This is a genomic window from Clostridium sp. C2-6-12, assembly GCF_009928485.1.
Taxonomy (GTDB): domain Bacteria; phylum Bacillota; class Clostridia; order Clostridiales; family Clostridiaceae; genus Clostridium.
Genome location: NZ_JAABNP010000018.1, coordinates 1 through 57,671, shown reverse-complemented (window position 1 = coordinate 57,671; position 57,671 = coordinate 1). Strand labels below are relative to the sequence as shown.

Here is a 57,671-nt window from a genome sequence, read left to right as displayed (position 1 = left end):
CGCTTAATTATAAGTGTCGTTTTTTAGGTGTAACTAACAAAATCTTTTTATTGATTTTAAATAATATAAAGGATAGGGTTTATTTTAATAAAGCTAAAATTTCGTCCTCTGGAAGTGAAGAATCACAACGAACCTCAATTTCTTTATTTTTGCTAACAATAAATCCTGGTACAGTCACAATATTATATTTTTCTCTAAATGAGTTAATAAAATCATCTGAAGAATCAACACTATCTATGTAGTAAATAGTTGTGCTAATTTTATCAGTCAAACCACTTAATTTTTTAGCAAATTTACGGCAGTATGGACATGTTCCACGGCCAATATAAGTAACCGCTAAGTCTCCATTAGTTAATAATTCATCTGCTTGTGTAGAAGTCACTTTTTTAAATAACTTAACATCTTCCTCATAGCTATCTTTTTCAAACATTTGTATACCTCCTAGCTTTTTATGATATTATATCAAAGCTAAATTTTTAAATCAATTTAGTTAATTTTTCTAGTAATCATTTTGGGAAATTTATAGAATTTATTTTTAAAACGGATCTTATCTATAAGTGTCGTTTTTTTACAATACAAGCACTAAAAATTGTTGGTAAAATTAAATTGATACGCTAAAAAAATTAACCTAAGTATTGAAGGGTGGATAGATTTATGAAAAGACAAAAAGTAAGAAAAGCAATTGTAATTATATCATTTTTATTATTTCCAATAACATTATATTATTTTTCGCCATATTTAATAGTTCTAGGGGCAAAAGAAGGTATTATAACTGGAAGTTTTATTACGTTTGCTGCTCTGTTTATACTATCACTTTTCTTTGGAAGAGCATTTTGTGGCTGGTTATGTCCAGCAGGAGGTCTTCAAGAGTGTATGATTCTTTCAAATGATAAAAGTGCTAAAGGTGGGAAGCTGAATTGGATAAAATTTATTATTTGGCTACCTTGGTTAACCACTATAATTTTATCATTAGTTAATGGTGGTATTAAACAAATAGATTTTTTTTATCAAACTGATAATGGCGTTTCTGTAACTAATCCTTTTGCTTATATTATTTTTTATTTTGTTATATTTTTAATTGTAATATTATCTCTATTAGCAGGGAAACGCTCTTTTTGCCATTACGTATGTTGGATGGCTCCTTTTATGATTTTAGGGACAAAAATAAAAGAGCTATTAAAATATCCTTCTCTTCATCTTGAAGCAGATAATGATAAATGTATAGGATGTAAGATGTGTAATAAGAAATGTCCAATGAGTTTAGATGTTAATAACATGGTGAGTGAAAATTCTATGAGCAATTCAGAATGTATATTGTGTGGTGAATGTATTGATGCATGCCCAAAACTCGTAATAAAATATAGTGAAAAAAGATAGAAGCTTAATAGGTCTATATAGTTAGTAAATTAGGGGGAATAATATGAAGTTTGTAACTGATGAAGTAAATAAAAGTTATTGTGAAGTAAAATATACTGACAAAGAAGGTATATTGCAATATGCTTATTGTTTGTTTGATTATGGAGTTATGCCAGCACCAGCATCTACAGCAGTTCATATTGCCTTTATCATTGATGGGACAGGCTATTATAATGGTATGAAAATAAAAGCAGGAGACGTTATTGCTTATGGAATTAATAAAGAACCTATGATTAGTAGAGTAGAAAATGTTGCTGTATTTATAGTAAGTATGGAATTTTGGCTCTTTTATCAAATGACAGGAATTATTCCAGCAGTTTGTCAGAGTATAATACAATTTAAGAAAGAAGACTCCATATGCATTCTTGGAGAAAAATTGTTTTCATACTCTCCAGAAAAATGGATGTATATTGTTGAAGATTATATAAGTGAGATTCAAGATAGTGGAAAATATAAATTTACAAATCAAATGACAAGAGTATTTAATGCAACAAATTTATGTCATATACAAAATCAAAAAAGTTTTAAAGAAATTGCTTCAGATTTAAATATATCTTATAGACAGCTTCAAAGAGATTTTAATACTATTCTTGGCATTACATTAAAAGAATATGAAAGTATTGCTAGGTTTCATAAGGCTGTTAATCATTTAGAAGAAAAAAATATAGTTCAAAGTGCAGTTGAAGCAGGATATTGGGATCAATCTCATATGATACGTGAATTTAAAAGAATGTGTGGATATACTCCAACTTATATTAAAAAGAATGAAACAAATGAAGTATAAGAAAAAGCTTTAACAAGAAAGTGAGAGAAAATGAAGAATAAATTAGTGGAATTAAAGATTCCTTGTGGCTGGGAGATTATTAGGAATAATTTTTATGATTGTGAGTGCAACATGCCGTGTTGTAACAACAAAGATAAAAATTCAAAAGTAATTTTACATTTAGAACGTGATGTCCCTATAGACAGAGGAGATCATTTCGTTATTATTTTAGAACGAGTATCTGCAAAAGAGGATAACAGCATTTATAGAATAACTGCACTTATACAGGAACTTGATAGTAAAAAGCATCTTAATAAATTTGAAAATGGTGACCTCAATTTGATTAAGGATGTATTTAACAAGTGGATAGAAGAATTAAGTCAGTTTTTAGTTGATCCAAATGAGGTTTCTTTGAAACTCGGATATCTTATATATAGTGAGTTTTATAATAAAGCAGAGGAATATCCACTAATGCCACTCATGATTCCAAGCGGATGGAATATTATTTCAAATTGTTTTTATGATTTAGATTATACTCAAAGTAATTTGGATAGAAAATTATTTTCAGCAGATATGCTTTTTATTAAGACAAGCGGGATAAATACTTCTAAAGGTGAGTATATAATTTCCCTTGATTGGCTCCCTTATAATGATCCGGAAGGAGCTTATGTGATACAGCTTGCCTTTGTGGATTTTAGTGAAGTGATTATGAAATATAAAAGCAGAGATAGGTATCATATAAAAGAAAAGATTTTTTTCTTTATGGATATAATAGGAAGTTGTAACAATAAAGCTGAGGTTATTGAACAATTAAAGCGTTAAGGGGGAAAATGCTATGGCAATAACATTTACAGAGGGTAATGCAGAGCAGGCTCAAGAATGGGTGAAAAATTCGGATTTATCCACTTCTGATAAGGAACATTTATTAAAATTTATTTATCGATTCCCAGAGATTCAATTTTATAAGCAAACCTTGGGAGGGATAGTACCTTCGTGGTTAACTCAAAAAGCAAGTGTCCTTCAGGGGATTATGCGTAATCAGCAGATTTGGGTGAAATTTGATACTTTTGATTATTCAATGCCACATATAACGTTGCAAGACACCTGGTATCGACTTACTTTGCAAGGAATGGTTGACGATACCCATTCAAAAGTATTTATGGAGAATAAGCAGGCATATTTTGTTGGTGTAGAGATGGAGCATTATAAAACTATGCTTGCCATTATGCTGTATGAAGAAGATAAAAAGGTTTACGAATTTGATTATAATGATGTTCATCCTAATCAGGATGACATAGAAGAGGAAGGCGAATTGGATGAAAATGATTACCCTCTAGATGGGTTCGGACATATTGATATAGAAGCAGCTACAGTCGCTTTTGATTCATACATAAGTATGTTCGGGCACATTATTGCTATTCGTTTGCAGGATAATAGTGAGATTATGGCTAGTAAGCTTTAGAATAAGAGCATGTGTTTTTATGAATGTAGGATTATGATTTAATTATAAGCTTGGAGGTAAATAGAGTGCAATCAAATTTGAAACCTTATCTTCAAATAAAGTCAATAAGAATAATACTTAGATTATATGATATTGATGTCAGAAGGAACATAAAAGCTGGATATTATCTTGTTTTAGTAAATAACCTATGGAATCGTATTGAAGTCTGTGAACCACTTATAAGTACTAGTGGGAGACCTATTAGAGCTTTAAACCTATATGGAAGCCAAAAAGAGGCAGAGAAGCTATTAGTTTTAGGAGAGAACTTACTAAAGGGCAATACCTCATCACTTCAAATGAAGGATGAGTCAGGTGAGAAGTTTGAAGTTTATTTTAATAAGGATAAAGTTAGAAGTTGGTTTTATGTTTCAGGAGAATTTCTGGGAAATGATGAAACAGAAGAATTTCAATGTCTTTTTAAATTTTCAAATGGTAAAAAAGTTATAGGAACTGCACTAAATGAAAGAAAAAATGGAAAACAAGAACTCTTTATAAGTGAAATTACAACTGAAGAAAAAATCCAATTGATTCATGCTATAAATGAAGGAGAGAAGATTGCTCTTGAAAAAATAGACTGGGTATAATCTGAGCCTTTTGATAAAGGAGGTGTGTTTTGTGGAATATGCTATAAATAAGCTTTTAGAAGATAAAGAAAAAATAGTAAAAAACTTAAAGGCGGGTAAAACGGAAGAATTTGGGTTATTAAAGGAACTTGACAAAGCTATTACGTGGTTAAATTTGATAAATAATGAGAATTTAGATAATGCTAATAAATATGTGATACAAACTTTGGATACTACAGTTGGTTATGGATATTCTTATTATCATCTTATGATAGATATGGAAACTGATGATAAAACGCGTTGGATAGAATATAAACCTAATGGAGAGCCACTAGTGCTATGTGGAGGAGATGTTATTTTTATTCGTAAGTAATATAAATTGAAAGGAGGTTATTAAAAATAGCAGAGAATAAAAAATCCAAAGACTACTATCTTAAATTAATTGAACAAAATCCTAAGGATTCAGATGCACATAATTGTTTAGCTATTATTTTAGCGACATGGGTTTATTAGTTAAATTCATGTCGCTTTTTTACAATACAATAAACTGCGACAAATTTATAATAGTTGTAATAAATGTTTAAAAGGTGATTTATGATAATTATACAATTTTCAAAATAGTACATTTACTATAGTTTTAAGCTTATATAAGGAGTGGTTTAAATGGCAGAAACAAAAATAGCTTTTTCTTCAAAAATTGAAGAACAGCTTAATAGATTAGGAATTAGAAAAAAGAAAGACTTTCCAAATAGTGAAATGAAATTTAACATCAACAATCAGGGCAGTTATACTGCACCTTTAGCTTTTTCACAGTTTTTGTGGGGCTATGAGTGGGATGAATATGAATTTAGAATAACACAGAAAGGAAAAGACTATTTTTATCTTGAGTATGAAAAAAATGATATTATAGTTATTTTTACAACAGACTGGGTTGAATCAAAAAGCAGAATTTTGGATGAATATCATCCAAATCTATGCATTGGAAGACTATATGGCGCTGAGGGAATGGAAGAACTATTAATCGCTATTGATGATGAAAATCTGGAGAATCCAGGAATAAATGTAGTAATGCCTGACTTTCCAGGTGGAATGGGAACCTTGGGAAAATTAGAACAGCTTCTGTCGTATTTAGAAATTGTACCTTTCGCAGGTATGAAAAATATGGTAAGTAAGGAGGCTGCTGGTAACGGGCAGACTGAAAATGAAATTGATGAGGAATTCAGTAAGGTTATTTCAGCTTTTGTAGATGGTGCGCAACAAGATAATAAGGAAGAAGAAAAAATAAAGTTGCAGTATTTTAATAAATTATGTAATGAATTTTTTTATAAACATCCTGAAGCATCCCTTGCTTCTATTGCAAATGGCTTAGTACAATTGGGAGTTCCATATGAACAAGCTATTGGAGATGTAATCTGGGCAAGATGCTTTGGTACAGGAGAGGAAGAAAATTCAAGCCAGCTCTCAAGAGGAGAAGTTGAAACAGCATCAATCAATGAAACTACAATAATAAAGGATAAAATTAATAATCCATCTGAAGAAGAAATTAGAGAGTTTCTTGGATTAATAGATGCATGGGAGATTGATGAAGTTAAAGCTTATGTAAAAAAAGGTATGCCTGTTAATTTATATTTTAATGGAACTACCTCAATTATTAAAGCAGTTGAAGGTGGATTTAAAGAAACCATAGAATTTCTTATAGCTGAAGGGGCTGATTTAGAGGCAAAGGATAAGGATGGAGATACAGCACTACATACTGCTATAAATTGGTTAAGAGTAGAAGTGGTTGAGCTTCTTATAAAAGCTGGAGCCGATTTGACTTCTTTAGCTGGAAATGGGAACACTGTATTAACAAGTGCAGTAAAAAATAGAATTGCTGATATTGACCTTCCAAACAAAAAGAAAAATATAATTGGAATTTTGCTGGAGGCTGGAGCAGATGTAAATCAAAAAAATGCTGATGGAACTTATACCTTGTGGCATTTAGCTGAGTATAACAGTTTGCCGATTATAGAAAAGGCTATAAAATGCAGAGCAGATTTAAATATGTGCAATGAGAATGGAATGCCTCTTATTCATCATTTGGCTGTTAAAGCAAGAGGTTATGAAGAAATAATTGATGCTCTCATAAAGGCTGGAGCAGATCCACTTGCAGTAAATTTACATGGTTGGAATTTATATATGATAGCTGTATGGTTTAAAAATGAAAAGCTTCAGGAGCTTTTAAAAGGTCATAAGGCTGATGTAGTAAAAGATAAAAAATTAGACTTCTTTGCTGCAATTGCTAATGGAAATCTGTCTGAGGTAAAGAAATTTATTGAGGATGGTACAAATATAAATTCTAAGTTTATTAATGGAGAGTCAGTAGTAACAATAGCAGCAGCCTTTGAGCAAGAAGAGGCTTTAAAGTATTTCCTTGAAGCTGGAGTTGATATAAATTTATGTAATGATTTTGGAACGGATGCCTTTGGATATGCAGAAGGGAAGGAAGGTATTTTAAAGATTCTTAATGAATATAAAGGAAATTAAAAATATATAATAATTTAATGACAAGGTAATAGCGTGGAGAAAGTGAGGATTTTATTATGAGAAAAAAAATTAAAGGAAGCGCAGTTGAAGCTGAAAGTTGGGTAAGGGATTCGTCACTTTCAGAAGAGCAAAAAGAGCAATTAATTAAATTTGTGAAGCGTTTTAAAACCTTGACCTTCTTTAAAAAGGAACGTCCAGATACAGATCCAGCATGGTTACAGGAGCTTGGAAAGGTGCTTTTAGGAGCAGTACCAGATGATTTGTGTTGGTATAAGTTTGAAAGCTTTGATCACTCTGAATATGATGATTATAGATATCAGGACAGCTTTTATAATGAACAGGGTTTTTCACGAGATTTAGGGGAATATACTGAAATATTTATGGATGGAGAACCTTTGTTAATTGTTGCTTGTATACTGGATGATCTTGGTTCGGTTTTAGCAGTAAAAGGTGGACAGGATGGAGATTTAGGAGTATATGATTTTAATTATGGGGACATCAAAAGGGGAGAGAATGGACAAGGAATTATTGATGCAGGAGATGCAGCTTTAGCTTTCCCTTCATATTTGAATATGCTAAGCCGTGTAAAAGCTATCCGTCTGGAGGGTGAAACTGTGGTTAAAGCAGGGCTTCTAGAAGGAGAAGAAGCTAAGGGATATCATATTGAAGAAGAGTCATGTATCAATTGCGGCTCCTGTGCTGAAGAGTGCCCAGTTTCTTGTATAAGCGAAGGTCCAGGTTATTATGTTATAGATAAAAATGCATGTACAGAATGTGGTGATTGTGTTTATATATGCCCTACAGAAGCAATTATAGAATAAATGTTAGATAAAAGGAGATCAAATTTATGAAAAACTTTGATTTTAGTGAGAAATTTAGTAAATATATACCATATCTTTCTGAGGTAGTGGGTTTAGATTTAAATTTTAACCATAGCTTGTGGATAGATCCAGAGATTTCACCTAATTATGGTGTTAAGGAAATTTATTCGATTGGTAACTCTGGTCACGATTATATTGTGTATTTAATTATACCTGGAGTTTCGCCAGAGCAGTATCCTATAGCTATTTATAATGAAGAAAATATGTGTGCGAAGATTATTTCTGATTCTATTAAGAATTGGTTTCCTTGTTATTTAGTAGAAAAGATAAATGATTTATTAAAGGATTATGATGGTTTTTTAAAACATCCGGTAGAATGGTCAGAAAACTTTGCTGAAAGGGATTTAGACAGTATAGGCAAATATAAGGCGCTAATATGTGAAAGCTGTAAGGTTTTTGATAATAAACCTTTTATAGAGGCTTTACCAGAAATATTTGAGGTTTTACAAGCTAAAGATATTAGTAAATGGGATTATTTAAAATATTTAAAGCTCGCAGCTATTAGTTCTCCTTTAGGTCAGTTTATTGAACTAAAGGAAAAAAGCATACCTAAAGAAGATTACGTAGCTTTTATTAAACAAAATTCTCATTATAATGCTCCTATATTTTCGCAATTTAAAATGAAGACAAAGTTAGGGGAAATGATTGCTAGGGGGGATGAAATAGAAGGTATTCCTCTGGAGATTGCATTAGAGGTTTTTAAAAGAAGACAAGTCATAGATTTTGGAGCAGGAGATAAAGGTGGAGAGATATTATTTCTTGCTGCAGCAAGATGTTTTGAGGAAATGGATAAGAATTCTGTATATTATCCTTTTATACAGGAAATTGCAGAGTTTGAGGAGGAGCATTACAATTTTCTATTTAGCGAATGGTTTTATGACCTTGGAAATGTACTAAAGAAATCAGGAAACATTGAAGAAGCTGTTGTCGCTTATGAAAATGCTATAGCTTTTTGTAGTTGTGAAAATGAAGAATTCCATGAAGATGCTTTTGAAGCATTAAAAAGTCTTGTTCCTCATATTAAGGATGAAAATTATGTTGCTTATCTGCTATGTTACCCTGACGGAGAGGAAGAAGAGGAGGAGTAATTTATCCTAAATTGAAAGAGAATACATAGCTTTGATTTAAATCAAACTAGTATTCTCTTTAGTTTTTAAGGAATTATATGCAGAATTAATTACTATTTAAAGCTTTCTATAAACTTTTTAGCATCCTCTGGTTTCCAATCTCGTTCTAAGAGAGTTTTATTATTCTTAAAGGAGGAAACTGTATCAGTATATTCTACTTTTTCTTCCTTATATATAATTCCAAGAGGAATACCATTGTCCCACTCCATAGCTTTTTCTAGAGCTTGATGTTTATCGCTGTAATCATAATTATCATCAAGCTTATAGGTATTGTCTTTATACCATTTAAAAGTATTTATGTGGTTAAAGGTTACACAAGGTTGAAGAATATCTACTAAAGCATAACCTTTATGAGCAATTGCAGCTTTCATTATTGCTTTTAAGTGTTCTTTATCTCCAGAGAAACTTCTTGCAACGAAGGTTGCTCCAGCAGTTATTGCAAAGGCAAGGGGCTTAAATGAATCTACAGTAGTTCCTTCAAATTGCAATGAAGTTATTTGTCCTTTATTAGTGGTTGGTGAACCTTGACCTTTTGTAAGACCATATATTTGATTATCATGAACAAAATGAGTAATATCAATGTTTTTTCTAATATTATGGAGCAGATGATTTCCACCTTCACCATAAGAATCACCATCACCAGAATTTATAATTACCTTTAAATTCTTATTTGCAAGCTTAATTCCTACAGCAGGAGGAACTGCTCTGCCATGAAGGCCATTAAAGCCGTTCAAATTTATATAGTGAGGCATCTTTGCTGCTTGTCCTATTCCTGAGGATAGTACAACTTCATGAGGGTTTATTTCTAGTTCTGCTAAAGTTTCCTTCAAAGCATCTAGTATTCCAAAATCTCCACAGCCAGGGCACCATGCAATTTCTTCTTTTGTATCATACTTTTTAATATCTATCATTTTAGAGCACCTCCTTTTTAACTCTAGAATAAATCTCTTCTGAACTTAATTGTCTTCCATCATATTTTAATATGCTATTATGAACAGAAATTCCAGTTTCCATTCTAATTAATTTAGCAAGTTGACCGTTAAAATTTTGTTCAACATTAACTAATTTTTTAGCTAAAGCTGAATACTTCTCTAATAGCTTTGTTGGAAGTGGATATAAATCTCCAAAAACGAGAGCTCCCACAGAGTATCCTTCATCATTTAAAATTTTAACAGCTTCTTCAACAGGACCCTCAAGTGATCCCCATGCTAGCAAAAGTACTTCAGGAGTTTCAACTCCAAAGTAATTTGGCTCAATTAAATCTTTTTCTAGTAGTTTAAGCTTCCTCATTCTTTTGTCCATTTGTTCTATTCTAACTTCAGCTGATTCTGTTATTTGACTGTCCTCAGTATGCTCATCACTATCAATTAAAACCACAGCATTTTCAAATTGACCTGGAAGAATTCTTGGAGATATTCCACTCTTAGTAACTTTATACCTATTATAGCTTCCATCACTTTCTAAGGCCTCTTCTCCAGCAATATATCTTTCGATTTTAACTTTGCTTAAATCGAATTCTGGTACAGTTACAGCTGTATCAGCCAAATATTGATCAGTTAATAATATAACTGGTATTTGATATTTTTCAGATATATTCAAAGCTCTTGCAGAAGTATAAAAAGCATCTTCAGCATTTCTTACTGAAAGTACCATTCTTGGTTCTTCCCCATGTGAAGCAGTAACTAAAAAACTTAAATCACTTTGCTCTGTTCTAGTAGGAAGCCCAGTGGCAGGACCAGGTCTTTGAGAGTCTATGATTAGTAGAGGAGTTTCTGTTATACTTGAAAGTCCAATAGCTTCTACCATAAGTGAAACTCCACCTCCAGAACTTCCAGTAGCTGATCTTGCTCCAGCATAAGAAGCTCCAAGGGCCATATTTATAGCTGAGATTTCATCTTCTACTTGTTCAACTATTATTCCAGCATTCTTTTGAACTTTTGATAAATAAGTCATTATGCTTGTTGCAGGAGTCATAGGATATGCTGAATAAAAGCTTAGTCCACCTGCTAGTAGACCTAAAGCCAAAGCTTCATTACCAGTAATGAGAATATTGTTATTTTTTTTAGCTATAGAAAGATTAAAGCGTTCTTTTGAAGCTTCATATCCTCTTGTAAAAGCTAATTTGTTTGCTTCATTTGTTTTTACGTCCCATTTTTTATTAAAGATAGAGTCTATATTATCTATCTTAAGATTAAAGAGCTTTGTTAAAACTCCAACAGCAACTGTTCCCAAAGTTTTAGAATTACCAACTTCAGTAGATATAGCTTTCATTGGAAGTTTTAATACTCGTGAATCTTCTACATCAATACTTTCGTCACAAATCAAAATACCATTTTTATTTAGAGTTTCAATGTGATTTAGAACCGTATTTTTATCCATTGCTACAATTACATCCATTATAGGACTATGGGAAGTTATTTTTTCATCTCCGAATCTAATTTGTATAAAATTATGTCCGCCTCTTACCCTAGACATGTAATCTTTTGTGGTATAAATATAATATCCACTTTTCTTCAGTATTTTTTCAAAAAGTGAACTGATAGTATCTATACCTTGTCCAGCAGAACCGCCAATTAAAATGTTATATTTCAATGTAAATCAACTCCTTTAAATAAATTATATTTATTAAAAATCATAATCGATAATAATTATCATTTAGTATTTGTAATTATTATATACCTCATTTTAATGTATTTCAATATATGCCCAAAAAAATAATTATTAGTAAATATGAATGTTATTGAGCATAAAAGAATAATTGAAGTATAGAAATTATCAAGGTGATGTCGTTTTTTTACAATACAAATATTCTTCATAATTGATAAAATATCTGTACTAATTTTTGAAATTTTAAAAGTACAATATTCTTATTCAATTTAGTATATTAATATTAACTAGAAAGGATTACATAGATAAATGAAATCTATATATTAACAAGCAAAAATCTTATTCGAATTTTTGATGTGCCTTTATTAAGGAGAAAAGTTATATGCAAGTCTTAGTTATAAAAAGTGTATTTAATCAGGAGGAAAGTATAATGATTGATTTAAATTCAGTAAAGCTTAAATCTTTTGAAAAGCTGCCTCAGGATTGGGTTTGTCTTTATTGTGAATCAAGTAAGGAACATTTTGGTGATCAAATTGTTCAGACCATGTATGCACCAAATCAAGCTGAGGTATATATACGTAGGGGAAAACTTTATATGGAAAAAGGCGAAATTGCATTTGCTAAACAAGATTTTCAAACTGCCGTCAAAATAGATGGAACTCGATTGAATGAAGTGAAGGCGTATATTTGATATTTTATGGCAATACCTATGGTTTTGCTGATTTTATTAATAAATACAAGGTGATTATATGGAGAATGAGAAAATTATAATAAGGATCATTCGTTATCAGTTTAAAATAGAGACTATTCGAAAATTAATACAAGAGCTGCAACAATTTATTGGCCCCATTGAGTTAGAACCAGTTTCAGCGAAAGCGATTTTTAAACTGGAGAGACGTTTGAAAAAGAAGTTATCGGATGAATACATTGCATTTTTATACTATATTGGCTCTGGTCGGTTGGATTATGTATTTTATAATCCTCAACAGGTATGGGAAAAATATCAGCATAATTGCACCTTAGAGCGATACAACAGAAAATTGTCCCGTTTAGAAAACGTAAAAGTGCTTACGATAAAACATCTTCAAGATGAAATCAATAAAAAATCCGAAGGTATATGTATAACAGGTTGTAAGGATGGGGCCATTCCCATTATGGACCAGGGGTGCATAGGAACAGTGCTCTTGATTATCCGTGGAGAATTGGAAGAGACAGTTTGGGAAGGTGCTTATGAAAGTTTTTACTTTTATCCTCTAAAAAATCCAGTATTTTCAACCAATGAGGGATTACCATTTGCCACAGTTTCATTTTTAACCTGGATAGAAGATTATTTGAAGAGAAGAGTTCACTTTTATCAGATAAAAAAAGGTAAATAGCGTCTGTTAGGCGAGATAAGTTGAAAAAGTATTATCAAAAAAAGGGAAAGGAAGAGAAAAGTGGCTAATAAAGGTGATATAAAAATAATGCCCTTGTGCATTCCCTCTGAATGGGAAATTACTTGGAATTGCTTTTTTCAAATTTCTATTGAAGATGCAAAAAGAGAAGGTTCTTGGAATTCTTATTTTACAGCAGATTTATTGGCGATAAAAAGCTTTGATAAAAACATATTTATTGATTTAGATTGGTTGCCAGACATGGATTTAAGCGGTCAGTATAAACTATGTATTTATAAGCAAGAAGAGGAGGAACCTTTTATTACTTTTGAAAGTCGTTTTTATGATGAAATCTCAGAAAGAATAAACAATTTTCTTGGAAAATATAAAAATGAAGAAGAGGAAAGTGTTAAAGAAAAACTGGTTCCTCTTGGAATTCCAACTGGTTGGAAGATACAGCTTAATCATTGGACAAGGAATTTACTAAAGGTTGAATATAATCATGTAACAAAACAAGAAACTGCAACACAAACCATATTTCATGCAGTAAAAAATATTTATGGATTGGTTCATATTACCGTTCAATATTTATATGAAAAAACTTCAATATTCCGTCTTACCATTAATAGAGAAGATGATTCATCTTATTATAAATGTGTTGATATTATGGAGGAAGAAGCAGCCTTAGCTGTACTAGAACAATGGCTGAAAATGGCATATCTATCAGATATTAAATTATTACTTCCATAATGTGGAACAAATAGCCAATCTAAACAATATTATATTACTTTTATAGGTGGCAATCCAATTTCAGAGGAAGAAAGAGATAAGATTAAAAATTTAATTCCTTGGGCTACGGTTTTTTAGCAAGTTACTTTGAATGGAGGGTTATTATGACAATTGAAGAAAAAACAGAGCAATTAAAAGACAAGCTAAAAAAGTTAGAAGTTTTAGATAAAAAGCAGAAAACATTTGGAGCTTATTCATTTAATCAGGGAAAGCAATTTGGACATGAATATAAATCCTATCCGGTTAAAGAAACTGACCTTAAATTAATGGAGAGTAAGTTAAAAATCCGTTTACCAGAGGACTATAGAGATTTTCTTTTAAAGATAGGTTATGGAGCTGGACCTGGCTATGGATTAAATTCACAAATGGAAATTATAGAAGAACGTTTTGAATATTCGTCTAATCGAGTTATTGAGGATGGGTATTTTTATGAACATGAGTTAAATGAAAAAACTGGTTATGGAAGGATTACTTATTTTAGAGACTTAAAACACAAACATATAGAAATATATAAGGATAATATTGTAAAAATGAAACCAAAAGCTTTAGGTTATGCTGCTCCTTATGTATTATCAATTGAGGGAGCTATTGTTATAGCTAATGATGGATGTACCTATAGTCATGTACTCGTAGTTGAAGGGGAACTTTATGGAACAGTATGGGATGTAGGAGGGTTTGATCCCAGTCAATCAATACCTGAAGGAATATGTATTGGTGAAAAAGATGGAGAGTATCTTTTTAATAACAAGGTGTTCACTTTTTCACAATGGATAGAAGACTGGCTGGATAGGAGCATTGAAGAGTGTATTAAAAAGGGGTATGACAAAGTTTAAGGAAGTTTTGTTTATTAAAGAGAGGTAACGATTAATGAGTTATGATTTAAAAATTGCAGCTTATAATAAAATAGAGCAAGAGCAGCTTCAAGAATTTCTAGCTACAAAGGGATTAGTCATTAATAGCGGGTCTATTGAAAGAAATAATTTAATAATTTCTTCTGAGAAAAAAAGTTCAATGGATAAAATGATTATGGATGTTATACCAATAATAAATGTAGAGGATATTGATGAGATATTAGCTAGTGTTGTTTTAGCACCCAAATGGATTTATAACATAACAATTCCAGAGAACAGTAGTAAAAGCTGTATAAAAAAAGGAATGGATTTGTCTAAGTTTATAGCAGAGGCTTGTAGTGGAGCAGCTTATGATACGAGAGAAGATAAGATTATTTTTCCCAAAGGAAAGCCAAAACGCTATGAAGTATCAGGAATAGCTGAACGGATTAATGTAATTAATATGAAATGGTTTATTCCTTTATCTATGGTTGATGCAAATACTATAAAGGTTTTTCTTGAGAGCCTTAATAGTATTTGCCCAGAATCAATGCCAGAAAAGTATGGTGATTACGAGCCTTTAAAAAATAGACTTAAAAAGGGAGAAGAACACAGATTTATTGATTATTTAATGGAAAAAAAGAAAGAAGGTCAAGATATCTATTTTAAAGGAAAGAAACCGTGCTTTTCAGGTTCTATTTATTTTCCTTATGAGGCTTATAATCAAATGAAACCTGATAAAGCAGGTTGCATCAGCAGTATAAAGCTTAGCTTTGATTATGGTGCTTGTGAATATGATGCTAGATGGATTGAAGTATTTACTACACTTTTTGAAAAGTTAAGTGTAAAGCTTAATGCTGTTTATGCCATGGCTTATGTGGAGCAAAATGTTATAGTTAAGAAAAATGGTAATTTATATTATGATTCAAAGTGTAAGGATTATTTGATTCCTAGTTATAACTGGTGGATTGGTATTCCAAAGTCCCCAATGTGGCTAAGCTGGTTCGGAAAGCCTTATATTAAACAATTAGAAAAATATCTCAAAGACTACACCTATTCAAAATATGAAGAAGGTTTGTATTTAGTAGCATCACCAAAACCTGTTATAAAAGAAGAATTAGAAACATTGTTTCCAAAGCTTCCACAACAATTATTAGCGCATAGGGAACTAATAAAAAAAGTAATTTCACATAACAGTGATGGAAGTGAAGTGGTATTTTGGGATCACCAGGATTTTGTAGCAGAGTGTATACCTGAAATAATTTAAGAAAGAAAAATTTTTGATTTAGGTTAGGAGGAACAAGATGAAAAAAATTTCATTTAAAGTAGGAGACTTATTTGCAATACCACTATTAGATGGAAAATATGCAACTGGAAGAATATTATTATATCCAAAGAAACAAAAATTTAAAAAAATAATAGAGGAAACTAAAAAAGAAATAGAAGCAGGAGAAAAAGATTTTCCAGAGGCTTTTACCTATGGAACAGAAATGCTTTATCATGGAGGTGGTATTCTAGTTGAAGTTTATAAAGAAGTCTTTAACGAACCTACTGCCAAGCAGTCAGAAGTTCTCATAAAGGGAATAGAAGTTAGTTCATATTCAATAGAACGCGAAGAGTGGCCTATTATAGGTAATATTCCAGTAAATCCTGCCGAGGTTGAATTTCCTGAATTTATTGTGGTGATTCCACCAAAACGACAATGGTATTTCTGTCGTGGTGAAGTATGGCTTCCTCTTCCAGTTGATGATCCAAATAATATAGTTGACTGGAGAGGTATTAATATACATTATACTATGCATGGTGGTTTAGCATATTATATTACTTATTTATTAGGAGATGCAGAAAAAGGATTTTCATTAGCTAATAAAGATCTTCGGTACAATGAAAGGCGCAGAGAAGTTTACGAGTTACTTAATTTACCACTTGATGAGCCATACTATGAATTTGCGCTACGTCATGGTTTTGATCTTGCAAGATTTTTTAAATAATATTTTCGAGAAAATAGTTGTCAAATGACAACTATTTTATTATAATGTTTTTTAAAGAATAATAATTATTAAAGGAGATTTGATATGAATAAAAAAGCTTCTAGAGAATTAATTTTAAATATGGTTAACTTTTATAGCTTATTTAATGCTGAATATATAGATCTTATTCCAGATTTGACTAATACAGAAATAACACCTCTTCTTTCAAAAATATTAAATTTTGTTCATTTTGAAGGAACAACAACAGCCTCAAGAATAAGTAAAAAATTAAATATATCTGTGCCAAATACAAGCAGAAGTATTAATACTTTATATAATTTTGGATATTTAATAAAAAAACAAGATGAAAATGATAAAAGAATCGTTTATTTATCACTATCAAGCAAAGCATTAAAGCTTATCTTATCTGTTTCAGCAACTGGAGAAGCTGATTTTTTAGAAAGATTTAAGGTTCTTTCTGATGAAGAAATAGGAGAGTTATCTAATGCTTTATTAAAAGCTCAAAACTTGATTATAAAAATGCGAGATTTAAATGAAAACAAGTAAAATATGGACTAAATATAAAGGAGCTGATTTAATTATGTTTATAAAAAGCATCAAAGTAAAATTAATTGTATTGATAAGTATATTGCTTTTGGTTGTAAGTACTGGGTTTGGAGTAATTTCTTATATTAATGCATCTAATGCTTTAATATCAAATATTACAAAGACCTTACCAGAAATAGCCATACAGGCATCTAACACTGTTCAAGCTTATTTAGATAATCAATTAAACTCAATGGAAGTGACTGCCAAGGTTGCTTCGTTAAATAATGATAGTCCAGATAAATTGATGACTATTTTAAAAGTTGAAGCTAAAAGAAATGGCAGTATTAAAATGGGATATGCTGATGTCAATGGAAATATTACATATACTAATGGAGAACAAGCTAATATAAAAGATACTACTTATTTTAAAAAATCTATACTTGGTGAGAGTTTTATAAATGATCCAGAAGTTAATTCTAATAAAACTGAAATGACAATGATATATTCAGTACCAATAAAAAATGATAATGCAATTGTAGGTGTTTTAGTATCAGTTAGAAATGGAATGGAACTTAGTGATATGATTAAAAAAATTTCTTTTGGTAATACTGGAAGTGCCTATATGATAAATAGCCAAAGCAACAGTATTGCTTATAAAGATTCAAGTATGCCATTAAATCAATATAATTCTATTAAAGAAGCAGAAAAAGATCCTAGCCTTAAAGGCATTGCTGAAATGCAAAAGAGAATGATAGCTGGTGAAACTGGTTTAAGTGCATATACTTTTGGAGGAAAAGAATCTTATGGTGGATTTGCTCCTATTGAAAAAGAAAAATGGTCTGTAGTTGTTATTTTAGAGAAATCAGAACTTTTATCAGAACTTGACTCTCTAAAATCTTCAATAACTTTAACTACTATATTATTCTTGATTATTGGAATTTTTGTGATTTATATTATTTCTCATAGATTGTCTACAAGAATAAGATATGCTTCTAATTCATTAAATGTATTAGCTACAGGAGATTTTACAAATAAGATTAATCATAAGTATTTAAATTTTAAAGATGAAATTGGTGATATGGCTAACTCTATGAATACAATGCAAAATTCAATTGGATCTATGATTAAAATATCTAAGGATAGTTCCTTAGTAATAGATGAAAACTCAAGTAATTTATTAGATATATCTCAAAACATGGTATCATCTTCTAATAATGTAGCCAATTCAATGCAAGAAGTAGCATTAGGAATTAATTCTCAAGCAAATAATTTAATAGAAATTACTACAATTTTAAATAACTTCAGTGGTAAGCTTGAAGATATAGTAATAAACATTAAAGACATAGACGAAAACACAGTTGTAATGAATGAACTTGCAAATGATAGTAGCTCAAGCATGAAGTTATTAATGAATGCAGTAAATAACATAAGCTTATCTTTTAAAACATTATCTAATAAAATTACTACTTTTAATAGCAATGTAAAAGAAGTAAATAATATAGTACAAATGATTAATTCAATAGCAGATCAAACTAACTTATTAGCATTAAATGCATCTATAGAAGCAGCAAACGCTGGTGAAGCCGGTAAGGGATTTGGGGTTGTTGCAAATGAAGTAAAAGAATTAGCGGAACAAACAAAAGTTTCATCTCAAAATATAAGTAAATTAATATCAGATATATCCAATGATACTAATGCAATAACAGAAGATACAAATAATATGAATTCTGAACTTAGCAGCCAAGTTAATATTATAAATGGAACTATAAACTCCTTTGAAAAGATAATTGATGTTATCAAAAAAGTAATTCCCAAAGTACAAGCTGTTAATGGGGCGGCAGTAGAAATAAATAAGGAAAAAGAAGATATTTTAAATAAAGTGGAAAGTACATCTGCTATAGCTGAGGAAATATCTGCTTCATCAGAAGAAATAACAGCTTCAACTGATGAAATGCACAATTTATCTAATGAAGTTGCAGCAACTGCAACTACCTTAAATAACATGACAAAAAATTTAATTAATGAACAAAATAAATTTGTAATTTAGGCTATAAAAAATATTTGGAGGTGCTTATTATATGATTAAACCATTATTTCTAGCTCATGGCTCACCTATGATGGCAATTGAGCAAAGCGTGTATACTAAATTTTTAAATGACCTTGGAGAATCAATTAAACCAAAAGCTATAGTTGTATTTACCTCTCATTGGGTTGCTGAAACACTTACTATTTCAGCTTCTGATTCTATATATGATACTATGTATGATTTTTATGGATTCCCAGAGGAACTTTATAAAATGAAATATCCTGCAAAAGGTTCTAGTGTTATTGCAGAAAAAATTCAAAATAAATTAATTGATTCTGGGATTAAGGTAAAAACAGATTTAGCAAGAGGCTTAGATCACGGCGCATGGACTCTGCTGCAACATCTTTATCCTAAGGCAAATATACCTGTTGTTCAGGTTTCAATAAATTATACTTTATCTATAGATGAGCAAATTAAAATAGGTAATGCTCTTAAAGATCTTGGACAGGAAGATATTTTAGTTCTTGGAAGTGGAAATACAGTCCATAATCTAAGATTAGTTGATTTTGAAAGTAACAATATTGATTCATGGGCTAAAGAATTTGATGATTGGTTAATTGAAAAAATAGAAGCTAAGGATCTAAAAGCTCTTAATGATTATAGAAAATATGCTCCTCATGCTAATTTAGCAGTTCCAACTGCAGATCATCTTGTACCATTATTTATTGCTCTAGGAAGTAGCTCGGAATTAAGTCCTAGAGTTATATTTAGAAATTATGAATTAGGGAATTTAAGCTATCTTTGCTATGAGTTTTAAAAAACTTTTTTGATTGAAATGTGCCGAAATGTATTATATAATTTGCCATAAGAAGAAGCATATTAAGTAAATGGAGCGATATTCATATGGAAAATAATAATGGAGAAAAACAAAATAATTTTTGGAATAAGATATCAAAATATAGGGAGTATGGAATTTATCATTATAATTACGTAAACTTTAGATTCAAGGAAAAATATGTTGCTCCAGCAGATTCAGATGTTCATATATTTTATGTTTTAAGTGGGCAGTGCAATTATGAAGGAATAAATGTAAAACAAGGTGATATTCTTTTATTTGGAATGAACAAAATTCCTGTGTCAAGTGAAATGACTGAAATAGAGTTATTGGTTGTAACATTGGATTTCGAATTGATTTATAGAATTACTGGAATAAGACCTGCAGAGTATTGTGAAAAGGCAATACTTTTAGATGATGACAATGAATTCACTCAAATAATTAGAAGTATAGATAAAGATGATTTGGAACAATGGATCAATGAGTTTGACGACTCTATATTTAAATTGATATGCAAAAAAGAGGAAGAGATAAATAATAATTTTGTACATGCTATAGGAGCTGCAAGAATGGTTTGTTCTTCACCGGATGCTACTATTAGTGATATTTGCCTTAAATCTGATATTTCAACTCGTCAATTACAGCGTCAATTTTTAGACTTTTTTGGTATTACCTTAAAGGAATATGCAAGTATTGTACGATTTTCTGAAGCCTTTAAGACAATATATGAAAAAGATTTAAAAACAACAGCAGTTGAAACAGGTTACTATGATCAAGCACATTTAAGCCGTGAATTTAGAAATCGGGCTGGTAATTCGCCAAACAACTGGAAAAAAGATGATATGTTTCATACTTTTAAGGAAATACTTTCAGGGTTAATAGATTTAAAAAAAGAATAAATTGCTAAGCAAAGCTCTTTCATTAATAATAAAGGTTTTATAAAAATCTGAAATATATTAATGAGGGAGCTTTTTTAATTAAGATATTTTACGAAATTATTCCATGTCGTTTTTATACAATACAAATGACCTTAGAAAATTTATTATTATGATATGAATTAGATATGATGGGGAATTAATGTTCAAAAATAGAAAAGTCATAAATATGATATTAAAGTTATTTAAGAAATAAGGAGAAAATTATGAGTTATTTTATAACATCAATCATTTATTTTAATAAAGAATTTAAAGAAGAGGCCTTTTATGAAGCTTTGAAGCAGGTTGAAGAATTTCCTGTTCCACATCCTCATCCAATTGAAAAATTTACTAAAATATCACTTAATTCAGATATCTCAGCAATTTATTATCAGGTTGGTGGATATAATACTAAGTCAAAATGTTTTTCTATGCAGTGTGAACTCTTTCGAGAGGATTCATTTCCAGATATTATTAACCAAATTTTAAAGGAGAAGGGTATTAAATATAGATTTTATTCTCATTTATATTGTGATATGGATGGATTTTTAGAGAATACAAAATATACAGAAAAAGGCTTTGAAATTTGGCAGCGCATGGATGGTGAAGCAATGTATTTTTTCAAGGAAGAGGATAAACCAGTTGAAACAGAAATATTGAATTTAAAGAAAGAAGCTGAAGAAAATTCTTTATATACTATTTTTGATGAATTGTGTATAACTGAGGATGATATGATTCAAGCTTTTCATCGTTTGGAAAAAGAAGGAGTAATACTAGCAGAATTTAAAAAGTAGGGATGATAGATTTATTTTATATAGCTAATTGTTTTGAAGAATTTTTAAAAATCACTGATATAAAAGAATAGTAAGTAATAAAATTATAAACTGATTTTTATTCATGTTCAGAGGAGTGGGAACTTATGGAAAGAAAAATTGTAGAATTAACCCAAGAGGAACTTAATTTGATACAAGGATATATAAAAAATTCAAAAATGGATATTGAAAAAAGTCTAGAGAGTGCTGAAGAAATGTATCAATTGGCAAATGACTATTTAACAGGTAAGAATGAATTTAAGCAAGATGATAGAAAAGCTTTTTATTGGTTTTGTAAAGCTGCTTTGGAAGGTTATCCTGAAGCGTTGGATAGTATGGGTAAATGTTTTTCTGATGGAATTGGAGTAGAATATGATGCTTCTAAAGCATTTTATTGGTTTACAAAAATGGCCGAATGGGGTAGCAGTCGTTCACAAAATAATTTAGGTGTTTATTATGAAAATGGAGAGTGCGTTTCCCAAAATTATGAAAAAGCAGCATATTGGTATAGAAAAGCTGCTGAGCAAGGAAATGCAATGGCTAAATATAACTTAGGATTATGTTATGAATACGGAAGTGGAGTAATTCAGGATAAAGTTGAAGCATTTAATTGGTATTTAAAAGCTGCAAAGCAAGGAAAGGCTATAGCACAATATTATGTTGGAACATACTTTGAGCTTGGGCAAGTAGTGAATAAGGATGATTCAGAAGCATTTAAATGGTACAAACTTTCTGCAGAACAAGGGCATGATGAGGCTCAGGGAAGTCTTGGATTATGTTATGAAGAAGGACGAGGTGTAAACAAGGATGAAAAACAAGCCTTTTGTTGGTATATGAAGGCTGCAGAACAAGGATATATAACTTCTCAGTTTAATCTTGGTTTGTGTTACGAATATGGAAAAGGAACGGAAGTTGATCTTGAAAAAGCTGTGAAATGGTATAAGGAAGCTGCCATTCAGGGATATATATTCTCAATGACAAATTTAGGTCTCTGCTATGAATTTGGACGTGGAGTAGAGAAATCTTATGAAGAAGCATTTTCTTGGTATGAAAAGGCTGCAAAACAAGGAGATATGCATGCATTGTACAATCTTGCCTTATGTTATGAAATGGGTAAAGGTGTACAAAAAGATTTAGCTAAAGCTTTTGAAGGTTATACTAGTGCCGCAGAAAAGGGTCATGGTGGTGCAAAGAATAATTTGGGACGTTTTTATTATCATGGTTTTGGGATTGAAAAAAATTATGAAATTGCTCGGAAATTTTGGGAAGAAGCAGTTGCTATGGGGTGCATTGAGGCAGAGGAAAATTTGAAAGTGCTAAAAGGATAAATTTAAGAGGGTAAAGAGAGGGAAAACTATGAGTGGAAAAGCATGTTATATAGAAAAAGAAGCATTGGAATTTCTTCAGAATTTTTTAGAAACTGAATATAAAATTACTTTAGCTAAAACAAGAGAAGATTTAAATCAGGAAGGATTTAATAAAGAAGTTGAAAAAATGGATGTTTTCTATATGAAGGGATTAAAATCCGGAGTAATAAGGCCTTGTAATCCTGGAGATGAAAATTTTAGTCTTTTTGCAGATGAAGTTAAAATTAAAGCTATACGTAAAATTTTTCTTATAAGGGTTTATAAACATCAAGATTACCAAATTGTTTATCGTGCTTATGTAAGTACGGATAGAGAAAAAAGTAATCGTTATTTCTTCTCGTACTATTTTGCAAAAGTAGAAGATAGTTTCAAAATTATATCCCAATATATAATCAATGATGCTCGAACTGGTTGGGAGTGGAAACAAGGTATAAAGTTTAAAATAAATACCTTAGAATTTCTAGGAGTTGATAAATTTATTGAGCCAAATCAATCTAAAGATAAAGAAGATTATAAAAGTGAAGCAGGATCTGATTACGAGGTATTTATAAAAGATGAATTAGATATAAGTATAGATGAGAGTGCTCAAAAGTTAAAGTTTATGGAAAGCTTTAGAGATATGGAAGACATTGAAATTAATAATTCACTTGCTTCCTTTCTTAGCTTATTAAAAGGACGTTTTTATACTAATGGATTTTTTAGAGAAGATTCTAATCCAAAGGCTGATAAGCTTCAACGGGAAGATTTGAAGGAGGCTATAGAGTTTTCAAAAGATATAGTGAAAATATTAAGAAATGGTGAATGTACAGCTTTAGATTCAGAAGGAGACAATGGATATTATCCTTTTGTATACTGTGGAGAAATGCTTCTAGATGGTTTGCCGGATTTTGCTGCTAAGGACGATGTGCCTAAAGGGGCAATCGTAGAATACGACACTTTAGGGGAGTGCTCCTGCATCTTCTGGTATGATGAGTTTGAAGAAGATTATGAGGAAGATTTGGTTCAAGAAACTTTAGAAGCATTTAAGAGTGCCAGTGATAAAATGAAATCTTATCTTAAAGATTTAGTGGAGTTTTCTGTTGTTTATGGTACAGAGTATCCCGTTGTTATTGGTGGAACCTTTAGCAGTGGAATATTTGCAGGCATTGTAACAACAAGAGTGCATACATAGTTATAGATACAAATTTATAGGAGGAAAAGAATATGGATAAGTTAGAAATAGATGAGCAAAGAAAAGAATATTTTAATCTAGGACTTGAGGCCATGGAACAGAAAAATTATAATAAAGCATTTAACTTTTTTACCATGGCTGCAGAGAAGGAACCAATATGGCCGGAAGCTTTGTTCCGTAGAGCACATATGGCATATTTGCGGGCAAATAAATGGGGGGCAGCTGAGGATGCAGTAAAGGCATTGGAGCTTGATCCATCTCTTTCTAGGTTATTTGAACAGGAGGGTTTTACAAAGAAAGCTGTTTTGTCAACTCTTAACTCTAGAGCCTGCAGGCAAATTGAAGCTAAATCCTTTTCTCAAGCGCTCACATTTTTGGAAGCAGCATTAAAGATTGATCCTTGCTATAATATGGCATTGCTTACTATGGCAGAATTATATGCTGCAATGGAGGATTATTATGAGGCCCTACATTGGCTTGAAATAGCTGTGGAAAAAGCCCCGGAAACAGCTAATAAAATTGATGGATATGACTGTTATGCACCTTTAAGACCATATGTAAGATACGGCAAAATAATAGGCAAAGAGAAAGTCATTCCAGGTGAAGCACAGAAATTGCTCAAAGTGGGGAAAGATATGATAAAACAAGAGGAATATGCAAAGGCTGTAGAGGAAATAAACAAAGCCCTAGAAGTTGCTAAGGAATGGCCAGAAGCACTTTTCCTGAGAGGAATGGCAAAATACTTAGGAGGTTCTAAGACAGGCTATCTTGCAGATTTATTAGTGGAATGTGATAGTGTGGATGATTTTGCTAGAGCTTTGGATTTTGATTCTGAGGTAATAAATCTTAATAACGAAATTTTTCATACATATGTATGGGGAGCTGATACAAATCCAGAAACAATATTGTTAACAGAAGCAGGTATTTCTGTAAGAGTAATAACTGATGCCTTAAATAATCGGGTGTGTAATGAATATATACCGAAGAAAAAATTTCAGGAGTCAATTTCTGACTTAAAGCTTTGTATAAGAATTGATCCGACTTATGTTTTTCCTTATTTAACTATGGCTGAGGTATATGTTGCAGTAAAAAATGAGGAAAAAGCAATAATGTGGCTTGAAAAAGCCCTTGAAGTTGATCCAAGTATAAGAGAAAAGGTTGATACTTATACATGTTTCAATTTACTTCGTAGCAATTCAGTTTATCAAGAATTATTTGTAAAAGAACCACAGCTTAGTAAAAGTTTCTACTATCTTGAAATGTTCGTAGAACCTGGTGGAATGACGGAAGATTTTAAAATGGTATCTAGCAGTGCTGATAAAATTAGTCAAATGATTATAGCAAGAATAAAAACTCACTTAGGCTTCTATGCACTACTTTCCTATGGACAAACTATAAGAGTGTATCGCTATACTAACGGCAAAAGTGATGGTGTGGTAGATATTCATCCTTTCCTTCAAGTTACTGCACCAAAGAAGATAACTGCTTCCTTTACAGAAGAAGGTCGGCCAGTCATAAGAGACATGGAAGGAAAAACTGTTACAGATGGTTATTTGTCGGATCTGCTTTTTGATTATAATGCTTATGAAGAGAAAACAGAAACAGAAACAGTTGTACTTGGAGAATGGGAAAATAAGCTTGGTATACTTAATGGAGAGCTTCTTTTAGAAAAGGAAGAAATTAATTTGGATGGAACTGTGTATATGGCAGACAAAGTATATGAATTTGAATCTGGTGAAGAGTATTCCCTTGAAGAATTTTTAGAAATTGCAAAAGGGAGGCATGATTAAGGAGTTTTAGGAAAAGCCATTAAAGAATGAATTTAAATTTAGGAGATGATTGATATTAGTTGCCAATGTGAAATTCCCAAAAAGATACACGTAATTACAAATAGTCCTGGGGCTTGTGAAGCAGTGGTAGAGTGTGAGAGCTGTGGACAAAAATATTACTCTCTTCTTTTTGAAAGAATGGGTTTTGGAAGTGACGATATTTTAGAAATATATGAAATTCCAATATGTGAGGAGGAATTTCAAAGGATTAAATTAAGGGATTATAAAGAATTAGAGTTGGGTTTCTTAAGAGATAGAAAGGCAAGGCTTATTTTTGACGGAAATATTAGTGAAATAAGTTCAAACCTTGCACTTGAGAGGTGTGGAAGGAATTAGGACGTTTAAAATACTTTTGTAATAACACTAGGAGGCAATGATGAAACATTCAGAACTTAATGAAAAACAGCATGAAGAACGAAATATATTTGTATGTGATGCACAAGAAAATCATTGGAAAATAAATAGTGATATTGAGAATATATTTGCTAACGATATTTCTGTGTCACCAGAAGCACTTGCACAAATTAATAATGGTAAATTTATTACTCAAATAGCTTTATCATTTAAAGAAGGTATGTTGATTTATAAAATTATCAATAGTGTGACTGAAGAAATATTTAGTCATTTGCATTTATATTATGACAATCTCATTCCATTACTGGAATTACTTTTGGGAGAAGCTCCAACAATAGCTGAAGACACATATTCTAATTTTGTTAGAAGGTTGATTCCTCTATGTAAAATGGTTATGTATATAACACAAGATAAAGTTTATAGAATATCTTAAGGCTGTTGAAGCTGTATGGGACATTTTAAGGAGGAATAATGCCAAGACAGGAAGAGGGGGTTGCATTGCTTCGCATACCCAATTTGGAACCGATCATTGGAGCAAGAGCGGCTATTCATAACTGATTTAAAGGAAAAAGGATATATAGAAACTATTAATGATGAAGATTTATAGTATAAAACTGAGCTATGGTTTTATGGCGAATTGAAGGAAAGCGATGGCGGGACAATTTTGGAGTATAAATAAATTCAAATAATTCAATGGCTTGGAAGGCTCTCAACTTTACGGTGAGCAGGCAATTGGGTGGGGATATCTTTATTAAGAAGGGGGAGAGAACAATGATATACTATCCTAAAACAAAAAGCTATATGAGTGGATTAAAGTTAGCAGCAGAAGATGAGGCTGCTTTTAATGATAGTGAAAGAAATGCACTAAGAGGAGCTATTCAACTTTTAGTAGTTCAAGATGAAAGGATTTTAGAAAATCAAAAAAATGTTGGAGATAGGAATGCAGATGCAAAATTTGAATTACAGAATTATACTGTATTCTTTGGATTTGAAAAAGATGGAGGAGTATGTGTTGAGGTGAAGTTTTGTCCAGATAATTTTGTTACGGAATACTATTTGGTTGGTGTTAGACCAATTAAGTTAATCTGGCCACCGACAAAAATGTATGAAGCACTGAAATATGACTGGAGTTCAGGAAATTTCATTGAAGGTGATGAGTATATTGCAGATATTTTTTTCAGCACCAGTGATGTGGAACAAATTGCTGAGGATGTTTTTCTCCGTGAAGTAGAAAACTTAAAAGCAAAGAGGAGACTTTAAGATGAGTAATTCGATTGGCTTAGCTAAATTTAAGAAAGATAATAAAATAGTGTATTGTGAATATGATGGAATCGTTGATATAATGAAGCCCAAATTATTTAATTCTTTTGAGGAAATGGATAAATGTTGGAAAGAGGATCAAAACTTAATTGAAGATTGTGATTGTGATATGGAAGGGATAGAGATCTATTCTGGAAGAGATTTTTTTTGGAAGGGAAAAGCCTGCAGAAAGTGTATGCAGATAGGTGAAAACTCCAATCCTGATTTTTCAGAAGTAATATTTATAGAACCAGACTGGGCTACTTACCATTATATAAAAATAAATATTTTACAGTTATTAGAGTATTCTTTTTGCTTTGGTAAAGAAAGAATTTCAGGTGCCATGGAAGATTATAAACGTCTTAGTACTTCGCACATAGCACTACTTGATGGTTTTAGTAGGAGTGCTAATGATAAATTTAGAAGTCATTATTATAGGGAGGCGGTTTTTAAGCTTTCCTCTCTTGAGCTGGCTGCAGGTGCACCAAAATTCCGATGTCAAACCTGGTTTTCAATATTGGCTAAAATAGATTCATGTATATTTGAAGGTGAAAAGGAACGTAATAATCCACAAGAGGCTATTATTAATTTTGCTTTGGCTAGAGATTTTAATAAGGATAGATATGAAAATTGGCCAAAACCTTATGAAAGTAATGTTCCAGCAACCATATTATATAAATTAATGACTGGAAAAGAAGTTTCCTTACCTGAAAAATCTATTCTTCATGATAATGCTTATTGGCTTAATTTATACCAGGCTATTACAGTGCAGGATGAGAAAAAGGTAAAGGAAAATTGTATAGCCATTGCAGAAGGTTGGTTTAAGGAGTATGAAGAATGTGAAACTCCTATATATGATCCAGAAAACTTCCCGTGTTATGAACCAGATTGTAATGCTATTTTGTCCATAGCACTACATAGAGAAAAGATGAATATATATTTTGATGAGAAAAAATATAGAGATTTTTATATTGCAGCATTAATGTAGTAATTCAAATTAAATATAAATTTGAAGAAATCTTCTATGAGGAGGAATGATAATGAAGAATTATAAAAAATTTTATTTTGTTTGTTGGGGATTTTTATTTATAATCCTTATGGCTTTTTTAGTAGGAAATAAATTAGGTGTAAAAGAAATGAAAATAAATCGTGTACATGTAAATTTACCTAATCAGCATAGATATTATTTATATAAAATTAATGACAGTATGGCTTTTGAGATTCCTGAAGATAAAAGTTATATAAGTATCATTGGTTATGAAAAAACTACTGGACTTTATGCTTTAGCTGGAGAATATAGACATAATGGTGATACAATTTTTATGCCTACTACAGAATATAAGTCGGGAGATTATTTATATACTAGATATCCAACCTCAAAAACCACCATAGTAAATATAAAAACAGGAGAAGTTTTTGGTAAGCAGGCAGAAGACATAAATATTGATAATAGTATTCCACAAAAGTATGAAGAATTAGGTTTGAAATTTGAGGACAAGTACGCAATTACTCCAAATGAAGTAATGAATAATTTTCAAGAACTTAATACTTATGATGAAAATATATTTATTATAGTTATGGCATTTACATTAGTATTTACAATAATGCTTTTTGCAGGTATTCCTATAGTTGTGAATAGGATTAAAGGTAATGTTGAATAGAAGTAATTTTTAAATTTCGTAAGAAGTAAGTAGGGACTTTAAAAGGAGGAGATGTATGGGCGAAAATTTCAGTATAACACTTTTAGAAAATCATAATAATAAGCACCAAGAGGTACCACAAGTTCATCTTGGTAAATGTGAACATACGGAGAGAGAAAGCTATCTTGTAAAACATAAGGGGATTCCATACTTAAAAATTATTCTCCACTACGAGCACACTATATTTGAAGGTATAGGAATTCAAAAGAGTGCTTTTTTTGGTTTTTCACAAGAGTTATATATTGTGAATTTAGATAACTTTTCTGTACAAAATAAACATTTGAGAGGCTATTTTAATGAACTTTATTTGTTTCCACAAGGAATATTGGTAGCTTCAGCATGTGATTTACTACGTTTTGATCCCGAGGGTAATCTTATATGGGAAAGCTTTGATTTAGGGATTGATGGTGTACTTGTACAAGAATGGGAGGGAGCTTTTATACGAATAAGCGGAGAATATGATCCGCCTAGTGGGTGGAGAGATGCTGTACTAAATGCAGAAAGTGGAGTAAAATTAACCTCTTTTTATATAGGGGGAGGCTACTATTGCAGAATTATTGAAGGAAATGGTGAAGAAGATTACGAAGAATATATTAGTGATCTTCATTACGAAGAGGATATTTGGCTATGGGATGCACAGAAGGGTATGTATAGGCCACCTAAGACAGAATTATCAGAAGAAGAACTAGTCCAGTATGATGGTTCAGATATATTGTTAGAAATCGAAAAGTGCATAAAGCATGAATTTGTTCCCTCTTGGTTACTTGCTAGGCTTTGGTATCTCACTGATGGGGGTATCTTGAGCGTTTTGGGTTCAATGTATGAAAAAGGCAAAGGTTTTTGTGATGGCGGCGATTTTTATGGTTACCTATTAGTGGAGAATGCAACAGGTGCTTTAGGAGTACTAGAAATTAGAGGTTCACAGGATAATCACTATGTGAGTATAAACTTAGTAAAAAGGTCGGAAACCATGAAAGCTGAACATATAGAATCGTTTTATCGTTCTTTTGCTAGCTCCCTTTTAAAAGAACCACAGGAACTTGCAGTCTGTAATATTACTATTAAAGATCCAGAGAAAAAGGGCTATCCTTGGAAATATGGTTTTGATGGACATAAATTCTTAAAATACTCAGAAGCTGAGGTTTTACAGTGGTATACAGACAATGGATTAGTTACGTTAAGAACTTTAATTGATGTAGCACTAAAAAGTATAAAGGAACATCCTCTGCATCATTTGGAAAGAGGTATTCGTATGGCAATAATAAGTGAAATAAGTTTATACATTAATAAATGCTGTAAATTTGCCTTTTCAAGACCAGCTTTCAGGCTACAGCTTGAATTAAATGTTTTACACAAAATTCTTTATTTGTGGAAGAAAACTTGGTCAAATAACACAAAAGTTGATGAATTAATGGAGAAATTTTATAAACTTCAGGAAGCAATAAATAAAGAAACTGCTTTGGAAATAATGAGTAGCTGGGAAGAAGATTGGAATTTTATGAAACAGTGGATAGAAAAGACTTATATTAATGATATTCAGCATAAAGTTCATAGATTTCCAGAAGCTATGGTTGGTCTTGCAGTGATGTCAGGTTTGAAGGAATCAGAGAAAGAAATTTTAAAATATATGCATCTAAAAAAGGATATTGAAGAGAAGATAATTATAAATTCAAAGGAAGCTTTGAATATTGATAATAATGAAATTGATACCTTTGAAGAATTTTATGAAGAAGATATGTATTTTTACGCTGCCTGTGCTTATTGCGGAGGTACACCTTATAGCATGGAAGGCTTTGAAATAGGGGATATACAAAAATATGATGAATTCTGGAGATGGTGGCTTTTGGAGGCAATACCTCTTTTTATGCCCCCTGCTGGTGATTAATTTTAACGACCTGTGTTTTGGAATTTCTATATTGAAGCTTTAAGGTAATAAATGATTATAGAAAAGAGGTGACTTTTTTGGATAATAATAAATATAGTGAACAGGAAGAACTTCTAATAAAAAAAGGTTGCTATCCAGAAACTGATGAAAGAGGAAAAAGTTCTTTTTTTGAAGCTGCTGAAACTGGAGATCTAGAGGTGATTAGAGCTTATATTTCTATAGGTATGCCAGTAAATCTTCAATTTGACAGAACTACTCCTCTTATGAGGGCAATAGAAAAAGGAAATCTAGAAGTTGTAAAATATTTAGTTTCTCAAGGTGCAGATATTGAACTTATGGATGAATATAGGGATACTCCTTTGCATACAGCTATCAATTGGGATGAACCTGAAATAGTAAAGTTTTTAATTAACTGTGGAGCAGATATGAAGGTTTTATCTGGAGAAGGATATACCTGTTTATCCAGTGTTATAAAATACAAAGAGCTTGAGAAAAACAATCATCGTCAAGAGATATTAGATTTTTTAATAGAAAGTGGCGCAGAAATTGACCAGAAGAGCGTTTATGGTACTACAGCTTTATGGGAAGCTACAGTTAATGCTTCAAAAATTATGTATGGACGCCCTGAATATGAAGAAAATATTTCATTTATAAGAAAGCTAATAAAAGCAGGAGCAGATTTAAATACTACTTCTGACATTGGTACACCTTTATTAGTTTTCCTTTCAGCAGAAGATTACAATTATATTGATGAAATAAAAATTTTAATTTTGGCAGGGGCAGATGTGAACATAAAAAATTTTTATGGATGGACACCTTATATGGCTGCTATATGGTTTAAAAAAGAGGAAAGAGCAGCTTTTTTAAAGGAGCAAGGAGCATTAGCAGAAGGAATAGAAATAGTGAATTTCTTTAACTCAATATTGGAAGGAGATTTATCGAAGGTTCAGGAATATTTAAATAAAGGAATAGATATAAATGTTAGGACTGTTTTTGGCAATACGCCATTAATGCTTGCCTGTGAACATGAGCAACTTGAACTTGTAAAGTTTCTAATTGAAAGAGGAGCAGATCTTAATAAAGAAAATTCTTCTGGAGAAAATGCTGTTTATATTTCTGCTACAGGAAGAAGTGATATTCTGGAGCTACTTTTAAAAAATGGAGCAGCCATTAATTGCAAAAAGCCAGTATTGGTTAAGGCAGTTGCAAAAGAAGGACTAGGAAATATAGAGCTTTTGCTTAAGGCAGGGGTAAATATAAATGAGGTTAACTATGAAGGCTATTCTGCCTTGATGAAAGCAATAAATAATGGTAACAGTGAAGCAGCTGAATTTCTAGTTAACCAAGGAATTAATGTTAATCTCCAAACTAAAGATACTTCAAGATATGATCCACTTTATTTGGCAGTAAGTCAGAAAAATAAAAAAATAGTTTCTCTTCTCATTAAAGCTGGGGCAGATGTGAATTTATTTTGCTATTGGGGAAATCCTATTATAAAGGCTGTGGAAGAAGGAAATATTGATATATTAATTGAGCTTTTAGAAGCAGGAGCAGATCCTATGGCAGCTGATAAATATGGCAATACAGCTCTTAGTATTTCCAAATCTGAATATAGAGGAGCTAATAAAAAATGTGAAAGAATTATATTAGATCATCTGTTTTATAAGAATTATTGGGCTGCTATTAGAAGTATGGCAAAAGAAATGCCAGAGGAAGGCTTAATAGAGTGGATAAAAGAAGGCAGGGAGGATATAGTAGAAATACTATTAGAAGAAGGTATAAATCCTAATGCAAGAGTAAGGGAAACAGGTGAGACAGCGTTAGAAGCAGCAATTGAGATGAATAATTTCAAGCAGGTAGTAACGCTTCTTAAAAGTGGTGCAGTTGTTAATACTTTAGGGAAAGAGGAAGAAAGTACTTTAATGAAGGCATGCATTATGGGAAATGAAGCTATAGTACGGCTTCTTATTGAGCATGGTGCTGAAATTAATTTTAAAAATAAGTTTAATATTACTCCAATGCATAAGGCTGCAGCAGAAGGTAATTATTCCATAATAAAGCTACTATTAGAAAGTGGTGCAGAAATTGATGCTGTATCTATAGAAGGCTTCACACCAATAATGGAAGCAGCACGAAAGGATCAAGTAGAGATACTCAGATTTTTAATTAAAAAAGGTGCGGATATAAATATTTTAAATAAGAAAAAGGAAAATTCGCTTATAATTGCTTTGAAAAACTGCAGCTATGAGTGTATAAGTCCTCTTATAGAAGCGGGCATAGCTTTAAAGGAAGAAGATAATGAAGGTAATACAGCAGTAAGCCTTTCAGAGGATAAAGGACTTCAGGACATTAAGGAAGTGCTACTTGGAATAATTAACGGAGGAGAATATAGGGCTGAAAAAACCATGTGGAAATTAAGGTGTGAAAATTTGAGAAATAATTCTCTAGAAGCATCCAAGCAGCTAAACAATTTGCTAAAGGAAGGAATTACTCAAGAAAACCCAGATTTGGTAAGAAGGAGCCTTATTGAAGGAGCAAAGGTATTAGATATTTCTAAAAAAGAGTTTTCACCTCTTTTGGAAGCAGCTAAACTAAAGCAGGCAGGAATTTTAAAGCTTTTACTAGAAGGAGCATTAATTGAAGCTTTAATGCAGTCTGGTTTAAGCGTTAAATATTCCAGTGAAAAGCTTAATAGGGCTAATAATCTTGTAAATAAATATTTGATAAAGGAAAAAGGAAAGCAGCACTGGGTGTTTGAAGTAAAGCTTTCCGTGGACTTAAACTTAAGCTCAAAAGCTTCTATAGAAGACGAAATAATAAAATTAAGAGAAATTTTAAAGCCTTTAGGTTTTTTAGTTTTTATCAGCAATAAAAGAAAAGAAGATATAACCCAAATAACTTTTATAAAAGTTGATAATCCATATGATGCTTTAAGCTATTATAATACTTCTTCTTTATATTATAATCTTTCCACTAAAGATATAATTGAAAAAATAGAAGAATGGGATAAGCTCTATGGGATAGAACTTATTGCTGCAGGAAAGGACTGGCTTCAGTTATACTTCAAGAATATTCCTGCTTACCTTAACACTTTTCAGTGGGAAGTATACTATTTTTGCCCAGAATATGCAGCAGGAAAGGATAGAGCAGATTTAATGAGTAGGTTAGAAAGTGATGGTATTCTGGATTTAAGGTGGTTTAATTAGAAGGAGCAATGGGAAGCAGCAATGAGGTTAGTTTTTAAAGGAAGTAGGTGACAAGGTGAAAAAGGAATTTTATGATTTATATAAAAAGGTTTTAGCAGAAAATTTAAAAGTTGTTAATGGAGATTTACTTTTAAATTTCATTTCCCTTGGTGACAAGGCTGCAGTAGAGGTCATGTTATCAGAAGGAATCTCGCCTAGTTATAAAAATAGTAATACAGAGGATGCTGCACTAATTAAAGCTATTGAAAGTGGATATGAATCCATAATAGATTTGCTTTTTGAAAAAGGTGCAGATGTAAATTTACCAGGAGCCTATGGAAAAACTCCACTGATGGTTGCCTGCTCTATGGGAGATTTAGAAACAGTTAAAAAACTGCTTTTAAGAGGTGCTGATGTAAATTACGTTAGGCAAAGTAGATATGGAAATGATGTAGCAATGAACTATGCAGCAGCTTCAGGAAAAATAGAGCTTATGGAATTGCTTTTAGAAAAGGGTGCTGAGCTTAATCCATTTCCATTAGAAGATAACCCTATTATAGATGCTGAGAGAAACAATCACATAGCTGCTGTAAAATGGCTGCTTAATAAAGGGGCAAAGGTTAACACCTTAAATCGAAATGGCGGAAGCGTGCTTATGAATGCTATTGTTAATGAACATGTAGAATGTATTTATATGCTAATAGAAGCTGGTGCAGACATTAATATTAGAGATAAAAACGGAAACACAGCAGTGATACTAGCTAAGGTTCAGGAATTGAGAGAAATAAAAGAGTATTTGATTAAGCTAGGTGCTGATACTACTGGTTTAGAGGAAGCTTATTCAGATAAAATTAAAGGTTATAGAGTTAAAGAAGATGCTTTATTTAGAGGCTATAGCGACGTTATTCAGTCCATATTAAAAAGTAAAATAAAACCCTTGTGGATAAAAAGGGTTTTAAGTAAGAGAGAACTAAAAAAGACAAGGTTTAAAAATACAAAAAGTATACCTTCAGATAGTTATAAGTTTTTTTTAGAGGCTTTGCAAGCTGATGATATAGCAATCATTAAAGCCTTAAAAGAAAATAAAGAAATGAATTTGGAGGAACCTATTAGTGGTGTAGAAGATCTTCTAACTCTAGCAATCCAAAAAGGAAAAAGAGATCTTGTAAAACTATTTGTATCCTTAGGAGCCAATATAGTTAACTATAAGGAAAAAAAGTATGATGCTTTGAATTTAGCCTTGGAGCTTGGAGAAGAAGATATCATAAAATGCCTGTTTCAAGGAATTATTGTAGATATAGCTGATAACTTAGGAATGATACAAGAAGACTTTGGGTATGACATCTATGAGAGTATTATGTTTTTTATGTTGGCACCTGTAAGAGAAGAATATGACAGTTTTGAAAATTGCAAAGATGAAGTAGGTTCTTTGATTTGTTCTGTGGAGGTATGCCTTAACAATTCATTTGTAGAAGAAAATGAAAGATTTTTCAAAGCCTTGGATGAATGCTTTGGTGACTTTGGGCTCACAGTATTTTTAAAGCAGGGGGATTTTCATTTTGAAACCTCACTGGACACAATATATGCATATGAAATAGGAATTTATAAGAAAAGAAATGCTTTTGATAATATAACTTAAAAAATAGTTTTGTAAAGTGAGAAATTCTTATGGATAAATGTATCTTAGAAAAAGATATTTTAGATATTTTAAACAATGAAGCATTAAATTATAATTTTCCAATGCCCAATAATTATAATGCTTATAATGCAGCAATGAGGCTTAATGTTTTTAGAAGCTCAAAGGAAGAATGGTTGATTGTATTTCAAATTATTAATTTCATAAAAGGTAATGAATTTATAAATGAAATATTTGTCTATGGGAGTATGCTGGATAAACAAGGCTTGTTATTTGCAGAACAAGTATTTGAGGAAGTAGATGGTTTTCCCTTTTGGAATTACAATAATGATTTTATTTTAAATCCAAACGAGTTTAAAATCCTCTTGAGAGGAGAGCTTATGGAACTATCTATTTCTGAAAATCAATGGCAAGCTGCTCAGATATCAAAGGATTTATCAATACCAACACCTGTTAAAATATTAAGGTTACTTGTACATTTATATGAAAATAAATTCTTTCTTACTCAAGAGGAATTATTAAAAAAATGTGAAATTAAGAAAAGAGAATTAGATTGTTTTTTAGAGCTTCAGGACTGGCAGCATGTTGATCTTTCAGAAGATGAGATACCAAGCAGCAGTGTTTCTTTTTCCTCTCTTGCTAAAGCACTGGGAAAAAATGATCCAGCTATATATCAATGCCCTAAAGAACTATATAACTCAAGATGGTATTATTGGGATGAAGATTATTTTAGTCATTGGATATAATGAAATCTTATAAAAAGCGACATCATATTTTGGTGTCGTTTTTTTACAATACAGTTTCATATTTAAATTTTATAATTTAGTATAAGAAACATATTCTTTATAAATAGAGTGATAATTTTTTGAAAGTGAAATAAGGGGAGAAGTTAATGTTATTTGAGCAGTTTCAAAAAGCTTTTGGAAAACCAAAAGAATTAACGGGCTTACGTATATATAATACGGAGTTAATTAATTCTGAAAGCTTAAGGCTATTTGAAAGTGAAATAGGTGGAGGAATTTTTGCAGATGGATTAATATCAATATTATCTGTTAGGGAACAAGTAAACAGTCTTGGCGGCTGGGAAAATTATCTGCCAAAGGGCATGAAATTATTTGGAACATCAGTATTTGGCTTTCTAATGTTAACCTCTGGTGAATATCTTTATTTAATCAATACTCAATATGGAGAAATTGTAGAATCGGATTATTCTCTAATAGAATTTATTAATGATTTGGGTAATATTGATACCATGGAAGAAATAATTAGTGCTCCTCGCTTTGAGTTATGGAAAAGTTTTGGTATTAAGCTTTTACCTAAACAAGTATTATGCCCAACACCAGCAATTGCACTCGGTGGCACTTGGGATATCACAGAATTAAAGCCTATGAATTTTGAGCTGTATTTATCGTTTACTGGAGGATTATTTTCAATAAATGGAGAGATGCCTGCTGAAGTAATGAGACTAGGAACATAAGGAAAACTATTTTTAGGTAATGAGCAAATTATGGGAGGAAAGCTATGGAGTATTTAAGTAAAAAAGAAATTGAAAGTTTAGCTCAAGGTTCTGGTCTTCAAAGAGAAGCATATAAGGCAATAATTCAAAATAATTTCAAAGGCTTTTTCAAAGAACTTAAGGATACTTTTAAATTAAAAAAGCTTGATAAAGGAGTTCAAAAGTTTATTGAAGAAACAATTTTAATAAAGAATATACAAGGACCTTTGAATTTTAATGGCATAAGTAAAACTTGTAATAATTATTATACATATTTTGAATTATTTAATATGGGAAACAAGAATGAATATTTTCCAGGTATATTAATTGCAACGGATTTTGGCGATTTTTATTTCTTTTTAATGTTGGAAAGTGGAAAGATTGTTGCTATGCATCATGATGACTTTCCTACTTGTGCAAGTAATGTAGTTGGTAAGGTAAGTAGCGGCAATTTCTTTATGGGTTCCGCACTTGCTAAAATAATGGAGAGTAAATATACTATTTGCAAAATTGATGGATTATTAGCTTTTCAAAGGGAGCTAAAAGACTATAAAAATCTATATGAAATTAATACACCAGAATTAATAAAAGCGGTAACTAAGAATTTTAAAGTCTCTTTAAATGCATTAAAAAAATCTCTGAATTCCAAAGCATATTATTTTTTAGATGTTGATGAAGATATTTTGAATAATATGCTATTAACTGAAAAGAACCTATAAAAAATTGAAAGCTGTAGTGAAAAAGTGACTAATGGAGGAAGGAATTAATTTGCAATTGACAAGTAAAATATTATCTTTAGTTTTCATTATAATAATCATCCTTACTCCTATTTTTGTTTCCTATACTTGGATACCAGTCGTTTGGTTTGTTGAAGGAGCAGTAGTTATATTACTTGGATTAATAAGCAAAAAGATAAGTATTGAAAAGATGGGTTGGAAGGTTGTGGTTTTAGGACTTGTTTCTTTCTTTGTCCTTGATTGGATAAGAAATCTCAAGTATGTTGATAAAGCTTTTGTATATCAGTATTCTATAATTAATTTAATAAGTATTTTGATTATTGTAGCAAATCTAAAAGCTAATAAAAAAAGTGTGACTCCAGGAACGTCAATTACTTGGAAATACACAATTATATTTAAGCGTTTCACCATTGTAAGCCTTTGGTTTTATATGCAGCAGACCTTTGGAGATATTTATTTAATTAAAATGTATAGGGATTTTTATTATGAGTTTTATAGAACTGTGTTAATGTTGTTTATAAATATATTTTTTCTATTTTTTATATTAAAAAGTCCTTTATGCTATGACAAGGTTGTTAGAATTTTTAGCTACTTTTGTGGTATTTTTGGTTTTGTTATGTGCTTATGGTTAGATTTTTATGAGTCAATTATTCCTCATTTTGAGGAATTATATAAAGAAATGTATAAGGCAGTAGGAATATTGATAGTTGTAAATTTAATTGTATTGTTAAGTATTCGAGAAATATATGTATCAATGAAAAAGAACAAGAAGAGTTGAAGGTTGATGAATAAAATAGAACATTAGATTAAACTAATTAGTTACTAATTTAGTTGAAAATGAATGATAGTAAAGGAAGGGAAAACAAAATGAATTTTACTGATTTAATTTTTAATAGAGATATTGAGGGAATAAAAAAATTAATAGACATGGGATGGTCTCCAAATGAACCTTCAGAAAAAGGAGAAACAGCACTTTGCTGGGCCATTGCTCTTGAAAATAAAGAAATAATTGAAATTTTACTAGAGGCACGTGCAGATATTAACCTTTCTCAAAAAGATGATCTTGCATATACTCCTCTTATTTGTGCAATTAGAAACTGCCGTGGTGAAAACTTGGAAATGGTAAAATACTTAGTAGATAAGGGAGCTGATTTAGAAAAAGGGGATAGCAGAAATGGCACACCCCTTCTTCATGCTTGCATTTGTGCTTATAAAAACATTCTATTATATTTAATTTCAAAAGGGGCTAAAGTAGACTGTATTGACAATGAGGGTCAAACACCACTTCATTATATATGCAAATTTGCAGCAGATTGGAGTGACTATTCTATAACAAGAACTATAAATGGAATTGGCGAAGAAGTGAAAAGCAACAGACTTGAGGAACATTTTAAAATATTTAAAATACTAATTGAAAATAAAGCAGATACAAATAAAGTTACTAACTATGGCTTTACTCCACTTCACCTTGCAGCTCAAAAAGGTGGTAAAATATTTATTAAACCTCTTGTGGAAGCAGGGGCAGATGTAAATTTTGAAAATGCAAATAATTACACACCTCTTCATGGAGCAGCTGATGCTGGTGATTTTAAGGCGACTAACGAGCTTTTACAGCTTGGAGCAAATGTAAATGCTGCTGATAAATACGGTTTTACTCCATTAGTTGGGGCAGTACTTGCTGGAAATATAAGTGTAATAAATTTACTTATGGATTTTGGAGTAGATAGACTGGCCAAAGTTTCCTCTGCTTATGACATTGTTGAAGTGGGAGATACAGCAATAGATGTAGCAAGAAAAATGAATAGAGAAGACATGGTAGAAGCCCTACTTACAACACTATAAAATATGTTAAAAAACTTTAGGGAGGTATGCAATTGGCAGTTCCGTTAAATGTGTATTTTTTATATAAAATAAGTAATATGAACAATGAATCTGAATTTCTATTAATAAAGGTAACTAAACCTGCTTGGAATAATTCTATTGAAAATGAAGGCGAAAATGCTGAAGAAATATTGGATAAAAAAAGAGATGAAGTACTAGTGAAATTTACAGTTCAAAACAATTGGACAAGTGCCGAATTACTTGGGCAATTTGAAGGAGAGCCTGAAGGAGATAGCTTTTATGAAGAACTTGGAGGCTTTTATATAGAGTTTTGGAAAACAAAATCTGGTTATGGCTTCCCTTGGATGGTTATTTCAGAAGCTCAAGATGAACAGGCTTTTTGGAACATTGTAAAAAATGATTGCTTCCTTGAAAATTCAAGACCATTGCCTCCAGCTGAAAAAATACGGGCTAAATTTATTACTGAAGGTGATTATTTATAGATATTGTGGAAATGAAATAAATAACAAGTAGAAAGCAAGCTAGCAAATGAACTTGTTATATATTTGATTTTCACTTAATAAAAGGAGAAGCTTATGAATCTTAAAAAAGTTATTGTATTTATTGTAGTATCTTATAGTTTTACTTGGATATTGTGGCTTCCATTACTACTGAATAAGCAGTTTGATGCTAAAGTGCCCATAATATCAGGGCAATTTTATCTTGCTTCCTTTGGACCATTTATAGGAGCAGTAGTAACTTCATTTTTTATTGGAGGGGGAAAAGCTTTTATGGAATGGTTAAAGCGTGCATATTCAATTAGGTTTAAAGCTAAATGGCTTTTTATAGCATTAGGCTTTCCTTTATTTTATGGGATTGCTGCAGTAATAGCTCATAGGTTAATTATAGGAAGCTGGCCTGATTTTGCTCAATTCGGATTAACTAATAAACTCCCAGGCTTTAATTTATTAGAAACATCTTTAATTTGGATTTTAACCTTTGGTTTAGGTGAAGAATCTGGCTGGAGAGGGTTTCTATTACCAGAACTTTGTAAGAAATTTTCTGTTAAAGGGAGTGCATTAATTGTTTCAGTCATTTGGATATTGTGGCATCTGCCTGCTTTTTGGTTTAATGAAAATTATATGAATATGGGCTTTGGTATTATTGGATGGTCCATAAGTCTTACCTTTGGTTCAATATTCTTAGCTTGGCTAAGCAAGGGAAGTGGTTTTAGTGTTATACCTGTTTTAATTTGGCATGGTGGCTTTGATCTTTTGACAGCTAGTGATCAAGCAGCACAGGTTATGGCAATGGTTTGCAGCATGCTAGTAATAATTCAAGGAGTATATCTTAGCAGAAAGCTAAGTAAAATATAAAAAATGATTGTGTTGCTTAAAGGATAAATTGATTGAAGGTGAGTAATATATGATAGAAATAAGAAAAAGTTTATTGAACTTAATTCTTAAAATATTATTTTTAGTAGTTATTATGTTCATGGTATTATTTTTTCTGCATTTAAAAACAGCCTTTGCAGATTCCAGTTCTTCAAGTACTAACAACATAATTTGGGATTCTAGTTATGATATAGCTGCATATAATGTTGATGTAAAAGTAAATACTGATAATGTTTTAGACGTTACTGAAACCATAACTGCAGACTTTCATGAAGAAAAGCATGGGATTTATAGAAAAATCCCTTTGTCAGCAAAAATTGATTCGTTAAAAGATAATACTATTGTAAAAAAACATGTATCTGATATTAGAAATATTAATGTTACAGATGAAAAAGGAAAAGCTATTGAATATGAAAAAAGCGTAGAAGGTGAGAATTTAGAATTAAAAATAGGTGAAGGGGATAAAACTTTAAAAGGTAAGCATACTTATGTTATAAAATTTAGTTATGACATTGGAAATGATAATAATAAGGAATATGATGAGCTTTACTATAATTTAATTGGTCATGAATGGGATACAGCAATAAGTAATATAACCTTTCAAGTCCATATGCCTAAGGATTTTGATAAAAACAATGTAAGTATAACTTCTGGATTTTCAAATTCAAAAACACTTGACGAGCAAGTTTCTTATATTATTAACGGAAATACTATTGAGGGAAAGGTAAATGCTTTGTTTTTACCTCCAGGAACAGGAGTTACAATTCGAGCTAAGCTTCCAGAAGAATATTTTTATGGCTTTAAAGATGAAAAAAATATAGATTTAACTTTATTATATGAAATTTTTGTGGGTTTAAGCTTCTTGTTATTTTTATTTTGGGGTAGAAATAAAAGAATATATGCAAGTGAAGAAATAATAAGTCCGCCTGATAATTTTAATCCAGCTGAAGCCGGTTATTTATTAGAAGGAAACATTAAATCACGACATACAGTAGCTTTGATAATATATTGGGCGAATAAAGGATATTTAAATATTTGTAGTGATTTAAATAATGATTTTGTTCTTACAAAATTAAGGGAAGCAGACAATGAAATGAAGGATTATGAGAAATTAATGTTCAACAAGCTATTTGAGGAAAGAGCTACAGTTACAGCTAAAGAACTTAATAATAATTTTTATTCTACAGTTTCAACAGTAAATGCTTCTATTGTTAGATACTTTGATGATTCTACAAAAAGTCTATATACAAAAACTGGTGTTTTAGCTCAATGGGTTAGTTTCATATTTGCAGGACTGAGTATTGGATTAATGGTTGGTAAGACTGTTGGAGTATATGATTTTTCATTATATGCTGGGATAGCAGTAGGAATAATCACTTTTTTAGTTACATTAATTTATGCTGCAGTTATAGGATATTTAGTTAAGAGTTCAAGAACAAAATCTAAAATAGGGTTAATTATATCAATTGTAATTTGTTTATTAATTTTAGGCCTTATAGGAAAAGTGACTGCTGATTATACTAGTAACTTTGAAGCTTATGTAAGTGCAGTTTCAGCATTTGTGTGTATGATATTAGGTGCATATTCTAAAAGGAGAACGGATCAATATAATACTTGGCTTAGTAAATTAATGGGCTTTAAAAACTATATACAAATGAAAGAAAGCTTTACATTTAAAAATAATATTGAAGCAAATGAATTTTATATCTACGATATACTTCCATATGCTTATGCCTTTGGTTTATCAAAAGAATGGACAGATAAATTTTCAAACATTTCAAGTCCTTTACCAACATGGTTTAACAATCAAAATAATGAAAATTTCAGCTTGATGTATTTTATGGTTGCTCTTAATCACAACTTAACCAATTATGAAAATAATATGACATCATCTCCATCAGATGGTTCATATTCTGGTGGAGATTCAGGCGGTGGCTTTGGTGGTGGAGGCGGCGGAAGCTGGTAATGGAATCAAGCTATTATAAATAACATAATGCAATAATAAAGTCTTGTTAAGTACAACTTATCAAGGCTTTATTTGTCTGTTTGAGGATTGCAGCTAACGAAAAAATATTAGATAAATATTTAAAACTTGCTATAAAGAAATATTTTTGCATGTACTTAAAAAATATTTTTTAAGAAGCTTGTTATATTGCAATACTTAACTTTCATGAAGTCAAAAAAATTTTGACTACAAAAATATAAAACAATATATAAATGTAAATAATTGTTCCAACTATACTATAAATATATAAATAGGGTTAAAGGTTTATATAAAACTATTTACATATTAATAAATTTAAATAGAAACCTAGTTTTATAGAAATCTATATTCATATTTACATAGAAAAATATAAACATAGATAAATATTTATAGTAAACATGAGGTATGAGAGACTTTTAATAACTATTTAAACAATAAATAAAGAAAAGGTGGCGTTTGTACAATACACTTTTTGGGAACTGTTTAAAATATATTTTGTTAATAATAATTTTAAATAGGAGAAAATTTTCTGATGAAAAACTTAAAAAATTTTTTGAAGTATTTTTTCTAACTGTAATATCATTAACAATGTTGATTGCTCGTGGATGGACAAAAGTATCAGCGGAGGGAAGTGTTAAAATATTTTTAAATGTGTTATTAAAAAAGTCTGTTTCATTTTTTTGAACAATTTTGTGTGAGTTTAGGAATTATTATTAGTAGTGTTAAGAAGAAAGTGGTTATTCTAAGAATTTCAAAGTTATAAATTTCATCTTTTATAGAAGCATAAGAAATTTATAATTTAAGATAAATATCATATTATAAAAATATTTGTACATTGTGGAAGAATAAAGGAAAAATTCAAAAATGTGTTGTATAATTAGAATAGGGGATTTGAAATAGTAATCATGTCTATGATGGAAAGCTGGTTAAGCTTATCTTATGTAGATTAAATTATTATCAAATAACTATAGTTTCATGTTTTTGAAGACAAAAACATATTGGGCTAGTATAGTTCCTATATTGATAATTTTTCCATTTGTTTTTTATGTAACTATTGAGGAAAATAAAAGTGAACTAACTATTTATAAATTGCTTGCTAGTTATTTTTAATCAGGTGTGATTATATAATTATTAAAAATGAATAACAAACTAGAATATCACATTGATTTAGTGTAATATTCTAGTTTGTCTAAATTTCTTTATTATAAGTCCTAACCATTAGGATATAGCATTTAACCGATATGGCATGGAGATTAGGCACCTTTCCCAATACAGAGTATTTTTTAGAAAAGTGGGGAGAAAAACAGTCATATCACAAAAGTTAACAGTATTATATTTATAAAAATCAGATAAATATTTTAAAGATAAATTGAAATTTAAAGTTCAGAGTATTTGCATTTTCGAAAGATGGCAAGGAGGAAACAGTAATGTCGTTTGGGAATATCATATTTGCCAGTATATGTTGGTTGTGTTCATTGATTTTTGGGGTAATCGCTCTTTGGGCATTCAAACGTAAAGACCCTATGCACTTTTGGTCAGGAAGTACCGTAAAACCTGAAGAGATAGCGGATATTCCCTCATACAATCGCGCGAATGGTTTGATGTGGGCAATTTATACTGTTTGTATGGTTGTGACAGGTATATTGTCACTTTTCAACATTATATCAGGTGTCATTTTATTAGTAATTATATGTGTCCCAGGAATTGTAGTATTAATCGTTACATATAATCGGATTTATAATAAATACAGAAGTACATCGGTTATTTACAAAACTGATGAGTCAACATCAAAGACGCCCAAAGCGGTTATTATAGCCATAACTTCAATTTCTGCAATAATTTTTATTGCCATAGCTGCGTTATTTTTTTATGGTGAAAAAGACCCTAGCGTAAGCATACTTGATGACCGCATACAAATAAAAGCTATGTATGGATTAAACATTGACTTCTCTGAAGTTGCTAATATATCTCTCATAGAGAAAAGCATGAGTAATATTGGTATTGGCAGAAGAATTAATGGTTATGGAGGTATGGGAGGAGCTTTAAAAGGAAATTTCAAATCAGATACCCTCGGTGAAACTTTACTCTTTGTTCAAACGAAATCATCTCCAACAATAAAGATTGAACTAACTGATAAGAAAGATGTATATATAAGTTTATATAACAGCGAAAGTACAGAGCAACTATACCGGGAACTAATAGCAAACATACCGCCAAGATGAATATTCACCTTATTATTATTATTATTATTATTATTATTATTATTATTATTATTATTATTATTATTTATTTGCTGACACATATAATCTGAAATCTACAAATTTCAATTTGTGGATTTCAGATTATATGTGTTACTGTCTAGTCTAAAGAGCTAATGTAGTAGAAAGGTTAAAACTTACTACTAATGACAACTTGATATATACCTAAGGAATGGAGGAGAACCAAGCTCAGATTTAACTGGAGGTGGCTCTCCTTCTTATTTTGTTAGTAGAATAAAATTTATAATAAATCCTGTGAATATAAAGACTTGTATATAATAATGCTGATTAAATTGGAGTTTATATATTAATCTAAAAACAATATATTTTAAAGATTGAATTATATTTACAATAATAGGTATATATGTTATTGTAAAAAAAGAACGTATATTCGAATGCTGGAAAAATAATTTGGAGTTATACGTAAACGTCCTAATGCTGTTTACATATAAATTGTATTAAAAATTGAATGGTTAGAAGATTAGGAAAAATAGAGTTTTAAGTCATGTATTTAATTGAATATTAATAAGGTGGGCAAGATTTTATGAAAGCTACAGTAAAAAGAATTTTAGTTGAAAAAGATAAAAGAGTTATAGCAATAAGTGATATACATGGGAATTTAAACGCTTTTAAAAGATTATTAGAAAAGATATGCTTTTCTGAAAAAGACGTTTTAATTTTAGTTGGAGACTTAATTGAAAAAGGAGAAATGAGCTTAGAGACTTTAAGATATATAATTGAGTTATCAAAGATAAGGGAGGTTCATGTGGTTAGCGGAAACTGTGACACAGTTTGGGAAGATATAAAAAGCGAGGAGGATGATGAAAATCTTTTAAGATATATGATGTTCCGAAAAAATAGCATTTTAAATGAAATGTGTCAGCAGTTATCAATTGAAGTAAATGAAAAATCAGATATTAAATATATTAAGGAGCAAATAAAGCAAAATTTTAGTTATGAACTTAATTGGTTAGAACAATTACCACATATTATTGAGACGGAGAAATTTATTTTCGTTCATGCAGGCATTAAATCTGATAATTTAGAAGAACAAAAGGTTAGTGAGGTTGTAAAGCGTGATGCATTTATTGAGGAAGGATTAGTTTTTTCTAAATATGTGATTGTTGGACATTGGCCAACTGCAAATTACGGAAAACAAAGAGGATGCTGCAATCCAATTATAAACGAAGAACAAAAAATTATTAGTATTGATGGCGGAAATATGATTAAAGATGAAGGCCAGTTGAATGCACTAATAATTAATGGGGATGGAAGTATTACTTTTGATGCAGTTGATGATTTTGTAACGGATGAAATTATAGGAGATCAAGCTCCAAATTCAAATACAATTCAGATTTCATGGATGGATAATGCAGTAGAAGTATTAAAAGATGGAAAAGAATTCAGTTTATGTAGGCATATTTCTTCAAATCATGAGCTTTGGATAAAAAATGATAAGCTTTTTAAAACTGAAGATGGAATGTGTTGTTATGATTGTACGGATTATTTTCTTTCTGTTAAAAAAGGAGATAGAGTCTCTATAATTGAAAAATCAAGTTTACAAACTCTAGCTAAAAAAGATGGTATTATCGGATGGGTTCTAAATAAAAATTTGAGAGATGCAAATTAAATTATAGTTTGTAGTAGTAATTATACAAGGAGAAGACTAAATGAAAACACTTATATTTAATGGTTCGCCAAGAAAAAATGGTGATACTATGACTTTTATAAATGAACTTATTAAACATTTAGATGGAGAACATAAAATTATAAACGCATATTACTGTAATATAATGCCTTGTGTGGATTGCAGATATTGTTGGCAAAATAAAGGCTGCTGTCATAATGATGAAATGCAAGAAGTATATGAATACATACAAGAATGCGATAATATTTTAATAGCTTCCCCAATCTACTTTTCACAACTTACAGGACAATTATTAGCAATTACAAGCAGGCTTCAAACGTATTTTAGTGCAAGATTTTTTAGAAAAGAAGTTCCAATTCTAAAAAGTAAAAAAGGTGGTGTTATTTTAGTTGGTGGTGGAGATGGGCATATTGAAGGAGCATATGATACAGCACGTACACTTTTACATCATATGAATTCAAAGAACATTAAACCAGTAATTTATAGTCATAACACGGATAAGATACCAGCAAAAGAAGATATTATTGCAATAAATGATGTGAAAAATTTGGCTTTATTTTTTAATGAATTATGAAGAAAATAAATATACTGTAATTGCATAGAATGTTGTGCATTAAAAAAGTAGTAAAGGAATTGGGATTTATGGAAGAAATTAATGTTTTAAAGTTTAATGACAATGTAAAAATATATTACACAAATAAGAAAATATCATTACCAGAAGAGTATAGTAAAAGAGTTGAAAGCCATTGGGAAAGTCTTTTAAAAACAGGTAAAAAACTTTTCAATGGGGATGTTTTTTCTATTGAAAAAACAAAGATTAACGGAAATGAAATACACATATATGTTGGATTAACTAACTATGCACATTTTTTATATACAACATATAAAAACAAATATGAAGAAAATGATTGTAGAGTTATTTATACTTCTGTACTAATTGAAACTAATGATAATAGGTTTGCTATTGGAGAAATGAATGAATGTACAGCTTTTCCTTTCAAGTTACAATTTATTGGTGGTGGAATTGATAAAGAGGATGTTAATGGGGAGTTTTTAGATTTAGAGCATAATATAAAAAAAGAAATTTCAGAGGAACTAGGAATACAAATAGAAAACAAAGCTATTGTAAAGAGCTTAAAACCTTGCTATTTAAAAAGTGGTGGAGAAAGGAATTTTCTGTCAGCTATTTTTAAACTTGACTTATTGATAAATGGAGAGGAACTTGTTGAAATCTTAAATAAACATAATAAAGATTTATCACTTAAAATGGAAATGCAAGAAATAAAGAGTTTAGTTTTTATCAATTCTGACAAAGAATCTATAAGAGATTTTACTAACAATGATAAAAGAGAGAAGGATGAAAACTTAATTGCAACATTAGAAGCCGAGGTTGGAATTAGACAAGTTTTTGAGGATTATAATATTTTGAATTAGAAAATTATTATTAGAATTTTAGAGTGTTTTTATAATTCCCAATATCAATAATGAAAAGTGAGGACTAAAAATGGACAAGGTAATAAATACAAAAAGATTGGAAATTAAACCATATGAAGATGCTGACCAGAATTCAATGATTGACTTATTAACAAATGAAAAAATAAAGCAGAATTTTATGATTCCTGATTTTGAAACTGAACAAGAGGCTATTAATATGTTTAAAAAGCTTCAAGGTTTTTCTTATTCTGAAGAACACTACGAACGTGGTATTTACATCGGTAATAAATTGATTGGATTTGTAAATGATGTAGAAATTGGTGACGGAGTAATTGAATTAGGCTATGTTATTAATCCTGATTATCAGAATAAAGGATATGCATCCGAAATGTTGAAAGCGGTAATAGACGAGCTGTTTCTATATGGCTTTCGTCAAATAGTTGCAGGGGCATTTGAGAATAACTATGCAAGTATTCAAGTAATGAAAAAATGTGGGATGAAAAAAATAAAAAAAGAAGATGATATCTGCTATAGAGGGGTACTTCGTCATTGTTGTTATTACGCCACTTTTCGAGATGATAACTAAAAATGATATAATAGTTGTTTGAGGAGTTGATAGAATGTTTGATTTTTCAAAATTAGAATTTATTACTGATAAAAAAGATACTGCTAATTTGCAAGAAATAACAGATGTAGAAAATGAGTTTAAGTTAACAAATGAGGATTACCTTTATGTTGATAAAAAATATTTTATAGAAATTTTATATAATTATGCACCTTATCAATTTTTATAAGGCCAAGGATATTTGGAAAAAGCTCTAATACAAAAGTCATTTTAGCTACAAGAAAATTTATAAGTAGATATTCAAGTCTACTCGGAAACATATAAATGCCAAATGATAGTTTACGAATGTTTATAGTTATGGTATCTGTATTAACAGGTGCTTTTTCTTTGCAAAAATTTATTTTTATTACTTTATATAGATTTAAAGAAAACATTTTTAATAATAATTTTTAAATTGGCATATATGTCGCAATTATACAATACAATGGCTTTCTTACTAAGTAAAATATAAATTGTAAATAACAATTTTTCAAATAAGGGGAGAAATATTAATGAAAAACTTAAAAAAATTTTTTGCAGTATTTTTAATAACTGTAATATCATCAACAATGTTGATTTCTTGTGGAGGCCCAAAGGTATCAGCAGAAGAAAGTGCTAAAATATTCTTAAATGTTTTATTAAAAAATGATAAAACAAATATGGACAAGATAGGATTTACAGAAGACAGTTATAATAAACTTGTACAAGATAAAGAAAATAAGCTTATGAAGAGCTTTGCTGGAGATAATGTTGATAAAAGTGTAATAACAGATGAAGTTAAAGCTAAATTTAAAGAAAGTTTAATTAAAGGTTTATCTAATTTAAGCTATGAAATAAAGCAAACTTCAGCAGATAAAAAAGTTGAAAAATTTGATTTGAAACTAAAAGTTTTTGATATGGATAAAATATTTAAAGATGCTCAAAACAAAGCTATAGCAGATTATACTAATAATCCTAATATGTCAAAAGAAGAAGTGCAAAAGAAATTATTAGAATATATATGTGATTCCATTGCAGCAGGCACAGCAAAAGCAGAACCACAAACTGTAAGTTTAATCTTCACTAAAGGAGAAAAAGTTTGGGAGCCAATGGAAGAATATAGTGGACTTGAAGGAGTTATTTTAGACTATATATTCATGGGATAAAAGATTATTAAGGTAAATAAAATTTTATAGCAACATATTAAAATGAAACTGATAAAATAAAAAGTCAGTTTCATTTTTTATTTTCATATAAAATTAAATTTAATAATCAAACCAAGCAATCGCTTTTAGAGATTTAATTCTAGTAAGTTATTACAAAGTAATACCGCTTTTGATATAATATAGATAAATAAGGATTTAGGAGCTTAATGTCATGCATTCATTTACAGAACGACAGATTAAAGATACCTTAAGAATAATTGAATCAACAATAGTTAATTGCGAAAAGGTACAAACCAAATTAAAGGAGGGTTCACCTTCGTTGTCACTATCTAAAAATAGGATTAAGGCTTTATACATTTCTAAAGCCTTATTGATGAATCAAAAAAATCAATATTCAAAAGAGGAATTAGAAAAAGCAGTTGTACAAATTACTTCAATCAAAAATAAAAGTACAACAGGGCTTAACAATGCTAAAGAAGGTAGTTCAACATATACACGTTTTTCAAAACTTATAACTACAATGAATATAGTTTTAGTATATTTGCAGAAAGCTATTGAAAAATAGCATTATAAATTCCAGTTTATTGAGTAGATTTGATGAATAATCTTATAATAAAACGTAATAGTTCAGTATAGATAACATTTAGTAATATGAAAGTATAAGTATTACTGGTTAGTTGGCTAATTTGGGAAAGCTAAATTAATAATTGAATTAGTGAGATGAGAAAAGTATGAAGTTAAAAAAGCTAGATGCAATAGATAAAATTTATATATTTACTTTTATAAGTTTTCTGATTAGAGTTTCTTATAATATATACATAAGGGATTATAGGAAGATAATTTTTGAGTTATTCTGTATGAGTATACTTATGATTATATTAATATATTACAAATCAAAGTATAAGTCTAATCAAAAAGAAAAAGTAGATATTAGGGATTTATCTATAAAGTCAATATTAAAAAATGTACCCGGTTTTAGAACAGGTGAAAAAGCTAATATGATAATTGCAAGTATATATTATGTGATTTGTTTATTTTTTGCAATTATGAGTATTATATTTTTTAATGCGAAGGGGATATACTCTGGTTTATCTGGATTATTTGTACCATATGTTATTTTTACAACTTTAGAATCTCGGAATAATCAATAAGAGTGGTAAAAAAATAGTCAATGACTATAGATATTATATTGAATCAATTCTGTATGAATTTGCAGGTAAATTTTAATTATAAATCAACAACTGATAAAAGGAAAAAGTCAGTTTCATTTTTTCGATTATATCTATAATATAAATATCATGTGAATAAATAAAAAATACTATAAAATACTAAATAAGCTTAGAAGAATAAAAGGCGAAGCATAGCATATATAAATTGGAACTTCGCTAAAATTGGATATAAAATTATTAGAAGTGATTTACCATATTAAAAGAAATATGGTAAGTTTTGTTTTTGTGATATATAATATAGAAGTATTACAGAATGGTAAATTATAACGTATTAAGTGTTAGAATTTTAAGGAGTTAAATATGTTAGGAAACAATGATAAAAAAGGGATGCCAACTATAGAAGAGGCAGAAGCATTTTTGCATGAGGCTGGAGAATTAAATCCAGGGTCTTGGATAAAACATTCTATGTATGCCAGTAAAGCAGCACAAATTATAGCAGAAAATTGTGATGGATTAGATCCACAGGTTGCATCAATATTAGGAATGCTTCATGATATAGGCAGAAGATTTGGAATAACTGGCATGAGGCATATTCTAGATGGATATAATTTTTTAATGGAAAAAGGTTTCTATCGAGTTGCTAAGGTATGTATTACTCATTCATTTGATTGTAAGGATATAAAATCTGCATTTGGAAAGTGGGATTGTACTAAAGAAGAGTATGAATTTGTAAAACAGTATTTAGAAAGCACTGAATATGATGATTATGATAGGCTCATTCAATTATGTGATTCATTGGCATTTATTGATGGTTACTATCTTATAGAGAAAAGGATGATAGAAGCAGCACTAAGACATGGAATAAATGAATATACTACACTAAAATGGAAGGCAACGTTTGAAATAAAGGAGTATTTTGAATTGAAAATGGGTAAATCCGTATATAGTATCCTTCCAAGAGTAGTTGAGAATACTTTTAGATTATAGATATTTTCTAAATTATTATACGTAATCTAATTAGATAAGGAAGGCTGTGGTATTATGAAAATCAAAATGATTTTTAGAAAGTTTAAAATTTGCTCCTGCAAAGACTACAATGAAACGAAAAAGCAATGCTTTGTCAGGAGCCTAATATAAAAAATTGCTTAAATGTATATTAATTAACTTAGGTTTTTGTAACGCATTACTTAGCTTTGAGTAGTATTTGCATCCTATATATAAAAGTACAGGAGGGCAAAGTATTGAAATATATTAAGGCAAAAAATGTGTTACCAGAAGAGATTATAAGGGTCATACAAGAATATGTTGATGGAGAATTTGTTTATATACCAAGAAAAAATAATAATCAAAAAGCTTGGGGAGAAAAAAGTGGTACAAAAGATATGCTGAAAAATAGAGATATTGAAATTTTTCAAAAGTATAATAATGATGTGCCTATAAAGAACTTAGCACAAATGTATTATTTATCAGAGCAGAGTATAAGACGTATTATAAGAGAGCAGAAGAGATCGTGCTCATAATTAAGCCATAACTATTTATGAAATTGAAGGTTTATTTAAAGTTATGATATGATTTCCTTATAGAATTTTATAAGGAAACTATATCTGATTTTAAGTAGATAGATAATATAAGTTAAATTTTAATTTACATATAATGTCATATTTATAATCAGCATGCTAATTAAATTTATAATTAGCATGCTATTTATTTTGATTAATATTAAAAGGAAGGTGAAATTTTGGAAGTTAAAGTAGTTTTGGCAAATGAAGAGGATGGAAAGATAATAAAAAATATTTATCCACTATATCTGCATGACTTGTCAGAGATTTATGGAAATGTACCTAATGAATATGGGATTTACGAGGATGGGCCTACAAAAACCTTAATTGAGCAATATGATGTTCAAAATGCTTGGTTTGAAAATCCAGATTATCTATTTCCATTTATTATAATGGTAGATGGAAAACCAGCTGGATTTGACTTGGTATCAACTGGTAAGTTTGCACCAGAAGGAATGGATTTTTACGTTTATGAGTTCTTTTTATTAAGACCGTATAGAGGAAAAAATATTGCATCCATTGCAGCAAAGGAGATATTTGATAAGTTTTTAGGAAAGTGGGGATTATATGTAGCTCCATCAGGGATGAATCCAAGGGGAGAAAAGTTTTGGAGAAAAACTATTAGTGATTATACAAATGGGAACTTTGAAGAAAATCATGGTTCAACATTTGATGGAGATAAACTAATATTTAAATTCAATAACGATTTTAAATAGATTGCAATGTTCAGATATTTGTAATCTAAAATCACAGCTTTAGATATGGTGAATTTTTATTTATGTAGTTAATTATAAGGTGGTTAAATGGAGTTGTAATAAGTTTATACTTTACTTTGAATTATTGTTAAATATATGATTTTATGGTACTATGTTACACAGTGATGGAAAATAAAAGTTTTCTAAAAGTTTAGCATCAATATTAAGATGGGGATGATGATTATGAGAGAGAAGATAGTAGTCTTAGGGATAGTTTGCATGATGCTATTGAATTGTATTGGATGTGCAAGTAGTAATAATACCAAGACAATTGAGGTCAACGAAAAGATAGCAAATACTGTTAAGGAAAGTGGTATATGCAATGTGAGCGTTGAACCAAAAATTGAACTGCTTGGCGTGGTGCAGTATCTTGCAGATGCACCAGTTATTTTAAAGAAAAATTTGCATGTAGATAATCAAAAATATAGTGATGACATTTCAAATTACTTTTCAAAGTATAAGAATGAAGAGGTAATTAATTTATGTAAAGAGATGATGGAAACAGGATTTACCTATGATACAGCTCCTAATGCCATGTTATATGTTGATGATAATCTAAAGCTTTTAGAGGATATTTCTTTACCTGAAACGATTATAACCAATGCAGGAGGTAAGGAAAAGTTACTAAAGTTTTTTGATTTATTATCAGATTTTAGAAAGAAATCTAAATTTGATGATTTTTATATAAGTCATGATGAATTTTACAAGAAATGCGTTTCGGATGTAAAAAACAGGATTGATAAATTAGGCCTTATAGAGAAGATTCAAAACTATTATGGATATAAACAAAACAGCTATAATTTTATAATTCAACCATTATCAATAGGAGGTTATGGTATAAAAATGCCAGCAAAAGATGGAAAGTTTGATTTATATGATTTTATGGTTGTACCAAATGATGATGCAGAATTTTTTCAGATGGTGGTGCATGAATTCGGGCATTCTTATATAAACCCATTAACTGAAAAAAATATAGATGAAATTAATAAGTACAGTAATTTGTTTTTACCTATAAAGGATGATATGAGTAAGCAGGCATACACGGATTGGAATTGTTGTGTAAATGAACATATTGTAAGAGCAATAAGTTACAGTGTTTTACGAAACACTTTTGGACTTGAAAAAAGTGAAGAGTATATAGCTAGAGATACTGGCATGAAATTTATTTATATCAGCGCAATTTCTGAAAAATTGAAAGAATATGAGAATAATCGAGATAAATATCCTTCATTTAATGAGTTTTATCCAGAATTAATTAAACTATTTAAAGAACTGTCAATTAAACAGACATCAAGCTCATAATATATAGTTGCCTTAGATAAGATACATCTATAAAATATTATTTTGTATACAAATTCAAACTGTACAAAAAGAGAATTAAAAAAGCTTATATCATTGAAAAAATAGTGATATAAACTTTTTCCATATTTTAATATTTTCTTATATATAGAAAATGCTAAGATATTTATACATTATAGAAAAATAAAGAAAAAAATATAAAATATATTGTATAATTAGAGAGATGATTTCAAATAGTTATTAAGATGATGTAAAAAACATGTATCTTCAGTTAATAATATATAAATATTGCATAAAAGTATGGTAATATCCAAATGAAGATCTGTATTATAGGTGAATATATGAAAAAGATTATGAATGAACAATTAATTTATGAAATACTTTCCGTTGTTGAAGAAATCCCAGAGGGGAAAGTAGCTACATATGGACAAATTGCTAAGCTTATTGGTAGAGACAAAAATGCGCGGCTTGTGGGGAAGGTTCTTAGTCAGGCAGAATTTTATGGGAGATATCCATGTCATCGTGTGGTGAATCATGCTGGAAGGCTAGCTCCTGGATGGCATGAACAACGATTTCTGCTATTAGAAGAAGGTGTATCCTTTAAAGATGATAATCATGTTGATATGAAGAAAAATCATTGGAACAATTAGAATTGAAATGCAAGATAAAAGATTTTATGACAAATTACAATGCAAAATTGTACAAATCTTATACTTAAATTTAAGTGATTATAATTTTTATATTTTAGAACAAATAAATTTAAGTTATAATGAAATAAATAAAGTAATTAGATTTATTTGGTATGTAAAAGATTTCTTTAATAACGTTTACTGTTAATAAAAGCTAAATTAAAGAGCTATTGGTATCGATAATAAAAGGTATAATGTTAGTCGGTAATAACAAAACTAAAAATGCCGAGCTAAATTATGAAAATATATAAGGAGAAATTATAAAATTAGAATGGTATAATTTTAAAGATTAATTAGAGGGGGAGCAGTTATGTCAGAGAGTTTATTAAAAATTCTTATCTGTGATGATTCAATGTTAATGAGAAAAAAATTAAAGGAAAGCTTAAAGTTATGTGGTTCATTTGATATTTTAGAGGCAACTGATGGACAATGTGCAGTGGAGATTTATAAGGAGACAAATCCAGATTTGGTATTTATGGATATTGTTATGCCAGTAAAAGATGGTATAACAGCAGTTTCAGAAATAAAAGATTTTAATGAAAATGCCAAAGTTGTAATGGCCTCTTCATCAGGAACTAAAGAACATTTGAAAAAAGCTATTGAAGCAGGTGCATTTGAATTTATTCAAAAACCTTGGGAACAAGAACAAATCACTAAAATAGTTGGAAACTTTATTAAGAAGGGGGAATAGTTAATGTTTACTCAATTTTTTGGTCAATATTTATTGAATAAAAAATATCTAACCCCTAAGCAACTGCATGATGGATTAGAGTATCAAAAGGAAACCAGGTTAAAATTAGGTGTATTAGCTGTAAATGCAGGATATATGACTGCAAATCAAACTGATGAAGTTAATCAAGCACAAAAAAAGCTAGACAAAAAATTCGGTGAAATAGCTGTAGAAATGGGATATCTTAAAGAAGATCAAGTAGAGGAATTATTATCTTCTCAAAAATTTGGACACTTGTTATTAGGACAAGCGCTTGTAGATAAAGAATATATGACACTACAAGAATTTGAAAAGGCAATAAAAGAATATAAAAATGATTATAGTATTTCAGATAAGGAATTTGACGCAATACAAAAAGATGATATAAATGAGATGATAAATAAATTTATAAAATTTCAAGACAGCAATAAAGAAGATGTCCTTAAATGTTATTTAGGATTAATGATGAGAAATTTGATTAGATTTATTGATAACGAAGCGGTTATAGATGAAGTAGTTAAGTTAGAAGAATATAAATGTAATTTTGTTGCGAAACAAGACATAAATGGAAAGGTATCATTATCTACATTTATTGAGGCAGAGGAAAAATCTTTTATAAAATTTGCATCTAAATATGCAGAAGAAGAATTGAATTCTATTGATGAAATGGCAGAAGCATCAGTTAGTGAATTCCTAAATTTACATAATGGAATTTTTTTAGTGAATATGTCCAATATGGGAATGGAACTAGAAATGACACCTCAAGAGGTATATTCAGGAATAAAAATAGAAAATACATACAAAATATCTGTAAATTTATCATTTGGGAAAATAAATATACTAATTAAAGAAAATATATAATTACATCCCGTACTTGCAGAGGTTTATATTGTAGTATATGGATAAATTGAGGTGGTAACACTAAGCAAAAAGCTATCATCCTTGAAATAACATTCAAGGATGATAGCTTTTTTATATTCTTATTTAAACAATGGAAGGAGAATATTGGTAAGCGTAAAAAAATTAACGCATAGAAAATGCAAGCCTCCATTGTTAAAATTAG

At 30.2% G+C, this 57,671-nt stretch carries 58 protein-coding genes; 55 read left to right on the top strand and 3 right to left on the bottom strand.

What is annotated here, in order from left to right:
- Positions 1-79: 79 nt before the first annotated feature.
- Complete coding sequence (locus GXK56_RS15735; protein WP_160689073.1) at positions 80-430, bottom strand: thiol reductase thioredoxin; 351 nt, start codon at positions 428-430, stop codon at positions 80-82.
- Positions 431-654: 224 nt separating this feature from the next.
- Between GXK56_RS15735 and GXK56_RS15730 the strand changes: the two genes are divergently transcribed.
- From GXK56_RS15730 to GXK56_RS15685, 9 genes are all read left to right on the top strand, one after another.
- Positions 655-1,377 carry a 4Fe-4S binding protein gene (locus GXK56_RS15730; protein WP_160689071.1) on the top strand — a complete coding sequence of 241 codons (723 nt, stop codon included), beginning with the start codon at positions 655-657 and terminating at the stop codon, positions 1,375-1,377.
- Positions 1,378-1,420: 43 nt separating this feature from the next.
- Entirely contained in the window at positions 1,421-2,200 is a 780-nt protein-coding gene (locus GXK56_RS15725; protein WP_160689069.1) for an AraC family transcriptional regulator, read from the top strand.
- A gap of 30 nt (positions 2,201-2,230) precedes the next feature.
- Positions 2,231-3,001 (top strand): hypothetical protein, encoded by a 771-nt coding sequence (locus GXK56_RS15720; protein ID WP_160689067.1) that lies wholly within the window; start codon positions 2,231-2,233, stop codon positions 2,999-3,001.
- Between the two features lie 13 nt (positions 3,002-3,014).
- Positions 3,015-3,641, top strand: a complete 627-nt coding sequence (locus GXK56_RS15715; RefSeq protein ID WP_160689065.1) for a hypothetical protein — start codon at positions 3,015-3,017, stop codon at positions 3,639-3,641.
- 65 nt (positions 3,642-3,706) lie between these two features.
- Positions 3,707-4,264 (top strand): hypothetical protein, encoded by a 558-nt coding sequence (locus tag GXK56_RS15710; protein WP_160689063.1) that lies wholly within the window; start codon positions 3,707-3,709, stop codon positions 4,262-4,264.
- Positions 4,265-4,295: 31 nt separating this feature from the next.
- On the top strand, positions 4,296-4,616 hold the full coding sequence (locus tag GXK56_RS15705) for a hypothetical protein (RefSeq protein WP_160689061.1): 321 nt from the start codon (positions 4,296-4,298) through the stop codon (positions 4,614-4,616).
- Positions 4,617-4,906: 290 nt separating this feature from the next.
- On the top strand, positions 4,907-6,769 hold the full coding sequence (locus GXK56_RS15695) for an ankyrin repeat domain-containing protein (protein WP_160689059.1): 1,863 nt from the start codon (positions 4,907-4,909) through the stop codon (positions 6,767-6,769).
- Between the two features lie 56 nt (positions 6,770-6,825).
- Positions 6,826-7,590, top strand: coding sequence for a 4Fe-4S binding protein (locus tag GXK56_RS28755; protein WP_347707961.1), 765 nt, complete (start codon positions 6,826-6,828; stop codon positions 7,588-7,590).
- 26 nt (positions 7,591-7,616) lie between these two features.
- Entirely contained in the window at positions 7,617-8,738 is a 1,122-nt protein-coding gene (locus tag GXK56_RS15685; protein ID WP_160689057.1) for a hypothetical protein, read from the top strand.
- Positions 8,739-8,830: 92 nt separating this feature from the next.
- Here the strand turns inward: GXK56_RS15685 and GXK56_RS15680 are convergent, their stop codons facing one another.
- Together GXK56_RS15680 and GXK56_RS15675 are read right to left on the bottom strand one after the other, a co-directional pair.
- Complete coding sequence (locus GXK56_RS15680) at positions 8,831-9,688, bottom strand: 2-oxoacid:ferredoxin oxidoreductase subunit beta (RefSeq protein ID WP_160689055.1); 858 nt, start codon at positions 9,686-9,688, stop codon at positions 8,831-8,833.
- A 1-nt stretch (position 9,689) separates the two neighbouring features.
- Entirely contained in the window at positions 9,690-11,369 is a 1,680-nt protein-coding gene (locus GXK56_RS15675; RefSeq protein ID WP_160689053.1) for a 2-oxoacid:acceptor oxidoreductase subunit alpha, read from the bottom strand.
- A 445-nt stretch (positions 11,370-11,814) separates the two neighbouring features.
- Here GXK56_RS15675 and GXK56_RS15670 point away from each other — a divergent pair, with 445 nt between their 5' ends.
- The 46 genes from GXK56_RS15670 (at position 11,815) to GXK56_RS15445 (ending at position 57,469) form a co-directional block, all read left to right on the top strand.
- Positions 11,815-12,075, top strand: a complete 261-nt coding sequence (locus GXK56_RS15670) for a tetratricopeptide repeat protein (protein ID WP_160689051.1) — start codon at positions 11,815-11,817, stop codon at positions 12,073-12,075.
- A gap of 58 nt (positions 12,076-12,133) precedes the next feature.
- Positions 12,134-12,760, top strand: coding sequence for a hypothetical protein (locus tag GXK56_RS15665; protein ID WP_160689049.1), 627 nt, complete (start codon positions 12,134-12,136; stop codon positions 12,758-12,760).
- Positions 12,761-12,820: 60 nt separating this feature from the next.
- Positions 12,821-13,507: a hypothetical protein gene (locus tag GXK56_RS15660; protein ID WP_160689047.1), complete on the top strand. Its 687-nt coding sequence runs from the start codon at positions 12,821-12,823 to the stop codon at positions 13,505-13,507.
- A 143-nt stretch (positions 13,508-13,650) separates the two neighbouring features.
- Complete coding sequence (locus GXK56_RS15655; RefSeq protein WP_160689045.1) at positions 13,651-14,379, top strand: SMI1/KNR4 family protein; 729 nt, start codon at positions 13,651-13,653, stop codon at positions 14,377-14,379.
- Between the two features lie 34 nt (positions 14,380-14,413).
- Positions 14,414-15,643, top strand: a complete 1,230-nt coding sequence (locus GXK56_RS15650; RefSeq protein WP_160689043.1) for a hypothetical protein — start codon at positions 14,414-14,416, stop codon at positions 15,641-15,643.
- A 37-nt stretch (positions 15,644-15,680) separates the two neighbouring features.
- Positions 15,681-16,367 (top strand): Imm26 family immunity protein, encoded by a 687-nt coding sequence (locus GXK56_RS15645; protein ID WP_160689041.1) that lies wholly within the window; start codon positions 15,681-15,683, stop codon positions 16,365-16,367.
- An 84-nt stretch (positions 16,368-16,451) separates the two neighbouring features.
- Entirely contained in the window at positions 16,452-16,913 is a 462-nt protein-coding gene (locus GXK56_RS15640) for a winged helix DNA-binding protein (RefSeq protein WP_160689039.1), read from the top strand.
- Positions 16,900-18,942, top strand: a complete 2,043-nt coding sequence (locus tag GXK56_RS15635; protein ID WP_243156142.1) for a methyl-accepting chemotaxis protein — start codon at positions 16,900-16,902, stop codon at positions 18,940-18,942. The genes GXK56_RS15640 and GXK56_RS15635 overlap by 14 nt, the downstream gene beginning before the upstream one ends.
- Positions 18,943-18,973: 31 nt before the next feature.
- Positions 18,974-19,738 (top strand): class III extradiol ring-cleavage dioxygenase, encoded by a 765-nt coding sequence (locus GXK56_RS15630; protein ID WP_160689035.1) that lies wholly within the window; start codon positions 18,974-18,976, stop codon positions 19,736-19,738.
- Positions 19,739-19,824: 86 nt separating this feature from the next.
- Complete coding sequence (locus GXK56_RS15625; RefSeq protein WP_160689033.1) at positions 19,825-20,655, top strand: AraC family transcriptional regulator; 831 nt, start codon at positions 19,825-19,827, stop codon at positions 20,653-20,655.
- 242 nt (positions 20,656-20,897) lie between these two features.
- Positions 20,898-21,464 (top strand): hypothetical protein, encoded by a 567-nt coding sequence (locus tag GXK56_RS15620; RefSeq protein WP_160689031.1) that lies wholly within the window; start codon positions 20,898-20,900, stop codon positions 21,462-21,464.
- Between the two features lie 125 nt (positions 21,465-21,589).
- A complete protein-coding gene (locus tag GXK56_RS15615; protein ID WP_160689029.1) occupies positions 21,590-22,810 on the top strand; it encodes a tetratricopeptide repeat protein in 1,221 nt (406 codons plus the stop codon).
- Positions 22,811-22,838: 28 nt separating this feature from the next.
- Positions 22,839-24,020, top strand: coding sequence for a hypothetical protein (locus GXK56_RS15610; protein ID WP_160689028.1), 1,182 nt, complete (start codon positions 22,839-22,841; stop codon positions 24,018-24,020).
- Between the two features lie 32 nt (positions 24,021-24,052).
- The gene (locus tag GXK56_RS15605; RefSeq protein ID WP_160689026.1) at positions 24,053-25,810 is read left to right on the top strand and encodes a hypothetical protein; all 1,758 of its coding nucleotides are present in this window, start codon (positions 24,053-24,055) and stop codon (positions 25,808-25,810) included.
- Between the two features lie 45 nt (positions 25,811-25,855).
- Positions 25,856-26,185, top strand: a complete 330-nt coding sequence (locus GXK56_RS15600; protein ID WP_160689024.1) for a hypothetical protein — start codon at positions 25,856-25,858, stop codon at positions 26,183-26,185.
- 37 nt (positions 26,186-26,222) lie between these two features.
- Positions 26,223-26,636 carry a hypothetical protein gene (locus GXK56_RS15595; RefSeq protein WP_160689022.1) on the top strand — a complete coding sequence of 138 codons (414 nt, stop codon included), beginning with the start codon at positions 26,223-26,225 and terminating at the stop codon, positions 26,634-26,636.
- 338 nt (positions 26,637-26,974) lie between these two features.
- On the top strand, positions 26,975-27,463 hold the full coding sequence (locus GXK56_RS15590) for a hypothetical protein (RefSeq protein WP_160689020.1): 489 nt from the start codon (positions 26,975-26,977) through the stop codon (positions 27,461-27,463).
- Position 27,464: 1 nt separating this feature from the next.
- On the top strand, positions 27,465-28,490 hold the full coding sequence (locus tag GXK56_RS15585; protein WP_160689018.1) for a hypothetical protein: 1,026 nt from the start codon (positions 27,465-27,467) through the stop codon (positions 28,488-28,490).
- 52 nt (positions 28,491-28,542) lie between these two features.
- Positions 28,543-29,163, top strand: a complete 621-nt coding sequence (locus GXK56_RS15580) for a hypothetical protein (RefSeq protein ID WP_160689016.1) — start codon at positions 28,543-28,545, stop codon at positions 29,161-29,163.
- 55 nt (positions 29,164-29,218) lie between these two features.
- Complete coding sequence (locus GXK56_RS15575; protein WP_160689014.1) at positions 29,219-31,087, top strand: Imm5 family immunity protein; 1,869 nt, start codon at positions 29,219-29,221, stop codon at positions 31,085-31,087.
- Between the two features lie 77 nt (positions 31,088-31,164).
- The gene (locus GXK56_RS15570; RefSeq protein WP_160689012.1) at positions 31,165-34,293 is read left to right on the top strand and encodes an ankyrin repeat domain-containing protein; all 3,129 of its coding nucleotides are present in this window, start codon (positions 31,165-31,167) and stop codon (positions 34,291-34,293) included.
- Between the two features lie 55 nt (positions 34,294-34,348).
- On the top strand, positions 34,349-35,911 hold the full coding sequence (locus GXK56_RS15565; RefSeq protein WP_160689010.1) for an ankyrin repeat domain-containing protein: 1,563 nt from the start codon (positions 34,349-34,351) through the stop codon (positions 35,909-35,911).
- A gap of 29 nt (positions 35,912-35,940) precedes the next feature.
- A complete protein-coding gene (locus GXK56_RS15560) occupies positions 35,941-36,654 on the top strand; it encodes a hypothetical protein (RefSeq protein ID WP_160689008.1) in 714 nt (237 codons plus the stop codon).
- 146 nt (positions 36,655-36,800) lie between these two features.
- Positions 36,801-37,385 (top strand): hypothetical protein, encoded by a 585-nt coding sequence (locus GXK56_RS15555; protein WP_160689007.1) that lies wholly within the window; start codon positions 36,801-36,803, stop codon positions 37,383-37,385.
- 44 nt (positions 37,386-37,429) lie between these two features.
- Entirely contained in the window at positions 37,430-38,122 is a 693-nt protein-coding gene (locus tag GXK56_RS15550; protein WP_160689005.1) for a hypothetical protein, read from the top strand.
- Positions 38,123-38,177: 55 nt separating this feature from the next.
- The gene (locus tag GXK56_RS15545; RefSeq protein ID WP_207710274.1) at positions 38,178-38,918 is read left to right on the top strand and encodes a hypothetical protein; all 741 of its coding nucleotides are present in this window, start codon (positions 38,178-38,180) and stop codon (positions 38,916-38,918) included.
- Between the two features lie 89 nt (positions 38,919-39,007).
- Positions 39,008-39,982: an ankyrin repeat domain-containing protein gene (locus tag GXK56_RS15540; RefSeq protein ID WP_207710273.1), complete on the top strand. Its 975-nt coding sequence runs from the start codon at positions 39,008-39,010 to the stop codon at positions 39,980-39,982.
- 32 nt (positions 39,983-40,014) lie between these two features.
- Positions 40,015-40,464: a hypothetical protein gene (locus GXK56_RS15535; RefSeq protein WP_160689000.1), complete on the top strand. Its 450-nt coding sequence runs from the start codon at positions 40,015-40,017 to the stop codon at positions 40,462-40,464.
- A gap of 93 nt (positions 40,465-40,557) precedes the next feature.
- On the top strand, positions 40,558-41,337 hold the full coding sequence (locus GXK56_RS15530; RefSeq protein ID WP_160688998.1) for a CPBP family intramembrane glutamic endopeptidase: 780 nt from the start codon (positions 40,558-40,560) through the stop codon (positions 41,335-41,337).
- 49 nt (positions 41,338-41,386) lie between these two features.
- Positions 41,387-43,321 (top strand): DUF2207 domain-containing protein, encoded by a 1,935-nt coding sequence (locus GXK56_RS15525; protein ID WP_160688996.1) that lies wholly within the window; start codon positions 41,387-41,389, stop codon positions 43,319-43,321.
- 1,445 nt (positions 43,322-44,766) lie between these two features.
- A complete protein-coding gene (locus GXK56_RS15520; RefSeq protein WP_160688994.1) occupies positions 44,767-45,561 on the top strand; it encodes a hypothetical protein in 795 nt (264 codons plus the stop codon).
- A 580-nt stretch (positions 45,562-46,141) separates the two neighbouring features.
- Entirely contained in the window at positions 46,142-47,227 is a 1,086-nt protein-coding gene (locus GXK56_RS15515) for a metallophosphoesterase (protein ID WP_160688993.1), read from the top strand.
- A 40-nt stretch (positions 47,228-47,267) separates the two neighbouring features.
- Positions 47,268-47,819, top strand: coding sequence for a flavodoxin family protein (locus GXK56_RS15510; RefSeq protein WP_160688991.1), 552 nt, complete (start codon positions 47,268-47,270; stop codon positions 47,817-47,819).
- Positions 47,820-47,887: 68 nt separating this feature from the next.
- Positions 47,888-48,679 carry a hypothetical protein gene (locus GXK56_RS15505; protein WP_207710272.1) on the top strand — a complete coding sequence of 264 codons (792 nt, stop codon included), beginning with the start codon at positions 47,888-47,890 and terminating at the stop codon, positions 48,677-48,679.
- Positions 48,680-48,749: 70 nt separating this feature from the next.
- Positions 48,750-49,265, top strand: coding sequence for a GNAT family N-acetyltransferase (locus tag GXK56_RS15500; protein ID WP_160688987.1), 516 nt, complete (start codon positions 48,750-48,752; stop codon positions 49,263-49,265).
- 34 nt (positions 49,266-49,299) lie between these two features.
- Entirely contained in the window at positions 49,300-49,473 is a 174-nt protein-coding gene (locus GXK56_RS15495) for a hypothetical protein (RefSeq protein WP_243156141.1), read from the top strand.
- A gap of 322 nt (positions 49,474-49,795) precedes the next feature.
- Positions 49,796-50,428 (top strand): hypothetical protein, encoded by a 633-nt coding sequence (locus GXK56_RS15490; protein ID WP_160688985.1) that lies wholly within the window; start codon positions 49,796-49,798, stop codon positions 50,426-50,428.
- Between the two features lie 211 nt (positions 50,429-50,639).
- Complete coding sequence (locus tag GXK56_RS15485) at positions 50,640-50,993, top strand: hypothetical protein (RefSeq protein ID WP_160688983.1); 354 nt, start codon at positions 50,640-50,642, stop codon at positions 50,991-50,993.
- 304 nt (positions 50,994-51,297) lie between these two features.
- Positions 51,298-51,579 carry a hypothetical protein gene (locus GXK56_RS15480; RefSeq protein WP_160688981.1) on the top strand — a complete coding sequence of 94 codons (282 nt, stop codon included), beginning with the start codon at positions 51,298-51,300 and terminating at the stop codon, positions 51,577-51,579.
- Between the two features lie 378 nt (positions 51,580-51,957).
- Positions 51,958-52,584 carry an HD domain-containing protein gene (locus GXK56_RS15475; protein WP_160688979.1) on the top strand — a complete coding sequence of 209 codons (627 nt, stop codon included), beginning with the start codon at positions 51,958-51,960 and terminating at the stop codon, positions 52,582-52,584.
- Positions 52,585-52,838: 254 nt separating this feature from the next.
- Complete coding sequence (locus GXK56_RS15470; protein WP_160688977.1) at positions 52,839-53,117, top strand: CD3324 family protein; 279 nt, start codon at positions 52,839-52,841, stop codon at positions 53,115-53,117.
- 218 nt (positions 53,118-53,335) lie between these two features.
- Positions 53,336-53,872 (top strand): GNAT family N-acetyltransferase, encoded by a 537-nt coding sequence (locus tag GXK56_RS15465; RefSeq protein WP_160688975.1) that lies wholly within the window; start codon positions 53,336-53,338, stop codon positions 53,870-53,872.
- A gap of 222 nt (positions 53,873-54,094) precedes the next feature.
- Entirely contained in the window at positions 54,095-55,213 is a 1,119-nt protein-coding gene (locus GXK56_RS15460) for a DUF4932 domain-containing protein (protein WP_160688973.1), read from the top strand.
- Between the two features lie 338 nt (positions 55,214-55,551).
- Positions 55,552-55,860: a methylated-DNA--[protein]-cysteine S-methyltransferase gene (locus GXK56_RS15455; RefSeq protein ID WP_160688971.1), complete on the top strand. Its 309-nt coding sequence runs from the start codon at positions 55,552-55,554 to the stop codon at positions 55,858-55,860.
- Positions 55,861-56,209: 349 nt separating this feature from the next.
- Positions 56,210-56,590: a response regulator gene (locus GXK56_RS15450; protein WP_160688969.1), complete on the top strand. Its 381-nt coding sequence runs from the start codon at positions 56,210-56,212 to the stop codon at positions 56,588-56,590.
- A gap of 3 nt (positions 56,591-56,593) precedes the next feature.
- Positions 56,594-57,469: a hypothetical protein gene (locus GXK56_RS15445; RefSeq protein WP_160688967.1), complete on the top strand. Its 876-nt coding sequence runs from the start codon at positions 56,594-56,596 to the stop codon at positions 57,467-57,469.
- Positions 57,470-57,671 lie beyond the last annotated feature (202 nt).

Excerpts from the sequence above, each read along its gene's own strand:
- GXK56_RS15735 (WP_160689073.1), bottom strand. The coding sequence starts at position 430 with ATGTTTGAAAAAGATAGCTATGAGGAAGATGTTAAGTTATTTAAAAAA.
- GXK56_RS15730 (WP_160689071.1), top strand. The coding sequence starts at position 655 with ATGAAAAGACAAAAAGTAAGAAAAGCAATTGTAATTATATCATTTTTA.
- GXK56_RS15725 (WP_160689069.1), top strand. The coding sequence starts at position 1,421 with ATGAAGTTTGTAACTGATGAAGTAAATAAAAGTTATTGTGAAGTAAAA.
- GXK56_RS15720 (WP_160689067.1), top strand. The coding sequence starts at position 2,231 with ATGAAGAATAAATTAGTGGAATTAAAGATTCCTTGTGGCTGGGAGATT.
- GXK56_RS15715 (WP_160689065.1), top strand. The coding sequence starts at position 3,015 with ATGGCAATAACATTTACAGAGGGTAATGCAGAGCAGGCTCAAGAATGG.
- GXK56_RS15695 (WP_160689059.1), top strand. The coding sequence starts at position 4,907 with ATGGCAGAAACAAAAATAGCTTTTTCTTCAAAAATTGAAGAACAGCTT.
- GXK56_RS28755 (WP_347707961.1), top strand. The coding sequence starts at position 6,826 with ATGAGAAAAAAAATTAAAGGAAGCGCAGTTGAAGCTGAAAGTTGGGTA.
- GXK56_RS15685 (WP_160689057.1), top strand. The coding sequence starts at position 7,617 with ATGAAAAACTTTGATTTTAGTGAGAAATTTAGTAAATATATACCATAT.
- GXK56_RS15680 (WP_160689055.1), bottom strand. The coding sequence starts at position 9,688 with ATGATAGATATTAAAAAGTATGATACAAAAGAAGAAATTGCATGGTGC.
- GXK56_RS15670 (WP_160689051.1), top strand. The coding sequence starts at position 11,815 with ATGATTGATTTAAATTCAGTAAAGCTTAAATCTTTTGAAAAGCTGCCT.
- GXK56_RS15665 (WP_160689049.1), top strand. The coding sequence starts at position 12,134 with ATGGAGAATGAGAAAATTATAATAAGGATCATTCGTTATCAGTTTAAA.
- GXK56_RS15655 (WP_160689045.1), top strand. The coding sequence starts at position 13,651 with ATGACAATTGAAGAAAAAACAGAGCAATTAAAAGACAAGCTAAAAAAG.
- GXK56_RS15650 (WP_160689043.1), top strand. The coding sequence starts at position 14,414 with ATGAGTTATGATTTAAAAATTGCAGCTTATAATAAAATAGAGCAAGAG.
- GXK56_RS15645 (WP_160689041.1), top strand. The coding sequence starts at position 15,681 with ATGAAAAAAATTTCATTTAAAGTAGGAGACTTATTTGCAATACCACTA.
- GXK56_RS15640 (WP_160689039.1), top strand. The coding sequence starts at position 16,452 with ATGAATAAAAAAGCTTCTAGAGAATTAATTTTAAATATGGTTAACTTT.
- GXK56_RS15635 (WP_243156142.1), top strand. The coding sequence starts at position 16,900 with ATGAAAACAAGTAAAATATGGACTAAATATAAAGGAGCTGATTTAATT.
- GXK56_RS15630 (WP_160689035.1), top strand. The coding sequence starts at position 18,974 with ATGATTAAACCATTATTTCTAGCTCATGGCTCACCTATGATGGCAATT.
- GXK56_RS15625 (WP_160689033.1), top strand. The coding sequence starts at position 19,825 with ATGGAAAATAATAATGGAGAAAAACAAAATAATTTTTGGAATAAGATA.
- GXK56_RS15620 (WP_160689031.1), top strand. The coding sequence starts at position 20,898 with ATGAGTTATTTTATAACATCAATCATTTATTTTAATAAAGAATTTAAA.
- GXK56_RS15615 (WP_160689029.1), top strand. The coding sequence starts at position 21,590 with ATGGAAAGAAAAATTGTAGAATTAACCCAAGAGGAACTTAATTTGATA.
- GXK56_RS15610 (WP_160689028.1), top strand. The coding sequence starts at position 22,839 with ATGAGTGGAAAAGCATGTTATATAGAAAAAGAAGCATTGGAATTTCTT.
- GXK56_RS15605 (WP_160689026.1), top strand. The coding sequence starts at position 24,053 with ATGGATAAGTTAGAAATAGATGAGCAAAGAAAAGAATATTTTAATCTA.
- GXK56_RS15600 (WP_160689024.1), top strand. The coding sequence starts at position 25,856 with ATGATTGATATTAGTTGCCAATGTGAAATTCCCAAAAAGATACACGTA.
- GXK56_RS15595 (WP_160689022.1), top strand. The coding sequence starts at position 26,223 with ATGATGAAACATTCAGAACTTAATGAAAAACAGCATGAAGAACGAAAT.
- GXK56_RS15590 (WP_160689020.1), top strand. The coding sequence starts at position 26,975 with ATGATATACTATCCTAAAACAAAAAGCTATATGAGTGGATTAAAGTTA.
- GXK56_RS15585 (WP_160689018.1), top strand. The coding sequence starts at position 27,465 with ATGAGTAATTCGATTGGCTTAGCTAAATTTAAGAAAGATAATAAAATA.
- GXK56_RS15580 (WP_160689016.1), top strand. The coding sequence starts at position 28,543 with ATGAAGAATTATAAAAAATTTTATTTTGTTTGTTGGGGATTTTTATTT.
- GXK56_RS15575 (WP_160689014.1), top strand. The coding sequence starts at position 29,219 with ATGGGCGAAAATTTCAGTATAACACTTTTAGAAAATCATAATAATAAG.
- GXK56_RS15560 (WP_160689008.1), top strand. The coding sequence starts at position 35,941 with ATGGATAAATGTATCTTAGAAAAAGATATTTTAGATATTTTAAACAAT.
- GXK56_RS15555 (WP_160689007.1), top strand. The coding sequence starts at position 36,801 with ATGTTATTTGAGCAGTTTCAAAAAGCTTTTGGAAAACCAAAAGAATTA.
- GXK56_RS15550 (WP_160689005.1), top strand. The coding sequence starts at position 37,430 with ATGGAGTATTTAAGTAAAAAAGAAATTGAAAGTTTAGCTCAAGGTTCT.
- GXK56_RS15540 (WP_207710273.1), top strand. The coding sequence starts at position 39,008 with ATGAATTTTACTGATTTAATTTTTAATAGAGATATTGAGGGAATAAAA.
- GXK56_RS15530 (WP_160688998.1), top strand. The coding sequence starts at position 40,558 with ATGAATCTTAAAAAAGTTATTGTATTTATTGTAGTATCTTATAGTTTT.
- GXK56_RS15525 (WP_160688996.1), top strand. The coding sequence starts at position 41,387 with ATGATAGAAATAAGAAAAAGTTTATTGAACTTAATTCTTAAAATATTA.
- GXK56_RS15520 (WP_160688994.1), top strand. The coding sequence starts at position 44,767 with ATGTCGTTTGGGAATATCATATTTGCCAGTATATGTTGGTTGTGTTCA.
- GXK56_RS15515 (WP_160688993.1), top strand. The coding sequence starts at position 46,142 with ATGAAAGCTACAGTAAAAAGAATTTTAGTTGAAAAAGATAAAAGAGTT.
- GXK56_RS15510 (WP_160688991.1), top strand. The coding sequence starts at position 47,268 with ATGAAAACACTTATATTTAATGGTTCGCCAAGAAAAAATGGTGATACT.
- GXK56_RS15505 (WP_207710272.1), top strand. The coding sequence starts at position 47,888 with ATGGAAGAAATTAATGTTTTAAAGTTTAATGACAATGTAAAAATATAT.
- GXK56_RS15500 (WP_160688987.1), top strand. The coding sequence starts at position 48,750 with ATGGACAAGGTAATAAATACAAAAAGATTGGAAATTAAACCATATGAA.
- GXK56_RS15495 (WP_243156141.1), top strand. The coding sequence starts at position 49,300 with ATGTTTGATTTTTCAAAATTAGAATTTATTACTGATAAAAAAGATACT.
- GXK56_RS15490 (WP_160688985.1), top strand. The coding sequence starts at position 49,796 with ATGAAAAACTTAAAAAAATTTTTTGCAGTATTTTTAATAACTGTAATA.
- GXK56_RS15485 (WP_160688983.1), top strand. The coding sequence starts at position 50,640 with ATGCATTCATTTACAGAACGACAGATTAAAGATACCTTAAGAATAATT.
- GXK56_RS15480 (WP_160688981.1), top strand. The coding sequence starts at position 51,298 with ATGATTATATTAATATATTACAAATCAAAGTATAAGTCTAATCAAAAA.
- GXK56_RS15475 (WP_160688979.1), top strand. The coding sequence starts at position 51,958 with ATGTTAGGAAACAATGATAAAAAAGGGATGCCAACTATAGAAGAGGCA.
- GXK56_RS15460 (WP_160688973.1), top strand. The coding sequence starts at position 54,095 with ATGAGAGAGAAGATAGTAGTCTTAGGGATAGTTTGCATGATGCTATTG.
- GXK56_RS15455 (WP_160688971.1), top strand. The coding sequence starts at position 55,552 with ATGAAAAAGATTATGAATGAACAATTAATTTATGAAATACTTTCCGTT.
- GXK56_RS15450 (WP_160688969.1), top strand. The coding sequence starts at position 56,210 with ATGTCAGAGAGTTTATTAAAAATTCTTATCTGTGATGATTCAATGTTA.
- GXK56_RS15445 (WP_160688967.1), top strand. The coding sequence starts at position 56,594 with ATGTTTACTCAATTTTTTGGTCAATATTTATTGAATAAAAAATATCTA.